The organism is Bacillus massilinigeriensis (genome assembly GCF_900117315.1).
GTDB lineage: Bacteria > Bacillota > Bacilli > Bacillales > Cytobacillaceae > Bacillus_BE > Bacillus_BE massilionigeriensis.
The window spans coordinates 564322-621992 of the sequence record NZ_LT630337.1 but is presented as its reverse complement, the minus strand read 5'-3'; the positions used below and the strand labels follow the sequence as shown (position 1 = coordinate 621992).

70 protein-coding genes, 1 rRNA gene and 2 other annotated features (1 of these 73 running past the window's edge) are annotated in these 57671 nt (G+C 38.2%); of the genes, 1 reads left to right on the top strand and 70 read right to left on the bottom strand.

The genetic code is table 11. The annotated features are described in order from the left end of the window. The 38 genes from BQ6100_RS21805 to rpsJ form a co-directional block, all read right to left on the bottom strand. On the bottom strand, positions 1-541 hold the 5' portion of the coding sequence (locus BQ6100_RS21805; protein ID WP_261798568.1) for an MFS transporter. 83 nt of this gene lie to the left of the window's left edge; the window shows 541 of its 624 coding nt (coding positions 1-541); it begins with the start codon at positions 539-541; its stop codon lies off the left edge, out of view. A 315-nt stretch (positions 542-856) separates the two neighbouring features. Continuing rightward, complete coding sequence (locus BQ6100_RS03175) at positions 857-1888, bottom strand: LacI family DNA-binding transcriptional regulator (protein WP_075980349.1); 1032 nt, start codon at positions 1886-1888, stop codon at positions 857-859. Positions 1889-2088: 200 nt separating this feature from the next. Continuing rightward, positions 2089-2481, bottom strand: coding sequence for a 30S ribosomal protein S9 (rpsI, locus tag BQ6100_RS03170; protein ID WP_075980348.1), 393 nt, complete (start codon positions 2479-2481; stop codon positions 2089-2091). Between the two features lie 19 nt (positions 2482-2500). Then, positions 2501-2938, bottom strand: coding sequence for a 50S ribosomal protein L13 (gene rplM / locus BQ6100_RS03165; RefSeq protein WP_075980347.1), 438 nt, complete (start codon positions 2936-2938; stop codon positions 2501-2503). A gap of 727 nt (positions 2939-3665) precedes the next feature. Further along, positions 3666-4403 (bottom strand): tRNA pseudouridine(38-40) synthase TruA, encoded by a 738-nt coding sequence (gene truA / locus BQ6100_RS03160; protein WP_075980346.1) that lies wholly within the window; start codon positions 4401-4403, stop codon positions 3666-3668. Positions 4404-4415: 12 nt separating this feature from the next. Continuing rightward, positions 4416-5213, bottom strand: coding sequence for an energy-coupling factor transporter transmembrane component T family protein (locus tag BQ6100_RS03155; RefSeq protein ID WP_075980345.1), 798 nt, complete (start codon positions 5211-5213; stop codon positions 4416-4418). Then, positions 5210-6079 (bottom strand): energy-coupling factor ABC transporter ATP-binding protein, encoded by an 870-nt coding sequence (locus BQ6100_RS03150; protein WP_075980344.1) that lies wholly within the window; start codon positions 6077-6079, stop codon positions 5210-5212. Before BQ6100_RS03150 ends, BQ6100_RS03155 begins: the two co-directional genes overlap by 4 nt. Next, entirely contained in the window at positions 6055-6894 is an 840-nt protein-coding gene (locus tag BQ6100_RS03145) for an energy-coupling factor ABC transporter ATP-binding protein (RefSeq protein ID WP_075980343.1), read from the bottom strand. Before BQ6100_RS03145 ends, BQ6100_RS03150 begins: the two co-directional genes overlap by 25 nt. A 558-nt stretch (positions 6895-7452) precedes the next feature. Continuing rightward, the gene (gene rplQ, locus BQ6100_RS03140; protein WP_075980342.1) at positions 7453-7815 is read right to left on the bottom strand and encodes a 50S ribosomal protein L17; all 363 of its coding nucleotides are present in this window, start codon (positions 7813-7815) and stop codon (positions 7453-7455) included. Between the two features lie 76 nt (positions 7816-7891). Then, entirely contained in the window at positions 7892-8836 is a 945-nt protein-coding gene (locus BQ6100_RS03135; RefSeq protein ID WP_075980341.1) for a DNA-directed RNA polymerase subunit alpha, read from the bottom strand. 171 nt (positions 8837-9007) lie between these two features. Continuing rightward, positions 9008-9397: a 30S ribosomal protein S11 gene (gene rpsK, locus BQ6100_RS03130; RefSeq protein ID WP_075980340.1), complete on the bottom strand. Its 390-nt coding sequence runs from the start codon at positions 9395-9397 to the stop codon at positions 9008-9010. A gap of 21 nt (positions 9398-9418) precedes the next feature. Then, entirely contained in the window at positions 9419-9784 is a 366-nt protein-coding gene (gene rpsM, locus BQ6100_RS03125) for a 30S ribosomal protein S13 (protein WP_075980339.1), read from the bottom strand. Between the two features lie 22 nt (positions 9785-9806). Then, positions 9807-9920 carry a 50S ribosomal protein L36 gene (gene rpmJ / locus BQ6100_RS03120; protein ID WP_000868344.1) on the bottom strand — a complete coding sequence of 38 codons (114 nt, stop codon included), beginning with the start codon at positions 9918-9920 and terminating at the stop codon, positions 9807-9809. A 38-nt stretch (positions 9921-9958) separates the two neighbouring features. Next, complete coding sequence (gene infA, locus BQ6100_RS03115) at positions 9959-10177, bottom strand: translation initiation factor IF-1 (protein ID WP_075980338.1); 219 nt, start codon at positions 10175-10177, stop codon at positions 9959-9961. 304 nt (positions 10178-10481) lie between these two features. Continuing rightward, positions 10482-11228 carry a type I methionyl aminopeptidase gene (map, locus tag BQ6100_RS03110; RefSeq protein WP_075980337.1) on the bottom strand — a complete coding sequence of 249 codons (747 nt, stop codon included), beginning with the start codon at positions 11226-11228 and terminating at the stop codon, positions 10482-10484. Next, positions 11228-11878 (bottom strand): adenylate kinase, encoded by a 651-nt coding sequence (locus BQ6100_RS03105; protein ID WP_075980336.1) that lies wholly within the window; start codon positions 11876-11878, stop codon positions 11228-11230. Before BQ6100_RS03105 ends, map begins: the two co-directional genes overlap by 1 nt. Before the next feature lie 56 nt (positions 11879-11934). After that, positions 11935-13227, bottom strand: coding sequence for a preprotein translocase subunit SecY (secY, locus tag BQ6100_RS03100; RefSeq protein WP_075980335.1), 1293 nt, complete (start codon positions 13225-13227; stop codon positions 11935-11937). Next, positions 13227-13667 carry a 50S ribosomal protein L15 gene (gene rplO, locus BQ6100_RS03095; protein WP_075980334.1) on the bottom strand — a complete coding sequence of 147 codons (441 nt, stop codon included), beginning with the start codon at positions 13665-13667 and terminating at the stop codon, positions 13227-13229. Before rplO ends, secY begins: the two co-directional genes overlap by 1 nt. A gap of 34 nt (positions 13668-13701) precedes the next feature. Continuing rightward, the gene (gene rpmD / locus BQ6100_RS03090) at positions 13702-13884 is read right to left on the bottom strand and encodes a 50S ribosomal protein L30 (RefSeq protein ID WP_075980333.1); all 183 of its coding nucleotides are present in this window, start codon (positions 13882-13884) and stop codon (positions 13702-13704) included. Positions 13885-13897: 13 nt separating this feature from the next. Next, the gene (gene rpsE, locus BQ6100_RS03085; protein WP_075980332.1) at positions 13898-14398 is read right to left on the bottom strand and encodes a 30S ribosomal protein S5; all 501 of its coding nucleotides are present in this window, start codon (positions 14396-14398) and stop codon (positions 13898-13900) included. Between the two features lie 24 nt (positions 14399-14422). Continuing rightward, a complete protein-coding gene (gene rplR / locus BQ6100_RS03080) occupies positions 14423-14785 on the bottom strand; it encodes a 50S ribosomal protein L18 (RefSeq protein ID WP_075980331.1) in 363 nt (120 codons plus the stop codon). A 33-nt stretch (positions 14786-14818) separates the two neighbouring features. Further along, positions 14819-15358, bottom strand: a complete 540-nt coding sequence (gene rplF, locus BQ6100_RS03075; RefSeq protein WP_075980330.1) for a 50S ribosomal protein L6 — start codon at positions 15356-15358, stop codon at positions 14819-14821. A gap of 31 nt (positions 15359-15389) precedes the next feature. Next, complete coding sequence (gene rpsH / locus BQ6100_RS03070) at positions 15390-15788, bottom strand: 30S ribosomal protein S8 (protein WP_075980329.1); 399 nt, start codon at positions 15786-15788, stop codon at positions 15390-15392. Positions 15789-15818: 30 nt separating this feature from the next. Beyond that, on the bottom strand, positions 15819-16004 hold the full coding sequence (locus tag BQ6100_RS03065) for a type Z 30S ribosomal protein S14 (protein WP_075980328.1): 186 nt from the start codon (positions 16002-16004) through the stop codon (positions 15819-15821). 24 nt (positions 16005-16028) lie between these two features. Further along, positions 16029-16568 carry a 50S ribosomal protein L5 gene (gene rplE / locus BQ6100_RS03060; protein WP_075980327.1) on the bottom strand — a complete coding sequence of 180 codons (540 nt, stop codon included), beginning with the start codon at positions 16566-16568 and terminating at the stop codon, positions 16029-16031. Between the two features lie 26 nt (positions 16569-16594). Next, a complete protein-coding gene (gene rplX, locus BQ6100_RS03055) occupies positions 16595-16906 on the bottom strand; it encodes a 50S ribosomal protein L24 (RefSeq protein ID WP_075980326.1) in 312 nt (103 codons plus the stop codon). Positions 16907-16942: 36 nt separating this feature from the next. Then, positions 16943-17311 carry a 50S ribosomal protein L14 gene (gene rplN / locus BQ6100_RS03050; protein ID WP_075980325.1) on the bottom strand — a complete coding sequence of 123 codons (369 nt, stop codon included), beginning with the start codon at positions 17309-17311 and terminating at the stop codon, positions 16943-16945. A 39-nt stretch (positions 17312-17350) separates the two neighbouring features. After that, on the bottom strand, positions 17351-17614 hold the full coding sequence (rpsQ, locus tag BQ6100_RS03045) for a 30S ribosomal protein S17 (protein ID WP_075980324.1): 264 nt from the start codon (positions 17612-17614) through the stop codon (positions 17351-17353). A gap of 20 nt (positions 17615-17634) precedes the next feature. After that, a complete protein-coding gene (rpmC, locus tag BQ6100_RS03040) occupies positions 17635-17838 on the bottom strand; it encodes a 50S ribosomal protein L29 (RefSeq protein WP_003351417.1) in 204 nt (67 codons plus the stop codon). After that, positions 17828-18262 (bottom strand): 50S ribosomal protein L16, encoded by a 435-nt coding sequence (gene rplP / locus BQ6100_RS03035; RefSeq protein WP_075980323.1) that lies wholly within the window; start codon positions 18260-18262, stop codon positions 17828-17830. Before rplP ends, rpmC begins: the two co-directional genes overlap by 11 nt. Before the next feature lies 1 nt (position 18263). Continuing rightward, a complete protein-coding gene (gene rpsC / locus BQ6100_RS03030) occupies positions 18264-18920 on the bottom strand; it encodes a 30S ribosomal protein S3 (RefSeq protein ID WP_075980322.1) in 657 nt (218 codons plus the stop codon). 3 nt (positions 18921-18923) lie between these two features. Then, the gene (rplV, locus tag BQ6100_RS03025; protein ID WP_075980321.1) at positions 18924-19265 is read right to left on the bottom strand and encodes a 50S ribosomal protein L22; all 342 of its coding nucleotides are present in this window, start codon (positions 19263-19265) and stop codon (positions 18924-18926) included. A 17-nt stretch (positions 19266-19282) separates the two neighbouring features. Further along, on the bottom strand, positions 19283-19561 hold the full coding sequence (rpsS, locus tag BQ6100_RS03020; RefSeq protein ID WP_075980320.1) for a 30S ribosomal protein S19: 279 nt from the start codon (positions 19559-19561) through the stop codon (positions 19283-19285). A 60-nt stretch (positions 19562-19621) separates the two neighbouring features. Next, entirely contained in the window at positions 19622-20452 is an 831-nt protein-coding gene (gene rplB, locus BQ6100_RS03015) for a 50S ribosomal protein L2 (RefSeq protein WP_075980319.1), read from the bottom strand. A gap of 24 nt (positions 20453-20476) precedes the next feature. Continuing rightward, entirely contained in the window at positions 20477-20764 is a 288-nt protein-coding gene (rplW, locus tag BQ6100_RS03010; RefSeq protein ID WP_173719887.1) for a 50S ribosomal protein L23, read from the bottom strand. Further along, positions 20761-21384 carry a 50S ribosomal protein L4 gene (gene rplD / locus BQ6100_RS03005; protein WP_075980317.1) on the bottom strand — a complete coding sequence of 208 codons (624 nt, stop codon included), beginning with the start codon at positions 21382-21384 and terminating at the stop codon, positions 20761-20763. The genes rplW and rplD overlap by 4 nt, the downstream gene beginning before the upstream one ends. Before the next feature lie 28 nt (positions 21385-21412). Next, positions 21413-22039 carry a 50S ribosomal protein L3 gene (gene rplC, locus BQ6100_RS03000; RefSeq protein WP_075980316.1) on the bottom strand — a complete coding sequence of 209 codons (627 nt, stop codon included), beginning with the start codon at positions 22037-22039 and terminating at the stop codon, positions 21413-21415. 37 nt (positions 22040-22076) lie between these two features. Then, entirely contained in the window at positions 22077-22385 is a 309-nt protein-coding gene (gene rpsJ / locus BQ6100_RS02995; RefSeq protein ID WP_003354783.1) for a 30S ribosomal protein S10, read from the bottom strand. 413 nt (positions 22386-22798) lie between these two features. Between rpsJ and BQ6100_RS02990 the strand changes: the two genes are divergently transcribed. Further along, on the top strand, positions 22799-23392 hold the full coding sequence (locus BQ6100_RS02990) for a nitrous oxide reductase accessory protein NosL (RefSeq protein ID WP_075980315.1): 594 nt from the start codon (positions 22799-22801) through the stop codon (positions 23390-23392). Positions 23393-23462: 70 nt separating this feature from the next. Here the strand turns inward: BQ6100_RS02990 and tuf are convergent, their stop codons facing one another. The 32 genes from tuf to rrf all read right to left on the bottom strand — a co-directional run bounded on the left by tuf (position 23463) and on the right by rrf (position 57430). Further along, complete coding sequence (gene tuf, locus BQ6100_RS02985; RefSeq protein ID WP_075980314.1) at positions 23463-24650, bottom strand: elongation factor Tu; 1188 nt, start codon at positions 24648-24650, stop codon at positions 23463-23465. Positions 24651-24778: 128 nt separating this feature from the next. Then, positions 24779-26857, bottom strand: coding sequence for an elongation factor G (gene fusA / locus BQ6100_RS02980; protein WP_075980313.1), 2079 nt, complete (start codon positions 26855-26857; stop codon positions 24779-24781). 51 nt (positions 26858-26908) lie between these two features. After that, entirely contained in the window at positions 26909-27379 is a 471-nt protein-coding gene (gene rpsG, locus BQ6100_RS02975) for a 30S ribosomal protein S7 (RefSeq protein ID WP_075980312.1), read from the bottom strand. 41 nt (positions 27380-27420) lie between these two features. Continuing rightward, positions 27421-27843 (bottom strand): 30S ribosomal protein S12, encoded by a 423-nt coding sequence (rpsL, locus tag BQ6100_RS02970; RefSeq protein ID WP_075980311.1) that lies wholly within the window; start codon positions 27841-27843, stop codon positions 27421-27423. Positions 27844-27945: 102 nt separating this feature from the next. Beyond that, positions 27946-28194 (bottom strand): 50S ribosomal protein L7ae-like protein, encoded by a 249-nt coding sequence (locus BQ6100_RS02965; protein WP_075980310.1) that lies wholly within the window; start codon positions 28192-28194, stop codon positions 27946-27948. A 179-nt stretch (positions 28195-28373) separates the two neighbouring features. Next, complete coding sequence (gene rpoC / locus BQ6100_RS02960) at positions 28374-31973, bottom strand: DNA-directed RNA polymerase subunit beta' (protein ID WP_075980309.1); 3600 nt, start codon at positions 31971-31973, stop codon at positions 28374-28376. Positions 31974-32110: 137 nt separating this feature from the next. Continuing rightward, complete coding sequence (gene rpoB, locus BQ6100_RS02955; protein ID WP_075980308.1) at positions 32111-35671, bottom strand: DNA-directed RNA polymerase subunit beta; 3561 nt, start codon at positions 35669-35671, stop codon at positions 32111-32113. Positions 35672-35926: 255 nt separating this feature from the next. Beyond that, entirely contained in the window at positions 35927-36526 is a 600-nt protein-coding gene (locus tag BQ6100_RS02950) for a class I SAM-dependent methyltransferase (protein ID WP_075980307.1), read from the bottom strand. Positions 36527-36678: 152 nt separating this feature from the next. Continuing rightward, positions 36679-37041 carry a 50S ribosomal protein L7/L12 gene (gene rplL, locus BQ6100_RS02945; protein ID WP_075980306.1) on the bottom strand — a complete coding sequence of 121 codons (363 nt, stop codon included), beginning with the start codon at positions 37039-37041 and terminating at the stop codon, positions 36679-36681. Between the two features lie 61 nt (positions 37042-37102). Continuing rightward, positions 37103-37603, bottom strand: a complete 501-nt coding sequence (rplJ, locus tag BQ6100_RS02940) for a 50S ribosomal protein L10 (protein WP_075980305.1) — start codon at positions 37601-37603, stop codon at positions 37103-37105. Positions 37604-37635: 32 nt separating this feature from the next. Further along, positions 37636-37778, bottom strand: a sequence feature (ribosomal protein L10 leader region). Positions 37779-37828: 50 nt separating this feature from the next. Next, complete coding sequence (gene rplA, locus BQ6100_RS02935) at positions 37829-38527, bottom strand: 50S ribosomal protein L1 (RefSeq protein ID WP_075980304.1); 699 nt, start codon at positions 38525-38527, stop codon at positions 37829-37831. Positions 38528-38664: 137 nt separating this feature from the next. Then, the gene (gene rplK, locus BQ6100_RS02930) at positions 38665-39090 is read right to left on the bottom strand and encodes a 50S ribosomal protein L11 (RefSeq protein ID WP_141770133.1); all 426 of its coding nucleotides are present in this window, start codon (positions 39088-39090) and stop codon (positions 38665-38667) included. A 168-nt stretch (positions 39091-39258) separates the two neighbouring features. Continuing rightward, positions 39259-39792, bottom strand: coding sequence for a transcription termination/antitermination protein NusG (gene nusG / locus BQ6100_RS02925; protein ID WP_075980303.1), 534 nt, complete (start codon positions 39790-39792; stop codon positions 39259-39261). A gap of 195 nt (positions 39793-39987) precedes the next feature. Continuing rightward, the gene (secE, locus tag BQ6100_RS02920; protein WP_075980302.1) at positions 39988-40170 is read right to left on the bottom strand and encodes a preprotein translocase subunit SecE; all 183 of its coding nucleotides are present in this window, start codon (positions 40168-40170) and stop codon (positions 39988-39990) included. Between the two features lie 55 nt (positions 40171-40225). Beyond that, the gene (rpmG, locus tag BQ6100_RS02915) at positions 40226-40369 is read right to left on the bottom strand and encodes a 50S ribosomal protein L33 (RefSeq protein WP_075980301.1); all 144 of its coding nucleotides are present in this window, start codon (positions 40367-40369) and stop codon (positions 40226-40228) included. 185 nt (positions 40370-40554) lie between these two features. Next, positions 40555-41190 carry an RNA polymerase sporulation sigma factor SigH gene (sigH, locus tag BQ6100_RS02910; RefSeq protein ID WP_173719883.1) on the bottom strand — a complete coding sequence of 212 codons (636 nt, stop codon included), beginning with the start codon at positions 41188-41190 and terminating at the stop codon, positions 40555-40557. 99 nt (positions 41191-41289) lie between these two features. Beyond that, a complete protein-coding gene (locus tag BQ6100_RS02905) occupies positions 41290-41796 on the bottom strand; it encodes an NYN domain-containing protein (RefSeq protein WP_075980299.1) in 507 nt (168 codons plus the stop codon). Positions 41797-41798: 2 nt separating this feature from the next. Further along, positions 41799-42542: a 23S rRNA (guanosine(2251)-2'-O)-methyltransferase RlmB gene (gene rlmB / locus BQ6100_RS02900; RefSeq protein WP_075980298.1), complete on the bottom strand. Its 744-nt coding sequence runs from the start codon at positions 42540-42542 to the stop codon at positions 41799-41801. Then, a complete protein-coding gene (locus BQ6100_RS02895) occupies positions 42539-42961 on the bottom strand; it encodes a Mini-ribonuclease 3 (RefSeq protein WP_075980297.1) in 423 nt (140 codons plus the stop codon). Before BQ6100_RS02895 ends, rlmB begins: the two co-directional genes overlap by 4 nt. Positions 42962-42967: 6 nt before the next feature. Then, complete coding sequence (cysS, locus tag BQ6100_RS02890) at positions 42968-44365, bottom strand: cysteine--tRNA ligase (RefSeq protein ID WP_075980296.1); 1398 nt, start codon at positions 44363-44365, stop codon at positions 42968-42970. Next, positions 44355-45017 (bottom strand): serine O-acetyltransferase, encoded by a 663-nt coding sequence (gene cysE / locus BQ6100_RS02885; RefSeq protein WP_173719882.1) that lies wholly within the window; start codon positions 45015-45017, stop codon positions 44355-44357. The genes cysS and cysE overlap by 11 nt, the downstream gene beginning before the upstream one ends. Positions 45018-45165: 148 nt before the next feature. Beyond that, positions 45166-45397 (bottom strand) — a binding site (T-box leader). Between the two features lie 46 nt (positions 45398-45443). Beyond that, entirely contained in the window at positions 45444-46907 is a 1464-nt protein-coding gene (gene gltX, locus BQ6100_RS02880; protein WP_075980294.1) for a glutamate--tRNA ligase, read from the bottom strand. Between the two features lie 84 nt (positions 46908-46991). Next, entirely contained in the window at positions 46992-47471 is a 480-nt protein-coding gene (gene ispF, locus BQ6100_RS02875) for a 2-C-methyl-D-erythritol 2,4-cyclodiphosphate synthase (protein WP_075980293.1), read from the bottom strand. A 17-nt stretch (positions 47472-47488) separates the two neighbouring features. After that, positions 47489-48178 (bottom strand): 2-C-methyl-D-erythritol 4-phosphate cytidylyltransferase, encoded by a 690-nt coding sequence (gene ispD / locus BQ6100_RS02870; protein WP_075980292.1) that lies wholly within the window; start codon positions 48176-48178, stop codon positions 47489-47491. Between the two features lie 20 nt (positions 48179-48198). Further along, entirely contained in the window at positions 48199-49281 is a 1083-nt protein-coding gene (locus BQ6100_RS02865; RefSeq protein ID WP_075980291.1) for a PIN/TRAM domain-containing protein, read from the bottom strand. Positions 49282-49530: 249 nt separating this feature from the next. Beyond that, a complete protein-coding gene (gene disA / locus BQ6100_RS02860; RefSeq protein ID WP_075980290.1) occupies positions 49531-50604 on the bottom strand; it encodes a DNA integrity scanning diadenylate cyclase DisA in 1074 nt (357 codons plus the stop codon). A 4-nt stretch (positions 50605-50608) separates the two neighbouring features. Then, positions 50609-51988: a DNA repair protein RadA gene (gene radA, locus BQ6100_RS02855; RefSeq protein ID WP_075980289.1), complete on the bottom strand. Its 1380-nt coding sequence runs from the start codon at positions 51986-51988 to the stop codon at positions 50609-50611. A 201-nt stretch (positions 51989-52189) separates the two neighbouring features. Beyond that, on the bottom strand, positions 52190-54625 hold the full coding sequence (clpC, locus tag BQ6100_RS02850) for an ATP-dependent protease ATP-binding subunit ClpC (protein WP_075980288.1): 2436 nt from the start codon (positions 54623-54625) through the stop codon (positions 52190-52192). Positions 54626-54643: 18 nt separating this feature from the next. After that, entirely contained in the window at positions 54644-55711 is a 1068-nt protein-coding gene (locus BQ6100_RS02845) for a protein arginine kinase (RefSeq protein WP_075980287.1), read from the bottom strand. Positions 55712-55713: 2 nt separating this feature from the next. After that, positions 55714-56262 (bottom strand): UvrB/UvrC motif-containing protein, encoded by a 549-nt coding sequence (locus BQ6100_RS02840; protein WP_075980286.1) that lies wholly within the window; start codon positions 56260-56262, stop codon positions 55714-55716. Between the two features lie 27 nt (positions 56263-56289). After that, positions 56290-56754: a CtsR family transcriptional regulator gene (locus tag BQ6100_RS02835; RefSeq protein WP_390622430.1), complete on the bottom strand. Its 465-nt coding sequence runs from the start codon at positions 56752-56754 to the stop codon at positions 56290-56292. A gap of 558 nt (positions 56755-57312) precedes the next feature. Continuing rightward, positions 57313-57430: ribosomal RNA gene (gene rrf, locus BQ6100_RS02830) — 5S ribosomal RNA — on the bottom strand. Positions 57431-57671: the final 241 nt, after the last annotated feature.

The following is a 57671-nucleotide window of genomic DNA, read 5'->3' as shown; positions in this document are numbered from 1 at the left end:
TGTGCTCAAGGCTGGCACCTTCCTTGAAGACTAGGTATTTACCAAGCAAAATTCCTGAAATAGAGCCAATTGGATAAAATGTTTGACTAATATTTAAGCGCAATGTCGAATATTTACGTGGACCAATCATAGAACTATATGTATTTGCCGATGTTTCAAGAAAACTCAATCCGATAGCAATTACAAAAAGAGCGAATAGAAACATTGTGTAGGTTGCCATATGGGAAGCTGGATAAAATAACGAACAGCCCACAATATAGAACAACAAACCAGCAATAATCCCCGTCTTATAATTTGTTTTTTTCATCAACATGGAAGCCGGGATTGCAATAAAAAAGTAACCGCCATAAAAAGCACTTTGGACAAAGGCACTCGCGAAATCACTTAGCTCAAATACGTGTTTGAACTGAGTAATCAGAATATCATTTAGGCTAGCTGCTACCGCCCATAATGGGAATACCAAGGATAATAGGATGTACTGAAAATAAGGAGTGCGGTTCAGATAACCATCTGGTAGCTGAATCAAATTTTTGTTAGACATTTTCAAGTCTCCTTTTAAATGAATTTTTTAGTTTCTCTCTAACTAGCTTTTAAAAATGTAAACGTTTAGATTTATTTTTAAAAAAATATTCTTTCTAACCTGTTAGAAAAGCATATGATTTTGATAAAATGTAAACGTTTAGATTTATTTATGAACTTAGAATATCACCTTTTATTTATTTTAGCAATAGATTTTTGAATGCGTTTACAATAAATTTTATTGTGACTTTGCCATTCAACCTTCAACGCATTCCACTTAGTAGAAAATCGACCTTGTGGGGAATAATAAAGTCATAAAATTAAAACAGAGCCAACGCTATAAGGCAGGGCTCTGTTTTTTCATTAGACGACAGGATTGTCTGATTATCAATTCCGGTGGTAGGGAGTATTGCCTTTTCGGGAGTCCTTCCTTATGATGTATCCGATCATGTAAAAATTGAAAGGCAATTTCACCAACCACACTCATCGGCCTAGTCACAACGGTCAACTTAGGGCGAAGGAATGTCGCGATGTCAACATCATCAAAACCAACGAATGATACCTCATAACCCAACTCCCATTCTAAGTCAGCCAAAGCCTTCATGCAGCCGATAGTCATTAAGTTATTCGATGAAAATATGGCTGTTGGTCTTTCTTCCAGTTCATAAAGCTGCTTTGTTGAAAGATAGCCGCTATGCTCCCCGAAATCTCCTTGAATAATATATCTATCATCGATTGGAATATTATAATCCTCCAATGCCTTTTTATAACCTTGAAATCGCTCCATCCCAGGGGTTGTATTTTGTGGCCCACAAATAATAGCAATCTTCTGGTGTCCCTGAAGAATTAAGTGTTGGACAGCCTGATACGCCCCCTTGACATTATCTACAAGAACCGTGTCAACCTCAAAACTTCTAATACTCCTATCTACAGCTACTACCGGAATATTTTGCTCTTGAAGAAGTCTTAAGTGGTCACCATCTTCATTAGCCGTTGTAATAATCACTCCGTCTACCCCGCGCTCGATAAAATTTTGCACAATTCTTTCTTCAATAATGGGGGATTCATTCGTACTACTCAGGATAGTAAAATAATCCTTTTCCCGGGCGTTCTGTTCAATTCCAGCCATTACCTGTGGAAAGAATGGATTCTTTATATCGGGTACGATCACACCAATTGTTTTGGTTTCTTTACGTTTCATTGTCCTTGCAGCTGCATTGCGAATATACCCCAGTTCTTTAATTGCCTTTAGAATCTTCTCTTCTGTCCCCCTCCTGACGCCCCCTTGATTATTGATTACCCTTGATACCGTTGCGATTGAAACATTAGCCAACCTTGCAACATCCTGAATATTAGGCTTAGATCCCATTTACAAAACTCCCATGCAGACTTTTTTAATTTTATAAAATAATTTTATCTTAAAATCAAGAAATGTAAACGTTTATATTATTGGGCGTATGAATTTACCCCCAACAAAATAAAAACATTTCTCTTTCAGACCAAACCAACCTCAATTAAACGAAAAAAAGACCCCCAACCAAATTGGTTGAGAGCCTTTGAACGCAATAATTAACGTTTTGAGAACTGAGGTGCACGACGCGCGCCTTTAAGACCGTATTTTTTACGTTCTTTCATACGTGGGTCACGAGTTAATAAACCAGCGCGTTTTAATGTTGGGCGATATTCTGGATCAACTTGTAGTAATGCACGAGCGATACCATGACGAATAGCTCCTGCTTGACCAGTATATCCTCCTCCCTTTACATTAACAAGCACGTCATAGCTACCTAGAGTTTCTGTAGCTACTAGTGGTTGATTAACAACCTCACGTAAAGCTGCAAATGGAATATAATCTGTCATTTCACGACCATTGATAATTACTTTTCCGTCGCCTGGAACTAAACGAACACGTGCAACGGAGCTTTTACGACGACCAGTACCAATATATTGAACCTGTGCCAAGTTAATAACCTCCCTTTAATTATCCACGAAGTTCGTAAACTTCAGGTTGTTGTGCTTGGTGTTTATGTTCTGCACCAGCATATACGTGTAATTTTTTGAACATTTGACGACCTAAAGAATTCTTAGGAAGCATGCCTTTGATAGCAAGCTCTAACATTCTTTCAGGGTAGTTTGTACGCATTTCAAGAGCAGTTCTTGTTTTTAAACCGCCTGGATGCATTGAGTGACGGTAATAAATTTTGTCAGTTAATTTTTTACCAGTTAATTCAATCTTAGAAGCATTTACAATAATTACATGATCACCAGTGTCAACATGTGGTGTGTAAGTTGGTTTATGTTTTCCACGTAGAATTGATGCAACTTCACTAGCAAGACGACCTAGAGTTTTGCCTTCTGCATCAATCACGTACCATTTACGCTCGATATTTTGTGCATTCGCCATAAACGTTGTACGCATGAGATTCCCTCCTAATCAATATCCATTTTCATAAATTTTTGAGTTCGTATATTTTGATCACAATAAGTTCCGGGGCTTATCGTGGGATTAAAATACATACCATATTATGATATATCAGTCTAGTCTACATGTCAAGAGAATGTTACGCCAGGATTAGTTGTCACGGATGAATTTTTTTGAAGTTGGAGTTATCGGCTTTGATTAGATCATTCAATTAAAAATACACCCAAAATAATATTTCTTTAAATGTAGGTCTTTTGCCGACTATCCGGATTGCAGGTAATTTTTCATCGAATAAGGCTTTTTAAACCAAATCTCGGATTATTTACCTTAAAAAATCAATATTCGATATAAAATTCCAACTGGAACAGCAAACTTTTTACCATTGAGGGATGTCTTATCATTTTTTTATCCAAAAAATTGTCCACTAAACCCCGTTTATTCGCGAAATTCTATGGTCTTTTCGCGAAAACTTAGATTTTATTCGCGAAAATTAAAGGTTTATTCGCGAAAAATGAGAATTTACTCGCGAATTTCAAAAAATATTCGCGAAAATCCCCAAATACTCGCGATTATCTTATTTTACTCGCGGAAAAATCAAAATACTCGCGAACATACAGGAAATACTCGCGATTCGATTCCCACTAACCTTGTATTCAATCCAAATTCAGAACTCATCCATCCTCTTTTCACACAATTAACTGCACCATTCCTCTGAGAGCAAAACTCAATAAAACACTTCCCACAAAAATAACCCTTGTGGCGGAGCAGTCCTTCCTGCCAGTTGCCGATCCCTTTTCTCCAAAATTTCAACCATTGAATTGGGATATAGACTTCCTGAGCCTACCTCCAGTAACGTCCCTACAAGAATTCTCACCATATTATAAAGAAATCCATTTCCAACAAAACGGAACATTAACAAATCCCCATCTTGGGTAATCTCAATCTCGTGAATGGTCCTAACCTTATCTTCTATCTCTGTTTTAGCAGAACAGAAGCTGGTAAAGTCATGGGTACCCATTAAGTACTCACTGGCCATTCTCATTTTCTCGAGATTCAGAGGATAGGGGAAGTGATAACTATAATTCCTTTTAAAAGGATCCCGCTTTGAAGAGGTATGAACAAAATAACGATATTCTTTTCCTTTTGTATTAAAACGTGCATGAAAATCAGGGGGAATCTCTTCAAAGTCATAAACAGAAATATCTTGTGGGAGCATCGTGTGAAGTGCAGTTTCCCATTTATCCAGTGGAATGGCTAAAGGTGTATCAAAATGGATCGTTTGCCCTTTCGAATGCACTCCTGCATCTGTTCTCCCGGAGGCATATACCTTTACCTTATTACCCTTGTGGATCCTTTGAAGAGCTGTCTCAAGCTCCCCTTGAACCGTGCGTTTATTTGGTTGGACCTGATAGCCCGAAAAGAGCGTACCATCATACTGTACCTTACATTTTAACCTTCGCATATCGCAGCATCCCTATGTTCTAAATATCGTTAAAATAGCAGTAAGAGCAACTAGTAAAAGTAGCATGATCGTGTCAATCGTACCCCACCGTAATACTCTGTATTTCGTTCTGCCCTCTCCACCACGATAACCTCTTGCCTCCATCGCCACTGCCAATTCTTCTGCCCTTTTAAAGGAACTCACAAATAAAGGAATAAGTAAAGGTACAATGGCTTTCACCCGTTCCTTCAATGGGCCGCTTGAAAACTCAGTTCCTCTTGCAATTTGTGCCTTCATAATTTTATCTGTTTCTTGCATTAAGGTTGGAATAAACCTTAGGGAAATGGACATCATTAAAGCAAGCTCATGAACAGGAAACTTAACTTTTTTTAATGGACCAAGTAAAGTTTCCAAAGCATCCGTAATTTCTATCGGTGTCGTTGTTAATGTCAATAGAGAAGTAATTAATATTAACAAAAAGAACCTTATGGAAATATAAATTCCTTGTCGGACCCCTTCTTCAAAAATTTTGAAAGATCCAATTTGGAAAAGAACATTTCCTTCTCTTGTAAAAAACAAATGTAGTACTAATGTAAAAAGCACAAGCCAAAGGATAGGCTTTAGCCCAGCAAGAATAAATCGTAAATTAATTTTTGAACAAGCAACCATCACGAATGTATAAAGAGTGATTAATCCATAGGTTAGAGTATTATTCGCGATAAAAACAATACAGACAAACATAAACACAAGTATTAGCTTTGAGCGTGGGTCCATCCGATGAATAATAGACTCTCCAGGTATATAACGGCCCAAAATCATATTATCCATCATATAGACTCACCTCTCTTTAAATAACTAACCATCTCTTCCGTTAAAACCTCCATAGTTAAACAGGTCTTTCCTAATTTAACATCAAAGGCCTTTTCAAACATATTTTGAAAGCGTACAACCTCAGGAACATCCAAGCCTAATTCTAATAGCCCTTCTGGAGAAGAAAAGATTTCTGCTGGGGTACCCTTTGTATATACCTTTCCTTTATGCATAATAACGATTTGATCAGCGTACATAGCGGCATCTTCCATACTATGTGTCACTAATACGGTTGATAGGTTTCTCTCCTTATGAAGCCTATAAAACATGTCCATAATCTCTTTACGACCTCTTGGATCAAGCCCTGCTGTAGGCTCATCTAAAACGATGACCTCTGGTTCCATCGCCAACACGCCAGCTATGGCCACACGCCTCATTTGCCCTCCTGATAAATCAAAGGGAGACTTGTCCAATATTTCCTCTGGAAGCCCAACTTGCTTAATAGCCTTTCTTGCTCGGATTTTGGATTCCTCCTCAGAAACACCAAAATTCATAGGTCCAAAGCAAATATCCTTTTCAACTGTTTCTTCAAATAACTGATGTTCAGGAAATTGAAATACAATTCCTACACGTTGTCTAATTCCTTTCAGGTCCTTCTGCTTTTTCCCTGAGTTAATTTCACGCTCACCAATCAATACCTTCCCTTTTGTAGGTTTTAACAGGGCATTTAAATGCTGTAACACCGTCGATTTCCCAGAACCTGTATGACCAATGATAGCTAAATACGTTCCACTGGGTATATCGATGGAGACATCTTGAATAGCCAATCGTTCAAATGGGGTATTTGCTTGATAGCGATAATCTATTTGTTGAAGTGAGATGTCCATAATTCTTTCACCAACTCTTCTTCTGATAAGAAATGCTTGTTAATGGGGAGCCCTTTTTGGTTTAACATTTTGCTCATTTTTATCGAAAAAGGGATATCTAACCCAAGCTTGATAAGTTCCTCATCTAATTCAAAAATTTCTGCTGGGGTACCTTCCTTATATAACTTGCCTTGATTCATTACTATCATTCTGTCCGCTCTAGCAGCCTCTTCTAAATCATGAGTAATAGAGATGACCGTCATCCTTTGTTCCTTTTTAAGCTCTCTTACGGTGTTTAAAACCTCTTCTCTCCCTCTCGGATCAAGCATGGAGGTTGCTTCGTCTAGAATAATAATATCGGGACGAAGTGCAAGAACACCAGCAATAGCTACCCTCTGTTTTTGTCCACCTGAGAGATGGTGTGGCTCTTGATTAAGAAATGAATCCATTTTGACACTTTCTAATGAACTTCTCACCCGTTCAACCATTATCTCTCTTTCAATACCGTTATTTTCTAAACCAAAAGCCACATCATCCTGAACGGTCGTTCCAACAAATTGGTTATCAGGATTTTGAAATACCATGCCAATTCTTTTACGAACATCCCATACTGTCTCTTCGGTTAAGTCCATGCCACAGACATTTAACGTTCCTTCCTGAGGAAATTGTAGACCGTTCATCAGTTTAGCTAATGTTGATTTACCAGATCCATTATGACCTACAATAGCCAGCCATTCATTTTCATAGATTTCAAAAGAGACTTGGTGTAATGCATAATGATCCTGTCCTTCGTACTTAAATGAGATATTATCTAAAGTAACAAGCGCCCTATCCACATTAATCCTCCTTCCTCAGCTCAAGCTAATTATCTAAATTTAATTTTTATACAACAATATTAATTATATAGCATACCACATATAAATATATAGATATAAAGAAAAACTCGCCTTTTGGCGAGCCTGATTAATTGAAGACATACTATTATTACATATAAATTAACAATAATTGCAAAAAAAAAATAATACGATCAGTCTTCAGAATCACCGGCCCAATTATTGTCATAAAGCCTGCACCTCCTTCACCAGCTGTGAAGTGTAGTTAAATGTGATGGAGGTGCGAGAGCTAGACGAGACATGTAAGTCATATAAAATGACTAACCTGATTACGAAGACAATGGAAATGTCAGCGCAAGTACCAGGTATTAATGATTCAATGATAATTAAGAGCATATGTTAATATACAATCTCTAATTTGAATATATAACATGCTCATCATAACGCTCTATATGGGCTTAATTATTAAATAGCTAAAAAGAATAATCCTCTACAGAAAAAAGGGCAAAGAACAAGTTTCCATTAAACTGTCCTGAGCCCTTGTTGTTTGTAAAAGATATATTAAACTAACTCGATGATTACCATAGGTGCGCCGTCACCACGACGAGGTCCTAGTTTCATAATACGAGTGTATCCACCTTGGCGTTCTTCATAACGAGGAGCAATATCAGTGAATAATTTTTGAACAGCATCTTGGTTCGTTTCAGCATTCGCTACTTCATGACGAATATATGCAGCAGCTTGACGACGTGCATGTAAATCTCCACGTTTGCCTAGTGTGATCATTTTTTCAACAACTGAACGAAGTTCTTTCGCGCGCGTTTCAGTTGTTTCAATACGCTCGTTGATGATTAAATCTGTAGCTAAGTCACGTAACATAGCTTTACGCTGAGCGCTAGTGCGTCCTAACTTTCTGTATCCCATTGAAAGTTTCCCTCCTTTGTTGAAGTTGTAATTTAGCATGCTTTAAGCTAAACATAAAAACAGCTAATTAAACGAATCAGTCATCTTTACGTAGGCCTAAACCTAGCTCTTCTAATTTATGTTTTACTTCTTCTAAAGACTTCCGACCTAAATTACGTACTTTCATCATATCTTCTTCAGTTTTGTTAGCTAACTCCTGAACAGTGTTTATTCCGGCACGTTTTAAGCAGTTATATGAACGAACTGATAAATCAAGTTCTTCAATCGTCATTTCTAGAACTTTTTCTTTTTGATCTTCCTCTTTTTCAACCATAATCTCAGCATTCTGAGCTTCGTCAGTTAACCCTACGAAAATATTCAAATGCTCAGTTAAGATTTTCGCTCCAAGTGCGATCGCATCTTGAGGACCAGTACTTCCGTCAGTCCAAACATCAAAAGTTAGTTTATCATAGTTGGTCATTTGACCGACACGCGTATTTTCAACTTGATAAGATACACGAGATACTGGAGTGTAGATGGAGTCGATAGGGATGACACCAATTGGTTGATCTTCTCTCTTATTTTGATCAGCTGGTGTATATCCACGTCCACGTCTTGCTGTTAAGCGCATACGTAGATTACCGTTTGATCCGAGAGTGGCGATGTAAAGATCCGGATTAAGAATTTCGACGTCACTGTCATGTGTAATGTCGGCACCAGTTACAACACCTTCACCTTGAACATCAATTTCAAGCGTCTTTTCTTCATCAGAATAGATCTTTAAAGCTAATTTCTTAATGTTTAAAATGATAGATGTTACATCTTCAACGACGCCTTTAATTGTTGAGAACTCATGGAGTACCCCTTCAATTTGAATCGCTGTGATAGCAGCACCTGGGAGTGAGGATAATAGGATACGACGTAAGGAGTTACCCAAAGTAGTACCATATCCACGCTCAAGTGGTTCTACGACGAACTTTCCGTATTTGGCATCATCGCTGATCTCAACCGTTTCAATTTTTGGTTTTTCTATTTCGATCATCAAATATACCCTCCTTCAAAACGTCGAAACCCCGGTTAAATAGTAACCGAAAGTCCCCCTGTATACATTCCCGATTGTGCACAACAACTGGATTAATCATTCTGATATATTTTATAAATTTTCTCATCATATCCCATTATAGACTCAGGATACAAAATCTATACAGAAAAATTAAACACGACGACGTTTTGGTGGGCGGCATCCATTATGTGGTACTGGAGTGACGTCTTTAATAGCAGTAACTTCTAGTCCAGCAGCTTGAAGAGCACGAATAGCAGCTTCACGGCCTGCACCAGGTCCTTTTACTGTTACTTCAAGAGTTTTCATACCATGTTCCATAGATGCTTTTGCAGCTGTTTCTGCTGCCATTTGTGCTGCGAAAGGAGTAGATTTACGAGAACCTTTAAATCCTAATGCACCAGCACTTGACCAAGAAAGAGCATTTCCATGAACGTCAGTGATCGTGACGATAGTATTATTAAATGTTGAACGAATATGGGCAATACCTGATTCTATATTCTTTTTAACACGACGTTTACGTGTATTAGTTTTACGAGCCATTTATAGTACCTCCTTTACCAATTATTTCTTCTTGTTAGCTACAGTTTTACGAGGACCTTTGCGAGTACGTGCATTGTTCTTCGTATTTTGTCCACGAACTGGTAAACCACGACGATGGCGAAGTCCACGGTAGCAACCAATTTCCATTAGACGTTTAATGTTAAGGGATACTTCACGACGAAGGTCACCTTCAACTTTTAACTTGTCAACGATATCACGGATTTTAGTTAATTCATCTTCCGTTAAGTCGCGAACGCGAGTGTCTTCAGAAACACCAGCTTCAGCTAAGATCTTTTGTGCAGTATTTTTACCAATACCATAGATGTAAGTTAATGAGATAACAACGCGCTTTTCGCGTGGAATATCTACACCTGCAATACGTGCCATTTAGATGCGCACCTCCTTGTTATTAACCTTGTTTTTGTTTGTGTTTAGGGTTTTCACAAATAACCATTACTTTACCACGTCTGCGGATAACTTTACATTTTTCGCAGATTGGTTTAACTGATGGTCTAACTTTCATTATCCTAACCTCCTTGATAGTACGGAGTGCATTCAAGATTATTTAAAGCGATAAGTAATTCTTCCGCGAGTTAAGTCATATGGAGAAAGCTCAACTGTTACTTTATCACCTGGCAAAATACGAATAAAATGCATACGGATCTTACCAGAAACGTGAGCCAAAACTGTATGACCATTTTCTAATTCAACTTTAAACATTGCATTCGGTAAAGTTTCCGTAACAGTACCTTCTATTTCAATAACATCATCTTTCGCCATCGAACTAATTCCCCCTTCTTTTCTTAGATACGTAACCTAATATACTTAAATATTGTATTAAGAGTCCCACTTTATATTGAATGGTTCATATACCGTCTTAATTCGGGTAACACAAAATGAATATGTTGTGGATTTGCATGACTTCTATAGACCTGAATAATACATTAATCATATAAACTCAAGAATATAAAAATCCTCAAATCAGCCAACCTTCTCATTATAGCACACCGAGGCAATATCGCATAATACTTTTACCGATACATTTTTGCAAATTAATAGATGAATGAACAAAAGAAAATTAATATTATACTTTTGTTAAAATATCATAGCCTGTTTCAGTGATCGCAATCGTATGTTCAAAATGAGCACACATTTTCCCATCAACAGTGACAACAGTCCAGTCATCGGCCAATGTTTTTACATAGCGACTACCTGCATTCACCATCGGTTCAATAGCTAACACCATTCCGGGTCTTAATCGCGGACCTTTATTTGGTGGACCATAATGAGGAACATCTGGATCCTCATGTAAGTCTTTCCCAATTCCATGTCCGACATACTCACGTACAATAGAAAAGCCATTGGATTCCGCATACTCTTGAATTGCATGGGAGATGTTCGATAGACGTACACCTGGCTTAGCTTCCATCAGTCCCTTGTATAAAGACGACTCCGTTACATCTAATAGACGCATTGTATCTTCATCAATTGTACCGACAGGATAAGTCCAAGCAGAATCCCCGTGGTAACCTTTATACTTAGCACCGATATCAATGCTAATTATGTCACCATTCTTCAATACACGATCACCAGGAATCCCATGAACGAGTTCTTCGTTCACAGAAGCACACACGCTACCGCGGAAACCATTATAACCTTTAAAAGAAGGAATTGCATCATGTTTACGAATAAAATTTTCAGCAATTATATCCAACTCTTTTGTCGTTATACCTGGAGCAATATGTTTCTTTAATTCTTGGTGAGTGAGTGCAACTATGCGACCGGCTTCTCGCATAATTTCAATTTCTCGTGGGGTTTTGCAAATAATCATTATTTCAAACTCCCGAGGAGACTGTTCACTTCTTCGAAAACAACACTAATATCTTGTTGACCATTAATGTTTCGTAGGTAGCCCTTCGTCTCATAAAAATCAAGTAATGGTTTCGATTGTTGAATATTAACTTCTAGGCGGTTTTTAACAGTGCTTTCATTATCATCAGCTCGTTGGTATAATTCTCCACCGCAGCGATCACATGTGTTTTCTTTTGCAGGAGGATTAAACACTAGATGATAAGTTGCTCCGCAATCCTTACAAATGCGTCGTCCTGTTAAACGCTCCATTAAAATATCTTGATTAACATCAATATTGATGACATAATCAATTTTTTTGCCTAAATCTTCAAGAATATTTTCAAGAGCTTCTGCCTGTGCAACTGTTCTTGGAAAACCATCTAGTAAAAAGCCTCTCTTACAATCCTCTTTACTCAATCGTTCTCTCACAATACCAATTGTCACTTCATCAGGTACTAGAGCGCCTTGATCCATATAAGATTTAGCTTTCAGCCCTAATTCCGTTCCTTCTTTCATAGCTGCTCGGAACATATCTCCTGTGGAAATATGAGGGATGCCGTAATTATCAACGATCTTCTCAGCTTGTGTTCCTTTACCAGCACCAGGGAGCCCCATTAATACTAAATTCACTTGAATTCCCCCTCAGTCTCTTTTACGGTTTAGGGAACGATTTGTCCCTAAACCGATTATTTAATAAATCCTTTATAGTGACGTTTAACAAGCTGTGCTTCTAATTGTTTCATTGTTTCAAGAGCAACACCAACAACAATCAGTAAGCTTGTTCCACCGATTTGAGCAGACTGTGGTAAATTCGCAAATTTAATAAAGAAAACCGGTAGTATGGCAATTGCAGCTAAGAAAAAAGCACCAACAATTGTTAAACGGTATAAGACACGAGTCAAATATTCCTGCGTATTTTTCCCAGGTCGAATACCAGGAATGTATCCGCCTTGTTTCTTTAAGTTATCCGCTAATTGTTCCGGATTCACTTGAATGAAGGCATAAAAATACGTAAATGCGACAATCAATGCACTATATATGACCATCCCAATAGGATGAGTATAATCAAATATTTTCTGAATCCATAAGGTTACATCGTTATTACCCCAAAATGAGGCAATTGTTCTTGGTGTAACAATAAAAGCAATGGCAAAGATTACAGGAATAACACCTGCAGCATTTACTTTCAATGGCAAATGAGTTGACTGGCCTACAGGAGTACGTCCAGCCACCATACGTTTTGCATATTGAATTGGGATTTTGCGTAGAGCTTGGTTAACAAAAATAACCCCAACAACAACAGCGATAATTGCAACAATAATTATTAATATGGTTACGATTCGAAGGAATAACTGATCTCCAACATTCTCAAACTGCTGAGCATATATTTGGTTAGCAACCGTTGGTATACCGGCTACGATACCAGCAAAGATAATGATTGAAATCCCATTTCCAACACCTTTTGACGTAATCAATTCACCTAACCACAATAAGAAAGCTGTACCAGCTGTTAATACTATAGCAATTAATAGGTAGGTAGATACTCCAGGATCTTTAATAAGAGCTCCACCAGCCATATTGTTAAATCCGTAAGACATACCAAAAGCTTGGATAAAACCAAGCACAATAGTAAAGTAGCGTGTAATCTGGGCTATTTTACGGCGTCCTACTTCTCCTTGCTTAGACCATTCGGTTAACTTTGGTACTACATCCATTTGTAGTAATTGAATGATAATTGATGCCGTAATGTAAGGCATAATCCCCATTGCAAAGATCGAGAAGTTTTTAAGGGCTCCCCCTCCAAATGTATTAAGAACTCCAAAGACATTTAATTCATCTTGTGCAGTTAAAAGGTCAGCATTCACATTCGGTACAGGGATAAATGTACCGATGCGAAATACGACTAACATGAGAAGGGTGAAAAATATTTTTCTCCTTATATCAGCAACACGCATAAAATTGGAGATCGTTTGAAACATTAGATCACCTCAGTTTGACCGCCGGCAGCTTCAATAGCTTCCTTTGCAGCAGATGAGAATTTATGAGCTTTAACAGTAAGCTTTTTCTCAACTTTGCCTTTTGCAAGAACTTTAATTCCTGCTTTTTCTTTGCTTACAAGACCAGTTTCGATTAGAAGTTCTGGTGTAACTTCTGTTCCGTCTTCAAAACGATTCAACGCGTCAAGGTTGATAATAGCAAACTCTTTGCGGTGAATGTTTGTAAAACCACGTTTTGGTAAGCGTCTGAATAAAGGAGTTTGACCACCTTCAAATCCAGGGCGTACCCCACCACCGGAACGTGCGTTTTGACCTTTATGACCTTTACCAGCAGTTTTACCATTTCCTGAACCAATACCGCGTCCTTTGCGTTTACGTTCATGACGAGAACCCTCTGCAGGCTGTAATTCATGAAGTTTCATGTTGGCACCTCCTTATTTAAAAACGAGAATCTAATTATTTTTCAGTTACAGTAACTAAGTGAGATACTTTGTTAATCATACCGCGAATTGCTGGGTTATCTTGTTGTTCAACAGTTTGATTTAACTTACGTAATCCTAGTGCCTTAACTGTTTCGCGTTGATCTTTTGGACGACCAATCACACTGCGAGTGAGGGTAATTTCTAGTGTTTTCGCCATTTGATTTCCCTCCTTATCCTAACAGTTCTTCTACTGATTTTCCGCGTAGCTTCGCTACTTCCTCAGCACGTTTCAATTGATTTAAACCGTCGATTGTAGCACGAACCATGTTAATTGGTGTGTTAGTACCTAATGATTTAGATAAGATATCGCCAACACCAGCTAGTTCAAGAACCGCACGAACCGGACCACCAGCGATAACTCCTGTACCTTCAGAAGCAGGTTTTAGAAGAATTTCACCAGCACCAAAATGTCCAATTACTTCGTGAGGAATTGTTGTACCAACCATTGGTACAGAAACTAAGTTCTTCTTAGCATCCTCAATCGCTTTACGGATTGCATCTGGTACCTCTTGAGCTTTACCAGTACCAAAACCTACATGGCCATTTTTATCTCCAACTACTACTAGAGCAGAGAAGCGAAAACGACGTCCACCTTTTACAACTTTCGCAACACGGTTAACCGTAACTACGCGTTCTTCAAGTTCAAGTTTGTTTGGATCAATACGACTCATCTTTTTGTGTCCCTCCTTTGTCTATTAAAATTCTAAGCCGTTTTCACGAGCAGCATCAGCTAAAGCTTTTACACGTCCATGGTATAAATATCCTCCACGGTCAAACACGACAGCCTTAACACCTTTTTCAGAAGCACGTTTTGCAACTAATTCTCCGACCTTAACTGCTGCATCAACGTTTGCTGTTGAATCTAGGCTAATTTCTTTATCTAATGTAGAAGCACTTGCGATAGTAACTCCGTTAACATCATCGATTATTTGCGCATAAATATGTTTGTTGGAACGAAACACATTTAAACGAGGACGAGCTGCAGTACCACTAAGCTTTGCACGTACACGAGCATGTCTTTTTTTACGTACTGCGTTTTTGTCAGCCTTCGTAATCATCTAGGGTCACTCCTTTCGTTTACCTATGCGGCATTACTTACCAGTTTTACCTTCTTTACGACGTACATATTCGCCTTCATAACGAATTCCTTTACCTTTGTAAGGCTCAGGAGGACGAACATCACGGATGTTGGCAGCTAAGGCACCTACGCGCTCTTTGCTAACACCTTTAACGATAACTTTTGTATTTGATGGAACTTCAATTTCAAGACCAGCTTCTGGCTCGATTTCTACTGGGTGCGAATATCCTACGTTCAATACAAGCTTTTTCCCTTGTTTTTGAGCACGATATCCTACCCCGATTAATTCAAGGCTTCTTTCAAATCCTTTAGAAACACCTTCAACCATGTTTGAAAGAAGTGCGCGTGTTGTTCCGTGCAATGCGCGGTGCTCTTTCACATCAGATGGGCGAGTAACGTTAATTACGTTTTCTTCTACTAGGATTTTGATATCCTGGTTAAATGAACGAATAAGTTCACCTTTAGGACCCTTTACTGTAACAGTGTTATTGTCACCAACAGTAACCGTAACACCAGTTGGAATTTCAATTGGTTTTTTACCTACGCGAGACATTTATTGCACCTCCATTCATTAAGAAACTCTATTACCAAACGTAAGCTAATACTTCTCCGCCAATTTGTTTTGCGCGAGCCTCTTTGTCTGTAAGAACGCCTTGAGAAGTAGATACTAATGCGATACCAAGTCCATTAAGCACACGAGGAACTTCGTTTGTTTTTGCATATACACGAAGACCAGGCTTGCTTATACGTTTAAGACCAGTGATAACACGCTCGTTGTTTGGACCATATTTAAGGAAAATACGAATAATTCCTTGTTTGTTATCCTCGATATATTCAACATCACGAACGAAACCTTCACGCTTTAAGATTTCTGCGATTTCTTTTTTAATATTAGAAGCAGGAACCTCTAATTTTTCGTGACGAACCATATTCGCATTACGGATGCGAGTTAGCAAATCTGCAATTGGATCTGTCATGACCATTTGTTTTTACCTCCTTCCCGAACTTTAGTTTTACCAGCTAGCTTTTTTCACACCAGGAATTTGTCCTTTGTATGCTAATTCACGGAAACAAATACGGCAAAGCTTAAATTTGCGGTATACAGAATGTGGACGACCACAACGTTCACAACGTGTGTATTCTTGTACTTTAAATTTTGGGCCACGTTTTTGTTTCACAATCATTGATTTTTTAGCCACGTTTTCGCCTCCCTTATATAGAGATTACTTTTGGAACGGCATTCCAAATTGAGTTAAAAGTTCACGTGCTTCTTCATCAGTATTTGCAGTTGTAACAATAACAATATCCATACCACGAACTTTGCTTACTTTATCGTAATCAATTTCAGGGAAGATTAACTGTTCTTTTACACCAAGTGTGTAGTTACCGCGACCATCAAAGGATTTCTTAGAGATTCCGCGGAAGTCACGTACACGTGGAAGAGAAACTGATACTAATTTATCAAAGAATTCATACATGCGTTCTCCACGTAGAGTAACTTTTGCACCGATTGGCATACCTTCACGAAGGCGGAATCCTGCAATTGATTTTTTCGCACGAGTAACAACTGGTTTTTGTCCAGTTATTAGTGATAATTCTTCAACCGCATTGTCAAGTGCTTTTGCGTTTTGAACTGCGTCACCTACACCCATGTTAACTACGATTTTTTCAAGCTTTGGTACTTGCATTACTGATTTATAATTAAACTTGCTCATAAGAGCTGGAGTAATTTCTTTATCGAACTTTTCTTTTAGGCGGTTCATCTATTGTACCTCCCTTCATTTATAGACTATTTATCAAGAACTTCACCGGATTTTTTTGCAACACGTACTTTTTTGCCATCAACCTCTTTATATCCAACACGAGTTGGTTGGCCTGATTTAGGATCAACTGGCATTACGTTTGATACATGAATAGGTGCCTCCTGGCTGATGATTCCACCTTGTGGATTCACTTGGGATGGCTTTGAGTGTTTTTTAACGATGTTAACACCTTCAACAATTACTTTGTCTTGTTTTGGATATGCCGCTAAAATGACACCAGTTTTGCCTTTATCCTTACCAGAGATGACCATAACTTTGTCACCTTTTTTTACATGCATCTGTTCGCACCTCCTTAAAGGCAATTTGTATTTAAATTATAGTACTTCTGGAGCTAATGATACGATCTTCATAAAGTTGTTGTCACGAAGTTCACGTGCAACAGGTCCGAAGATACGAGTTCCACGCGGGCTCTTATCATCACGGATAATTACACATGCGTTTTCATCAAAACGAATGTATGAACCGTCATTACGACGTACGCCGCGTTTTGTTCTTACAACTACCGCTTTAACAACGTCACCCTTTTTAACAACGCCACCTGGTGTTGCTTGTTTCACTGTACAAACGATAACATCACCAATATTAGCAGTTTTACGGCCGGAGCCTCCAAGGACTTTAATTGTAAGTACTTCACGAGCACCTGAGTTGTCAGCAACTTTTAAACGTGATTCTTGTTGAATCATGTGTGTAACCTCCCTTCGGGATGTAACTTAATCCGAACATTAAATAATTACAGCTTTTTCTACTACTTCTACAAGACGGAAGCGTTTAGTTGCAGAAAGCGGACGAGTTTCCATAATGCGGACGATATCGCCTACTTTTGCAGAGTTCTGCTCATCATGAGCTTTGAACTTTTTAGAGTACTTTACGCGTTTACCGTAAAGAGGATGCTTTTTGTATGTTTCGACAAGAACAGTGATTGTTTTATCCATCTTGTCAGATACAACGCGTCCAGTGTAAACTTTGCGTTGGTTGCGTTCACTCATCGTGCGAACCTCCTCTCTGGTTATCGATTGTTAACGCCGATCTCTCTCTCACGAATCACAGTCTTCATGCGAGCAATCGCTTTGCGGACTTCACGAATACGAGCTGTATTTTCAAGTTGTCCTGTCGCCAATTGAAAGCGTAGGTTGAAAAGCTCTTCTTTTAATGATTTCACTTTTTGTTCGATTTCAGCAGTGGTAAGGTCACGAATTTCATTAGCTTTCATTTGATTCACCACCAATTTCTTCACGTTTTACAAACTTACATTTTACAGGAAGTTTGTGTGATGCAAGACGAAGCGCTTCACGAGCAATCTCTTCAGATACACCAGCAATTTCGAACATAATTTTACCTGGTTTAACAACTGCTACCCATCCTTCAGGAGCACCTTTACCGGAACCCATGCGGACTTCAAGAGGCTTAGCTGTGTATGATTTATGAGGGAAAATTTTGATCCAAACTTTTCCTCCACGTTTCATATAACGAGTCATTGCAATACGAGCTGCTTCAATTTGACGGTTAGTGATCCAAGAAGCTTCAAGAGCTTGTAGACCATATTCACCGAAAGCTACTTCAGTACCGCCTTTTGCTTGGCCGCGCATTTTTCCACGGTGTACACGACGATACTTAACACGTTTTGGCATTAACATATTATTTGCCTCCTTCCTCAGTTTTCTTCTTAGTAGGAAGGACCTCTCCACGATAGATCCATACTTTTACGCCTAGTTTACCGTAAGTTGTATCTGCTTCAGCAGTAGCATAGTCGATATCTGCACGAAGTGTATGAAGTGGAACAGTTCCTTCACTGTATGATTCGGAACGAGCGATGTCCGCACCGCCTAAACGACCAGATACCATTGTTTTGATACCTTTTGCACCAGCGCGCATAGCACGTTGAATAGCTTGTTTTTGTGCACGACGGAAAGAAACACGGTTTTCTAATTGACGAGCAATATTTTCCGCAACTAATTTCGCATCGATATCTGCTTTTTTGATTTCAAGAATGTTGATATGAACACGTTTGCCAGTTAATGAGTTAAGTGCTTTACGAAGTGCTTCAACTTCAGTACCACCTTTACCGATAACCATACCTGGTTTCGCAGTGTGGATAGTGATGTTTAAACGGTTTGCAGCACGCTCAATTTCTACTTTAGAAACTGATGCATCGTTTAAGCGTTTCGTAATGTACTCACGAACCTTAAGGTCTTCGTGTAAAAGATCTGCATAGTCTTTGCCTGCGTACCATTTAGATTCCCAATCACGAATGATACCGACACGCAAACCGACTGGATTTACTTTTTGACCCACTGATTATCCCTCCTTCTTCTCTGATAAAACGATAGTAATATGACTAGTACGTTTATTAATTTGGCTTGCACGACCTTGTGCGCGAGGACGGAAACGTTTTAAGGTTGGTCCTTCGTCTACAAATGCCTGTTCAACAACTAGATTATTAACGTCCATTTCGTAGTTGTGTTCTGCGTTAGCCATTGCAGATTTTAAAACTTTTTCTACGATTGGAGAAGCAGCTTTTGGAGTGTGCATAAGAATAGCCACTGCTTCACCTACTTGCTTTCCTCGAATTAAATCAACCACTAAACGAGCTTTACGAGGAGCAATACGAACTGTTCTTGCGACAGCTTTAGCTTGCATTAGAATGCCTCCTCTCATTAACGTCTTGTTTTCTTATCATCATTAGCATGGCCTTTGTATGCACGAGTTGGAGCGAATTCTCCAAGTTTGTGACCTACCATGTCTTCTGTAACGTAAACTGGAACATGTTTACGACCATCATAAACCGCAATGGTATGACCGATGAATTGTGGGAAGATCGTAGAACGGCGTGACCAAGTTTTGATTACTTGCTTGCCTTCAGTTTCATTCAACTTTTCGATCTTTGTCATTAAATGCTCATCAACAAAAGGTCCTTTTTTTAAGCTGCGACCCATGATTGAACCTCCCTTCGCGATTGCCCTACGGCTCTATTTATGAACCGTAGCTCAATCCCGTTATTTTTTACGACGACGTACGATAAATTTATCTGATTTATTTTTCTTGCTACGAGTTTTGTATCCAAGAGTTGGTTTGCCCCATGGAGACATTGGTGATTTACGTCCGATAGGAGCACGACCTTCACCACCACCGTGTGGATGGTCATTAGGGTTCATTACAGATCCACGTACAGTTGGACGTTTGCCTAACCAACGAGAACGACCTGCTTTACCAATGTTAATAAGTTCATGTTGTTCATTACCAACTTGACCTACTGTTGCACGACAAGTTGCTAGAATCATTCTAACTTCACCAGAGTTTAAACGCACTAGTACGTATTTACCTTCTTTACCAAGAACTTGTGCAGAAGTACCAGCTGAACGTACTAATTGTCCACCTTTACCAGGTTTTAACTCAATATTATGAATAACTGTACCAACAGGAATGTTTACTAATGGTAGGGAGTTACCTACTTTGATATCTGCTTCTGGACCAGACATTACTTCCATTCCTACTACTAAGTTTTTAGGAGCAAGAATATAGCGTTTCTCTCCATCTGCATAATTAATTAATGCAATATTTGCTGAACGGTTTGGATCATACTCGATTGTAGCAACGCGGCCTGGAATGCCATCTTTGTTGCGTTTAAAATCGATAATGCGGTATTGGCGCTTATGACCGCCACCTTGATGACGAACTGTTAACTTACCTTGGTTATTACGACCGCCCTTGCTCTTTAAAGGAGCTAAAAGAGATTTTTCAGGAGTGCTAGTTGTGATTTCAGCGAAATCAGAAGTAGTCATTCCACGACGACCGTTAGAGGTAGGTTTGTATTTTTTAATCGCCATTAGATTTCCCTCCTCTTCTATTTATTAGATTTCAAAGAATTCAATTGCTTTGCTTTCTTCAGTAAGCTTTACGATCGCTTTACGGCGTTTGTTAGTGTAACCGCCAAAGCGTCCCATGCGCTTAAATTTACCTTTGTAGTTCATGATGTTTACTTTTTCAACATCTACTCCAAAGATTTCTTCAACAGCATCTTTAACTTGTGTTTTGTTTGCTCTAACATCAACTTCGAAAGTATATTTCTTTTCAGCCATTAAGTCAGAAGAACGTTCTGTGATAACGGGGCGCTTAATGATATCGCGTGCATCCATTATGCAAGCACCTCCTCTACTTTTTCAACCGCTGCTTTAGTCATGATTAATTTATCATGATTTAAAACATCCAATACATTGATTCCTTCAGCAGTTACAACTGTTACACCAGGGATGTTACGAGCTGATAATGCTACGTTTTCATCTAGGTCAGCAGTTACAATAAGTGCTTTAGAATCTACAGAAAGACCATTTAATACACCTTTAAAGTCTTTTGTTTTTGGAGTTTCAAAAGCTAGGCTTTCTAATACTAAAATATTTTCTTCTAATACTTTAGATGATAATGCAGATTTAATAGCTAAGCGGCGAACCTTTTTCGGTAATTTATAGCTATAGCTACGAGGTACAGGTCCGAATACAGTACCACCACCACGCCATTGTGGGGAACGGATAGATCCTTGACGTGCACGTCCTGTTCCTTTTTGGCGCCATGGTTTACGACCGCCACCAGAAATTTCAGAGCGAACTTTTGTTTTATGAGTTCCTTGACGTAAGGAAGCTCTTTGCATAATTACAGCTTCAAATAACACATGGTTATTTGGCTCAATACCAAATACTGAATCGTTCAGTTCGATTTCTCCAACTTGAGATCCACCTTGGTTAAATAATGCTACTTTAGGCATTCTCATTTCCTCCTTTCCGACTTACTTATTACGCTTTAACCGCACTTTTAATTTTTAATAATGCTTTTTTAGCACCAGGTACGTTACCTTTAATTAATAGTAGGTTACGCTCTACATCAACTTTTACAATTTCAAGATTTTGAACAGTGATTTGTTCTCCTCCCATACGTCCAGGTAATGCTTTACCTTTAAATACGCGGTTTGGAGCAACAGGTCCCATTGAACCAGGACGACGATGATAACGAGAACCGTGTGCCATTGGTCCACGAGATTGTCCGTGGCGTTTGATTGCACCTTGGAAACCTTTCCCTTTAGAAATTCCTGTTACATCAACAATATCGCCTTCAGCGAAAATTTCTACTTTGACTTCCTGACCAACCTCATACCCATCTAAGTTTAGTTCGCGGAACTCACGAACGAAGCGCTTAGGAGCAGTATTTGCTTTAGAAACATGTCCTTTTTCTGGTTTGTTAGAAAGCTTTTCGCGTTTATCTTCAAATCCAAGTTGAATAGCTTCGTAGCCATCAGTTTCTGCAGATTTCTTTTGAAGAACAACGTTTGGAGTAGCTTCAACAACAGTAACCGGGATAAGTTCACCATTTTCAGCAAATACTTGAGTCATACCGATTTTTCTACCTAAGATTCCTTTGGTCATTATAGTCACACCTCCTATGATTTTCGTTTTTTATTCATTAAAGTTTAATTTCGATATCAACACCAGATGGTAAGTCTAAACGCATTAATGAATCAACTGTTTGTGGAGTTGGGTTCACGATGTCGATTAAACGTTTGTGTGTACGCATCTCGAATTGTTCACGAGAATCTTTATACTTATGCACCGCACGAAGAATTGTGTAAACGGATTTCTCTGTTGGAAGAGGAATCGGACCAGATACAGCTGCACCAGAACGCTTAGCTGTTTCTACAATTTTCTCTGCAGATTGATCAAGGATTCTGTGATCATAAGCCTTTAAACGGATACGAATTTTTTGTTTTGCCATTATTTTCCCTCCTTTTCGCCTATTTTACTATAGACATTCTCCGTGAAAATTTCCCACACACTCGCCATGGCAAAGCGGCCGGGTGTGTCAGCAACCTTCCACATCATCGCAGTCAAAGACCAACATTGTCTATTATACTGAAACCATAAAGGAAAATCAACTATAATATTCATTTCTTTATGTTTCACACACTTTTATTATTATAATGGGTGCATTACACAAATTCAACCCGAGTACATAAAGTCAGAAAATTGACTTTTACATTTATAGATATTGTAGTTATGTATTTATTAATGTTTTTATTTACGTAACAAATATTCCTAAAATCTCATTATTATATCGCAAAAAATTCATATTTTTCTCACAGTTGATTGTTAGCATAAGATGAACAAAAAATATGGAGGGAAATTTATATGAAGAAAAAAATTCTATTCGTTTTATTCGGCCTGATTTCCGCTATCATTCTATCCGCTTGCGGCGCCGAAGAACAAAAAAATGAAGCCGTCAATAATGACAACAACACAGAAAGTACCTCAGCAACTTCTGAGAAAACTGGTGAAGAGGCTCTTGAACCTACAAAGGATGACATGTGTGCATTCTGTAATATGAAAATTTACACAAAAGATGAAGAAATGGGTGTATTTACAGCCCAAGCTATCGACAAAGATGGGCATAATATTTTCTTTGATGATTCCGGATGTATTTTGAATTATGAAAGAAAAACTGGTGAAACATTAGACAAACAATGGGTTAAGGATTACTTAACCTCTGAATGGATTGATGCAAAGTCCTCAATTCCAGTAAAAGCAGATATCCAGACACCAATGAAATACGGATATGCATTCTTTAAAGATGACACATCCGCTGAGAAATTTATTAATGATAATAAAAATCTAAATCCGACATCTGTGACTTGGGAGGATATTGACAAAGTAGCTAATGAAAGATATCAAATGAAAATGAAAAAGGGTATGGATAAAGACATGGAAATGAATATGGAAGATTAATAATAGAAGAAAAAGAAATTATATATACAAAAAACAGGTGGAATGATTCCACCTGTTTTATTATCATTAATTATTCAATGATTGAAGCAACTGATCCAGCGCCTACTGTACGTCCACCCTCACGAATAGAGAATTTAGTACCTTCTTCGATAGCGATTGGAGCGATTAGTTCAACAGTCATTTCGATGTTATCGCCAGGCATAACCATTTCTACGCCTTCTGGAAGATTGATGATTCCAGTTACGTCAGTTGTACGGAAGTAGAACTGAGGGCGGTAGTTAGCGAAGAATGGAGTATGACGTCCACCTTCTTCTTTTGATAAAACATAAACTTGTGCTGTAAATTTAGTGTGTGGAGTAATTGAACCTGGTTTTGCTAAAACTTGTCCACGTTGGATTTCTTCACGAGCAACCCCACGAAGAAGAGCTCCAATGTTATCTCCAGCTTCAGCATAATCAAGAAGCTTACGGAACATTTCAACACCAGTTACAGTAGTTGATTTTGGTTCTTCAGCTAAACCGATGATTTCAACAACGTCACCAACTTTAACTTGGCCACGTTCTACACGACCAGTTGCAACAGTTCCACGACCAGTGATTGAGAATACATCTTCAACTGGCATCATGAATGGTTTGTCAGTATCACGAGTTGGAGTTGGGATATATTCATCAACAGCAGCCATAAGTTCTAAGATTTTTTCTTCATATTCTGCATCGCCTTCTAATGCTTTTAATGCAGAACCTTTGATTACAGGAATATCATCACCAGGGAATTCATATTCAGAAAGAAGGTCACGAATTTCCATTTCAACTAATTCTAATAATTCTTCATCGTCTACCATATCACATTTGTTCATGAATACAACTAGGTAAGGAACACCTACTTGACGAGAAAGAAGAATGTGCTCACGAGTTTGTGGCATTGGACCATCAGCAGCAGATACTACTAAGATACCGCCGTCCATTTGTGCAGCACCAGTAATCATGTTTTTAACATAGTCAGCATGTCCTGGGCAGTCAACGTGTGCATAGTGACGGTTAGCAGTTTCATACTCAACGTGAGAAGTGTTGATAGTGATTCCACGCTCTTTTTCTTCAGGAGCGTTATCGATTTGGTCATATCCACGAGCTTCAGCTCCACCAGCTTTTGCAAGTACAGAAGTGATAGCAGCTGTTAAAGTAGTTTTACCATGGTCAACGTGTCCGATTGTACCAATATTAACGTGTGGTTTTGAACGGTCAAATTTAGCTTTTGCCATTAGGAAAAATCCTCCTTTGGTTTATAAAAATTATTAAGTATTTTAAGGGTTTTGGGAAGTGGAAATCCAATTCCCAAAACTATCATGCTTACATTAGTAGTTATACTTGATTAAAAGGTTAAAATCAATTATTCACCTTTATTTTTTTTGATGATTTCTTCAGAAATTGATTTTGGTACTTCTTCATAGTGATCGAAGTGCATGGAGAATACTCCACGACCTTGAGTGCTTGAACGAAGAGATGTAGCATATCCAAACATTTCTGAAAGTGGAACCATTGCGCGAACTACTTGAGCATTTCCGCGAGCTTCCATACCTTCAACACGTCCACGGCGAGAAGTGATACCACCCATAATATCTCCTAGATATTCTTCAGGCATTACAACTTCAACTCTCATGATTGGTTCAAGGATGACTGGGCTACACTTAGATGCAGCATTTTTCAACGCCATAGATGCAGCAATTTTAAACGCCATTTCAGAGGAGTCTACATCATGATATGATCCATCAAAAAGTCTTGCTTTAATATCAACCATTGGATATCCAGCAAGTACTCCTCTTTCAAGAGCATCTTCTAAACCTGCTTGAACAGCAGGAATGTATTCACGTGGTACAACCCCACCGACGATACCATTTTCGAATTCAAATCCTTTTCCTTCTTCATTTGGAGAGAATTCAATCCAAACATGTCCATATTGTCCGCGTCCACCAGATTGACGTGCGAATTTACCTTCCACTTGTGCAGATGCACGGAAAGTTTCGCGGTAAGCAACCTGAGGTGCACCAACGTTAGCTTCAACTTTAAATTCACGGCGCATACGATCAACGATGATATCTAAGTGAAGCTCACCCATACCAGCGATGATTGTTTGACCAGTCTCCTGATCAGTATGTGCACGGAAAGTTGGATCTTCTTCTTGAAGTTTTTGCAAAGCAGTAGACATTTTGTCTTGGTCTGCCTTAGATTTTGGTTCTACTGAAAGCTCAATAACTGGTTCAGGGAATTCCATTGACTCAAGGATAACAAGATTTTTGTCATCACATAGTGTGTCACCAGTTGTTGTATCTTTCAATCCAACAGCTGCAGCGATATCTCCGGCATAAACCTTCGAGATTTCTTGGCGGCTATTCGCATGCATTTGAAGGATACGTCCAATACGTTCACGTTTTCCTTTAGTAGAGTTTTGAACATATGATCCAGACTCTAAAGTACCTGAATATACGCGGAAGAAAGTTAATTTCCCAACAAATGGGTCTGTCATTACTTTAAATGCTAGAGCTGCGAATGGCTCTTCATCACTAGAATGACGTTCAACCACTTCATCGGTATCAGGTAGTGTACCCTTGATAGAAGGTACATCTAGAGGTGATGGTAGGTAATCAATTACTGCATCTAGCATTAATTGAACACCTTTGTTTTTGAATGCAGATCCACAGATAACTGGGTAGAATTCAACATTTACTGTACCTTTACGAATAGCTGCTTTTAGCTCTTCAACAGTGATTTCTTCACCACCAAGGTATTTCTCCATTAAATCCTCATCAAGTTCTGCTACTGCTTCTAATAATTTTTCACGGTATTCTTCGGCTTGTGCTTTGTACTCTTCTGGAATTTCACGTACTTCAATGTCAGTTCCAAGGTCATTACTATAGAAATGAGCTTTCATTTCTACTAAGTCAATGATAGCCTCGAATTGATCTTCCGCACCAATTGGTAATTGGATTGGATGAGCATTCGCTTGTAGACGGTCATGAATCGTTTTAACTGAATATAAGAAATCAGCACCGATTTTGTCCATTTTATTTACGAATACTACACGTGGAACTCCATAAGTAGTTGCCTGACGCCAAACCGTTTCTGTTTGAGGCTCAACACCAGATTGAGCATCAAGAACTGCAACTGCTCCGTCTAAAACACGCAATGAACGTTCAACTTCAACTGTGAAATCCACGTGTCCAGGAGTATCAATAATATTCACGCGGTGACCATGCCACTGAGCAGTTGTTGCTGCAGAGGTGATCGTAATTCCACGTTCTTGTTCTTGCTCCATCCAGTCCATTTGAGATGCACCTTCGTGAGTTTCACCAATCTTATGGATACGGCCTGTGTAATAAAGTACACGTTCAGTTGTTGTTGTTTTACCGGCATCGATATGTGCCATGATTCCGATATTGCGAGTATTTTCTAAGGAGAACTCTCTTGCCATTTGGTATTTCTCCTTCCTGCTTTGAGTGTAATTTTTATTTTGAAGGTTATCTTACCAACGGTAGTGAGCAAATGCTTTATTTGCTTCTGCCATTTTGTGTGTATCTTCACGTTTCTTAACTGATGCACCAGTATTGTTTGCTGCATCAAGAATTTCGTTAGCTAAACGCTCTTCCATCGTTTTTTCTCCACGAAGGCGTGAGTAGTTTACTAACCAACGAAGACCAAGAGTTGTACGACGATCAGGACGCACCTCTACTGGTACTTGATAGTTTGAACCCCCCACACGGCGAGCTTTAACTTCTAGTACTGGCATGATGTTTTTAAGAGCTTGATCAAAAACTTCCATTGGATCTTTACCAGAACGCTCACGGATAATATCGAACGCATTATAAAGAATAGCTTGTGATTTACCTCTTTTACCATCTATCATCATTTTATTAATAAGACGAGTGATTAACTTTGAGTTGTATAACGGATCTGGTAATACATCTCTTTTTGCTACAGGACCTTTACGAGGCATGTTTGTTCCTCCTTTCAAAGAAGTAATTTTTATTGTTTAGATTATTTTTTTGCAGCTTTTGGTTTCTTTGTTCCATATTTAGAACGACCTTGCATACGGTTGTTAACTCCAGCAGTATCAAGTGCACCACGAACGATATGGTAACGTACCCCTGGTAAGTCTTTTACACGTCCACCACGGATAAGTACAACACTGTGTTCTTGTAGGTTATGACCGATACCAGGAATATAAGCAGTAACCTCAATTCCATTTGTTAAACGAACACGCGCATATTTACGTAATGCTGAGTTCGGTTTTTTTGGAGTCATTGTACCAACACGAGTACATACACCGCGTTTTTGTGGTGAAGATACGTTTGTTTGTGATTTCTTGAAGCTGTTATAACCTTTGTTTAGTGCTGGTGATTTTGATTTTTCCTCTTTAGATGTACGAGGTTTACGCACTAATTGATTAATTGTAGGCATTAATTTGTCCTCCCTTCATCATTTCTATGTCCACACATCCAGGTGGTTCATTTTGATGCAAAAACAAAGCTTTTGTAGTGACTAATGCTACAAAAACAGTTTTTAATGTGTTATTGCAACAGCCGCAGTCTTCACATCGATGTTACATGCTTTACCAAGCCGTTTCATCGAGTCAACATAGGTAATTGGAACATTTTGTTCTTTAGCTATACTAATAACATTAGCAGTAACTCTCGGTTCTGCATCTGTCGCAATTAGTATTTCTTTTACAATCCCTTGTTTTAAGGCTTTCGCTGTTTGCTTTGTTCCTACTATAATTTTACGTGCCTGTGATACTTTTTCATAAGACATGTTCTATCCTCCAAAGTAACAGGATAATAGCAGCACCTTTGATATATTACCACTTTATAAATATGGTGTCAACATCGATTTATTTTTTTATTATTTTTGTTTCGAATTCCTATAGCTCTTTTATAAAAGAATAAATATGCGGTCAATCATATTAGATCGACCGCATTAATTGATTATGCTTAACCAATTGTAATTGTTTCTTCTGATTCTTCATCAACAATCACAGGGTCAGCTTTTCGATATCGTTGCATTCCCGTACCTGCTGGAACGAGCTTACCGATAATAACATTTTCTTTTAAGCCGAGGAGCTCATCTCGTTTTCCTTTTATCGCTGCATCTGTAAGTACTCTAGTTGTTTCTTGGAAAGAGGCAGCAGATAGGAAGGAATCTGTCTCAAGAGATGCCTTGGTAATACCAAGCAATACCGGACGTCCAGTGGCTGGTAATTTACCTTCAAGTAACGCTTGTTCATTCGCATCTGTAAATTGGTGAATATCCAGAAGCGTTCCTGGTAGAACCTCTGTATCACCAGCATCAATAACGCGAACCTTACGCAGCATTTGTCGTACCATTACCTCTACGTGTTTATCTCCAATTTCAACCCCTTGCATACGGTATACTTTTTGGACTTCTCGTAATAGGTACTCTTGAACTGCGGTAACATCTTTTACCTTAATTAATTCTTTCGGATCAATAGAACCTTCTGTTAGTTCTTGACCTCGTTCCACCTGATCATTTACTGCAACCTTAAGACGAGCAGTATATGGTGCATGGTAAGTTCGGGATTCCACTTCTCCTTGAACAACAATCTCATGTTGTCGATCCTTACCTTCGTTAATACCAACTACAACACCACTAATTTCAGTGATAACCGCTTGACCTTTAGGGTTACGCGCTTCGAAAATCTCCTGAATACGAGGTAAACCTTGAGTAATATCGTCTCCAGCAACCCCACCTGTGTGGAATGTACGCATTGTAAGCTGTGTTCCTGGTTCACCGATAGACTGTGCAGCGATAATACCAACTGCTTCGCCTACTTCTACTTCTTGGCCTGTAGCTAGGTTTCGACCATAGCATTTTTTACATACACCATGGCGAGTATTACAAGTAAAGGCTGAACGGATCCATACCTCTTCTATTCCTGCTTCGGCTACTTCTACTGCTAAATCTTCTGTAATTAGTCCGTTTTCAGGAACAATTACATTCTTTGTTTCTGGATGTTTAATAGCCTTTCTAGCATATCGGCCAATTAATCTTTCTTCTAATGATTCAATAATTTCAGTACCATCTTTTAAGGCAGCAATCAATAATCCGCGATCTGTACCACAATCATCTTCTCTGACGATAACATCCTGTGCAACGTCTACAAGACGACGAGTTAAATATCCTGAGTCAGCTGTCTTTAAGGCAGTATCTGCAAGACCTTTACGAGCCCCGTGTGTAGAGATGAAGTACTCTAATACTGTCAATCCTTCACGGAAACTTGATTTAATTGGTAACTCGATAATACGTCCAGCCGGGTTGGCCATCAGTCCACGCATACCAGCTAATTGTGTAAAGTTAGAGGCATTACCACGAGCTCCAGAATCACTCATCATAAAGATTGGGTTAGTTTTTTCCAAGGAATTCATCAGTTTCGCTTGGATTGTATCTTTTGCTTGGCTCCAGATGGAAATTACACGATCATAACGTTCATCTTCAGTAATCAAACCACGTCTGAATTGTTTCATAACGTTATCTACTTTGTTTTGAGCGTCATGGATTATTTGTTGTTTTTCCCCTAATACAACGATATCAGCTACACCAACTGTAATACCAGCTTTTGTTGAATATTTAAATCCAAGGTCCTTCATACGGTCTAGCATTTTTGATGTTTCAGTGATTTTGAAACGTTTGAATACTTCCGCAATGATATTTCCAAGTATTTTCTTCTTAAATGGATCAACTATTGGCATATCTTTAATAATAGCCTTAACGTCTGATCCCTTTTCAACAAAATATTTTTCAGGTGTCTTTTCTTCTAGGTTAAGCTTTGTTGGTTCGTTAATATATGGGAATGTTTTTGGTAGAATTTCGTTGAAAACTAATTTACCTACCGTTGTTATTAATAATTGATTATTTTGTTCCTCGGTGAAGGTTTGATTATTTAAAGAACGAGCTGTAACAGCAATACGAGTATGTAAATGTACATAACCATTTGCGTATGCGAGTAAGGCTTCGCTAATATCTTTAAAAATCATTCCTTCTCCAATTGCACCTTCACGTTCTAATGTTAAATAATAGTTACCTAACACCATATCCTGTGATGGTGTTACAACTGGTTTACCATCTTTCGGATTTAGAATGTTCTGAGCAGCAAGCATAAGAAGTCTTGCTTCTGCTTGTGCTTCAGATGAAAGTGGTACGTGAACAGCCATTTGGTCCCCGTCAAAGTCTGCGTTATAAGCCGTACATACTAACGGATGAAGACGAATCGCACGACCTTCAACTAGAGTTGGTTCAAAAGCTTGAATTCCAAGTCTGTGTAAAGTTGGGGCACGGTTTAATAATACTGGATGTTCCCTAATTACTTCTTCTAATACATCCCAAACTTCAGGTGATACACGTTCGATTTTGCGTTTAGCAGATTTTATATTATGCGCTAGTCCTTTTTCAACTAGTTCCTTCATGACAAATGGTTTGAAGAGCTCAAGCGCCATTTCCTTTGGAAGACCGCATTGGTACATTTTTAAATTCGGACCTACCACGATTACCGAACGTCCTGAATAATCAACACGTTTTCCAAGTAGGTTTTGACGGAAACGTCCTTGTTTTCCCTTTAGCATGTGTGAAAGAGATTTCAATGGACGATTACCAGGTCCAGTAACCGGACGACCACGACGACCGTTATCAATTAACGCATCTACTGCCTCTTGAAGCATACGTTTTTCATTTTGAACGATAATGCTTGGTGCGCCAAGGTCTAATAATCGTTTTAAACGATTGTTACGGTTAATAACTCGGCGGTATAAATCATTTAGGTCTGAAGTTGCAAAACGCCCACCATCAAGCTGTACCATTGGTCGTAGCTCTGGAGGGATAACTGGAAGTACATCTAGAATCATCCATGCTGGGTCGTTCCCAGAGTTACGGAAAGCTTCTAGTACTTCAAGACGTTTGATAGCCCTTGTACGACGTTGACCTTGTGCCGTTTTTAACTCTTCCTTCAACGTCTCAACATCTTTTTCTAGGTTAATATCTGTAAGTAGCTTTTTAATGGATTCAGCACCCATAGATGCCTGGAATTTATTACCGTACTTGTCCCGGTATGCTCTATATTCCTTTTCAGATAATAATTGCTTTTTCTCAAGCGAAGTATCACCTGGGTCTGTTACAACATAAGAAGCAAAGTATATTACTTCCTCAAGAGAGCGAGGAGACATATCTAATACAAGTCCCATACGGCTAGGAATACCTTTAAAATACCAGATATGAGATACAGGAGCTGCCAATTCAATGTGCCCCATACGTTCGCGGCGGACTTTTGCTCGTGTGACCTCTACACCACAACGGTCACAAACTACGCCTTTATAACGAACGCGCTTATATTTTCCACAGTGGCATTCCCAGTCCTTTGTAGGACCAAAAATCCTTTCGCAAAATAAACCGTCTTTTTCTGGTTTTAGAGTTCTATAGTTTATCGTTTCAGGTTTCTTAACTTCACCAAATGACCATGAACGGATTTTATCTGGTGATGCAAGACCAATCTTCATATACTCAAAATTATTGACATCCAGCAAGGGGCCTACCTCCCTTTTAATATACAGGTTTTACCCTAATTGACCTTATAACCGGTGGCCCGGCAGTAAAAACCTTTTCCACCTCCACAAAGCATGGAGATGGAGAAGGACTGGTATCTATTTAATTAAAAGGTTAACTACTCTTTTAATCCTACTTTTTCTGTTTCGACTTCTTCAGGCTCTGTAAGAATGCTTAAGGAATCTGCCTGTGGAAGCTCTTCTTCATCTTCTAAATCTCGCATTTCGATTTCTTCTTCATTACTAGATAGAATTTTAACATCCAATCCAAGACTTTGAAGCTCTTTAATTAATACCTTAAATGATTCAGGTACACCTGGCTCTGGTACGTTTTCCCCTTTAACAATTGCTTCATAAGTTTTAACACGTCCAACCACATCATCTGATTTTACAGTTAAAATTTCTTGCAATGTATAGGCAGCACCATATGCTTCAAGTGCCCAAACCTCCATCTCTCCAAAGCGCTGACCACCAAATTGAGCCTTACCACCCAATGGTTGTTGGGTTACTAATGAGTAAGGTCCAGTTGAACGAGCATGAAGTTTATCATCGACCATGTGAGCAAGCTTAATCATATACATGATTCCGACAGATACACGATTGTCGAATGGTTCACCTGTTCTTCCATCGTACAGGATGGTTTTGGCATCTCTCGCCATACCGGCTTCTTCAATTGTGCTCCAAACATCATCTTCAGTAGCACCATCAAATACCGGGGAGGCAACATGAATACCTAATGATCTTGCTGCCATTCCTAAATGAAGCTCAAGCACCTGACCGATGTTCATACGAGATGGAACTCCTAATGGATTTAACATGATATCAACCGGTGTACCATCTGGTAAGTATGGCATATCTTCTTCAGGTAATATACGAGAGATTACCCCTTTATTACCGTGACGACCAGCCATTTTGTCTCCTTCGTGTATTTTACGTTTTTGAACGATGTATACACGAACTAATTGATTTACGCCTGGAGGAAGTTCATCCCCATCTTCACGGTTAAACACACGAACATCATGAACAATTCCGCCGCCACCATGAGGAACTCTTAAAGATGTATCACGAACTTCACGTGCTTTTTCACCAAAGATAGCATGTAAAAGTCGTTCTTCTGCAGTTAATTCTGTCACCCCTTTAGGTGTAACCTTACCTACTAGAAGATCTCCATCCTTTACTTCTGCCCCAATGCGAATAATTCCACGTTCATCAAGATTTCTTAACGCATCTTCTCCGACATTCGGAATATCACGAGTAATTTCCTCAGGCCCAAGCTTTGTATCACGGGATTCTGATTCGTATTCCTCAATATGAATAGATGTATACACATCATCTTTTACAAGGCGTTCACTCATAATGATTGCATCTTCGTAGTTGTATCCATCCCATGTCATGAATGCTACAAGAACATTTCTTCCAAGGGCTAACTCACCCAATTCCATAGATGGGCCATCACCAAGAACTTCGCCTTTAACAACGCGGTTTCCAACAGCTACGATTGGTCGTTGGTTATAACACATTCCTTGATTGGATCGTGTAAATTTTGACAGACGGTATTTATCAAGATTTCCTTTTACCTCTTGACCATCTACTTCTTGTATACGACGAACCCAAATTTCTCTTGCCTCTACATGCTCAACAATTCCTTCATGCTTACAAATTACAGCTGCTCCAGAGTCTTTTGCTGATACATATTCCATACCTGTTCCAACTCTTGGTGCCTCAGGTTGAATCAGTGGAACCGCTTGACGTTGCATGTTCGCACCCATTAGCGCACGGTTAGAGTCATCATTTTCTAGGAATGGGATACATGCAGTCGCAGCAGAAACAACTTGTTTCGGCGATACATCCATATAATCAATACGCTCACGCTTGATAACTGTGTTTTCCCCACGGAAACGAGCAACTACTTCCTCGTCCAAGAATGAACCATCGTCACCTAAACGAACATTTGCTTGGGCAACAACATAGTTATCTTCTTCGTCAGCTGTTAAGTAATCAATCTTATTTGTTACCTTGCCAGTATCTGGGTCAACTCTACGATATGGAGTTTCAATAAATCCAAATCGATTTACCTTCGCAAAGGAAGATAACGAGTTAATCAATCCAATGTTAGGACCTTCAGGAGTTTCAATTGGGCACATGCGTCCGTAGTGAGAATAGTGAACATCACGCACTTCCATTCCAGCACGTTCACGAGTTAAACCACCAGGACCTAATGCAGATAAACGACGTTTATGTGTTAACTCAGCTAATGGATTCGTTTGATCCATGAATTGAGACAACTGTGAGCTTCCGAAAAATTCTTTAATTGAAGCTATTACAGGTCGAATATTTATCAATTGCTGAGGTGTAATCGTGTTCGTATCTTGGATTGACATTCTTTCTCTAACTACACGTTCCATTCTCGATAGACCGATACGGAATTGGTTTTGTAATAACTCACCAACAGAACGTAAGCGTCTATTTCCTAAATGGTCGATATCGTCAGTATCTCCAACAGAATATAACAAGTTGAAGAAATAGCTGATGGAAGAAATGATATCAGCTGGTGAAATGTTTTTAACAGCTTCTTCCACATACGCATTGCCGATAACATTTATTGTTTTATCCCCATCCTCATTAGGAGCGTAAATCTTTATAGATTGTAAAAGGATGTCTTCCTCAACAACTCCACCATAAGGATTGAAGGTTTTAAATCCAATATTTTTCTCTAAATTAGGAATAATCTTATCTAATGTACGTCGATCTAACGTAACACCTTTTTCTGCTTTGATTTCTCCTGTTTCAGGATCGACCAAAGTTTCTGCTAAACGTTGACCAAAAAGGCGATTTTTAATATGAAGCTTTTTGTTGATTTTGTAACGACCAACACTAGCTAAATCATATCTTTTTGGATCAAAAAATCTTGATACTAACAAACTTTTAGCATTTTCAACTGTAGGCGGTTCACCTGGACGAAGACGCTCATAGATTTCGAGTAATGCTTTTTCGGTACTTTCGGTATTATCCTTTTCAAGAGTATTACGGATATACTCATTATCTCCAATCAAATCAATGATTTCCTGATCGGAGCCGAAACCTAATGCACGCAAAAGAACCGTAACGGGCAACTTCCGAGTACGATCTATTCTCACGTATACGACATCTTTGGCATCTGTTTCATACTCTAGCCAAGCGCCGCGGTTCGGGATAACAGTTGCGGTAAATCCTCTTTTCCCATTCTTATCAACCTTCCCACTGTAGTACACACTCGGTGAGCGTACTAACTGAGAAACGATAACACGTTCTGCCCCGTTAATGACAAACGTTCCTGTTTCCGTCATAAGAGGGAAGTCTCCCATAAAGACATCTTGGTCTTTTACCTCGCCTGTTTCTTTGTTAACTAAGCGAACTTTCACACGTAATGGTGCTGAATATGTAACATCTCGTTGTTTTGATTCCTCAACGGAATATTTTGGATCACCAAGGCTATAATCGATGAACTCCAGCGACAAATTCCCAGTAAAGTCTTCAATTGGTGAAATATCGCGAAACATTTCACGCAAACCTTCATCAAGAAACCATTGATATGAAGAGGTTTGGATTTCAATTAAATTTGGTAATTCTAAAACTTCACTGATTCGCGCGTAACTTCTCCGCTTCCGGTGTCGTCCATACTGAACTAGTTGACCTGTCAACTGATTCACCCCTCAAATCAAGCGTTATAATATTGCATCTATTGCAGTCTTATAAGAAAGTATTTTATGCTTCCCATAAGACAAAAAGAAAAAGGGTTTTTTAACTCAAAAACCGCATTTTCACATTTCAACTATTATTTTGTTAGCATACCCGGTTAAAACCAAAATTATACAACTTTCGATGATTTTAGCAGTTAACCTGAAAATATTATGTTGGCATTTTACAATGCTACCATAGCTTTATTGCAAAGTCAATTATTTTTTTGCTTTAATAATAAAATATCCCTTTTTCTTTTCAACAGTCTCCACTTCAGAAAATATTTCTTCTAGTTTTTTAATAGCTGAAGGGGCACCTTGTTTCTTTTGAATTACCACCCACAGCTCTCCCCCAGGTAGAAGATGATCTATACTTTGTTCTAAAATATCATGAACTACTTGCTTACCAGCGCGGATTGGAGGATTTGTTAATATGGCAGAAAAGTCTTCTGCCTCTACATTTAAAAGACGATCACTCTCATATATTTGCACATTCGTGATATTGTTTATTCTTGCGTTTTCTTTTGCTAAGTTTAATGCCCTTTCATTCACATCTACCATATGTATGGTTCGATCTCCAAATGCCTTGGATAAAGATAGACCGATAGGGCCATAACCACAACCTACATCTAGAATTTTTCCCATTATATCAGGCATTTGAAAGGTTTCTATTAATAACCTCGATCCAAAATCTACCTCTTTTTTTGAAAACACACCATTATCTGTTTTAAAATGTAACTTTTGATCTCTTAGAGTGTAATCCCAATAAATAGGTTCACTCTCTACTTTTTGAACGCGGGAATAATAATGTTCTGACAAATAATCGCCTTCCTTCGAGGATTGAATTTATGAAGAATTCTTGAGGGCATCGCTCTTGTTGACCTTTCCATTACCAAAAATGAATATAGGTATTAATAGTTATTTTAAAACCAAAAAAGCTCGCTTATGCAGCGAGCTTTTTCATCGTATAATTACTTAACTTCAACGTTAGCTCCAACTTCTTCAAGTTTAGCTTTGATTTCTTCAGCTTCTTCTTTAGAAATGCCTTCTTTAAGAGCTTTTGGAGTGTTGTCAACAAGATCTTTTGCTTCTTTAAGTCCAAGACCAGTGATTTCACGAACAACTTTGATAACTTTGATTTTTTGGTCTCCAGCGCCAGCAAGAACCACATCAAATTCAGTTTTTTCTTCAGCAGCACCGCCAGCAGCGCCACCAACTACAGCTACAGGAGCAGCAGCAGTTACACCAAATTCTTCTTCAATAGCTTTTACTAGATCGTTTAATTCTAAAACAGTCATATTTTTAACTGCTTCAATGATTTGTTCTTTAGTCATGATTATTGTTCCTCCTTAAATTTTGGTTTTCTTTTATAAAAAATTCGTTAGTAAAATCAGCTTACGCGCCTTGTTCTTCTTTTTGATCTGCAACAGCTTTTGCAGCAAGAGCAAGATTGCGGATTGGTGCTTGAAGCACGCTGAGTAACATAGATAGTAAGCCTTCGCGAGATGGTAGTTCTGCAAGAGCTTTTACTTCTTCTACTGATGCAAGGTTACCTTCGATAACACCTGCTTTAATTTCAAGAGCTTCGTGTTTTTTAGCAAAATCATTAAGAATTTTAGCTGGTGCAACAACATCTTCAGTACTGAACGCGATTGCGTTAGGTCCTGTTAATGCTTCATTTAAACCAGCAAGTTCTAAAGATTCAGCTGCACGGCGAGTCATAGTATTTTTATATACTTTGAATTCAACACCAGCTTCACGAAGTTGTTTACGAAGTTCAGTTACCTCTGAAACATTAAGACCACGATAGTCAACTACGATAGTTGATTTACTTGATTTTAATTTATCAGCGATTTCGTCAACGATTAATTTCTTTTGTTCGATTGCGTTGCTCATTCTTACACCTCCTGTAGTTTTACTACATTTATACCGGCGAATAAAAACCTCCACATCAAACGAGACATGGAGGTTATATACAATAAGATCAATCCTAAAAATCTATCGTATTACCTCGGTAGGAAATTAAGTCTAATCTGACACCTACTGTCTACGGTACAAATGTTATTAAATTCACAACAAGATATATTTTATAAAAAATAATCTCGAATGTCAATGACTTTTTTATCTAACTGTAACGGATGAAGGATCTACTTTTACTCCAGGTCCCATAGTTGAAGTAACAGATACGTTCTTCATATAAGTACCTTTCGCAGCAGCAGGCTTCACTTTTACCATAGTATCAAAGATTGTTGTAAAGTTTTCAACAAGCTTTTCATTTTCAAATGAAACTTTACCGATTGGTACATGGATGTTACTTGCTTTATCAACACGGTATTCAACCTTACCAGCTTTGATTTCTTGAACTGCTTTTGTTACATCAAATGTAACAGTACCAGTTTTAGGGTTTGGCATTAAGCCTTTAGGTCCTAATACACGACCTAATTTACCAACTTCACCCATCATATCAGGTGTAGCAACGATTACATCAAAATCGAACCAACCTTGTTGGATTTTGTTGATGTATTCAGAATCGCCTACATAATCTGCACCAGCAGCTTCAGCTTCTTTTAACTTTTCACCTTTAGCAAATACTAACACGCGTTGAGTTTTACCAGTTCCGTTTGGAAGAACTACTGCTCCACGGATTTGTTGGTCAGCTTTCTTAGGGTCTACTCCTAAACGGAAAGCAACTTCAACGGATGCGTCGAATTTTGCAAAATTCGTTTTCTTTACTAATTCGATTGCTTCCTCAATTGGGTAAGCTTTCGTACGGTCAACAAGCTTTAAAGCTTCTTCATATTTCTTACCTTTTTTAGCCATTTTATTTTCCTCCTTGATTGTGGTTTTAACGAAATAATCTCCCACTTGAAAACACAAGCCAGACAGAGTAAAGGTTGCGAGTGAAACCAAATTCAACGTCGCAACCTTTTGTCAGTCATTAGCCATTCACACTAGCATTAGTCCTCGATAACGATACCCATGCTGCGTGCAGTACCTTCTACCATACGCATAGCTGCTTCTACGCTTGCTGCGTTTAGATCAGGCATCTTTTGTTCCGCAATCTCGCGTACTTTATCACGCTTAACTGTCGCTACTTTATTACGGTTAGGTTCACCAGATCCAGATTGGATTCCAGCTGCAACTTTTAATAGAACAGCAGCAGGCGGAGTTTTCGTAATAAATGTAAATGAACGGTCCTCAAATACCGTGATTTCAACAGGAATAATTAAGCCAGCTTGATCAGCCGTACGAGCATTAAACTCTTTACAGAATCCCATGATATTTACACCGGCTTGACCAAGTGCAGGACCAACTGGTGGTGCTGGATTTGCTTTACCTGCAGGGATTTGTAATTTTACAATCTTAATTACTTTTTTAGCCACGAGACACACCTCCTTAAAGTCCGTGATGTGGTAATAGGGATTCACCCTCCCACTCAACTTATAGTCTTTATATGTTAAATAAAGAACTTGACAAAGTCAGTCTCTAACAGAGACATACTGACCTATGAAATATTATCACTTTTTCATTTCAATTTCAAGTTTTTCAAGTTATAATTTTTCAACTTGGGTAAATTCCAATTCTACCGGAGTGTCCCGACCAAACATGTTGACGAGAACTTTTAATTTTGATTTATCCTTATCCATTTCTTCAATAGAGCCAGTGAAATTAGCAAACGGACCTTCTTTAACCTTGACCGTTTCTCCAATTTCGAAATCAATATCCACTCGTTTTTCATCGACACCCATACGTTTAAGAATGACTACTACTTCCTCAGGTAACAACGGAGTCGGTTTCGATCCAGAACCTGCTGATCCAACAAAACCCGTAACACCTGGCGTGTTTCTTACCACATACCAAGAATCATCCGTCATGACTAATTCAACTAGTACATATCCAGGAAATACCTTTCTTTTTACAACTTTCTTTTTGCCATTTTTAAAATCTGTTTCTTCTTCTTCAGGGACAATAACACGAAAAATCTTATCTTGCATTCCCATAGATTCAACGCGCTTTTCAAGATTTGCTTTTACTTTATTTTCGTAGCCCGAATATGTATGAACTACATACCAATTCTTTTCCATTTAGCAGGACAATAAGTCCTTCCCTCCCTATAATTTTTATCAGCTTATTCTTCATAAATGCCTAGAAGTCTTGTTTAGGTTATTTTGTCAAAATGCAGTATAAGCTATTTATTTTTACACAAATTAAAAAACCCGTTTCCGGGCTTTTGTTAAAATTTCCTTTGTTATCCCCATTATACCATGAGTGCTTAGGAGTTATTCAAGGATTAAACGAATCAATTTAGAAATACCTAAATCTATAACTGCAAAAAAGATAGAAAAGAAAACGACAGTTGTGATAACTGTAATCGTATAATTTGTTAGCTCTTTACGTTTCGGCCAACTTACTTTTCTCATTTCACGCCCAACATCACCAAAAAAACCAACTATGCGTTGCATTTACTTTAAACCTCCAAATCCCATACGAGATAGCCTTAATATCTATAAAAATAAATCATTTCGTCTCACGGTGAATCGTGTGGTTGTTACATGTACTACAAAATTTCTTCAATTCTAGACGTTCTGATTCTTTTTTGCTCATTGTTGAATAATTACGACTACCACAATCAACACAAGCAAGAACAATTTTTTTCCTCAATCTCTTCACCTTCAAAACTATCTATTACATCTATAAAAATGTAACATGGACAAGGATTAGTGTCAACCTAGAAAAGCGGATACGTCTTTTAGAGCCGTATGGACTGGACTGGTGCAACAAGCATAAGACAAGTACCCAAGTGAACTTTGCCTTTTTACCAGGTACTTGTCTTATTTCTTTCTTATTTACAACGTAAACTCTCTTACCTCAAGATATCGTTCAAGCTTTCTTTTCACTCTCTGTAAAGCATTGTCAATCGATTTAACGTGGCGATTTAATTCCTCTGAAATCTCTTGATAACTCTGACCATCCAAATAGAGAGAGAGAACTTTACGCTCTAAATCACTAAGGAGCTCAGACATTTTAATCTCTATTTGATCAAATTCTTCCTGATTAATGATAAGCTCTTCAGGATCCATTACTTTAGCACCGGAAATTACATCCATTAATGTACGATCTGATTCTTCATCATAAATAGGCTTGTCCAAGGAAACATACGAATTTAACGGGATATGCTTTTGCCTTGTAGCTGTTTTAATCGCTGTTATGATTTGTCTTGTGATGCAGAGCTCAGCAAAGGCTTTAAAGGAAGTAAGCTTGTCCTCTTTAAAATCGCGAATGGCCTTATAGAGCCCAATCATACCCTCTTGAATAATATCCTCTTTATCAGCACCAATTAAAAAGTATGTTCTTGCTTTAGCACGCACAAAATTACGATATTTGTGAATTAAGTAATCTAATGCGTCACTTTCACCTTTGTGCACTAAATCAACTAATTCTTCATCTTCATATTGGATATAGTTAATATATTTTTCGTTGATTTTTGTCTGGTAGTCCGCACTCACTAAAGGATCCCTCCGACCGCACAAGCATAGATAAAAATATTATACAGCAGTTATTTTGAAAGCGTCAACAATCGTTTACTGTCCTCTGCGCCATTTTTCAAAAATTTCTGCCACTTCATCACTAAGTGGGATTTTTGATGCTGGCTTTTTATCTTGTATTTTTTTTACCTTAGTTTCTATCTTTTTTTCAACGGACTCCATTTCATTAAGAAGTTCTCTTGCGGAGATACGCAAGGCCCCTTGTCCAAAAATGGCCCATTGCTCTGTAAAATCAGAAGTAGCTACATGTATTTGAGTTTTTCGGTTATTTAAGCTAATGGCAAGCTTTTCAATTCTTTCATCCGCAGTTTCATTAGTCTTTGTAAATATGACCTCCACCTTGCTATTTTTTATTTTCTTTGCTGTACCCTTAACAAACTGAGCATCAAATACAATAATCACACGGAAACCTGAGTATGCTTGATATTCTGCCATTTTTTCAATTAAGCGATCCCTTGCTGCCGCTAGATCCTTGTTTTTCAACATCTTTAATTCCGGCCAGTCCCCAATTATGTTATAACCATCTACCAAAAGGATGTCCATTATTATCCCTCAAGAGGATGACGTTTACGATATACCTCATACATCAACAACGCTGCCGCTACCGATGCATTTAAAGAAGTGACATGACCAGCCATTGGTAGTTGAATGAGAAAATCACATTTATCACGAATAAGACGTCCCATTCCTTTTCCTTCGCTTCCGATGACCAACCCTAAGGGAATGTTTCCATCAAATTGACGATAGTCTTCTTTTCCTTTAGCATCTGTTCCAGCAATCCAAATCCCACGTTCTTTTAACTCATCAATGGTTCTTGACATATTCGTCACTCGAACGACTGGAATATATTCAATTGCACCAGTAGAGGCCTTTGCAACAGTTGCTGTTAGCCCTACCGCTCTGCGCTTTGGAATAATAATCCCATGGGCGCCAACTGCATCAGCCGTTCTCATTATGGAGCCTAAATTATGAGGGTCTTCGATTTCATCCAATAAAATAAAGAAAGGAGTTTCATTCTTTTCTTCTGCAGTTCGAAATAAATCATCCAATTCTGCATATTGATAAGCGGCAACCTGAGCGATAACACCTTGGTGGTTTCCATCCACCAACTGATCAATTTTCTTTCTCGGTACGAATTGAACAAGAACATTTGATTCTTTTGCAAGACCGATTACTTGTTGCATCTGACCCTTCTGCGAGCCCTCAGCAATTAATATTTTATTTATATCTCGATTTGATTTTATGGCTTCTATTACAGGGTTTTTTCCAATAATATAATCCTGATTCATTTCTGTATTCCTCCCTTCTTTTCAACCTGGTGAAAGGCAATAGAAATTAATTGATCTAGTCTTTCTTCCTCACCCAACAAATATAAAGTACCAATGAGCGCCTCGAATGCCGTACTATACCTATATGTTTGCACATCCGTATTTTTGGGGACAGAACCTGATTTTGCATTTCTGCCTCTTTTCACAATTGCAATTTCTTCCTCGCTCAGCAATCCTTCTTCTAGAAGGTAATGGATTATGGCCGCTTGTGCCTTCGCTGAGACGTATTTAGTCGCCTCTTTATGGAGCTGATGAGGTCTTACCTGACCTAATTGCAATAAATGGTGCCTTACGTATATCTCAAAAACTGAATCACCCATATAGGCGAGGGCTAAGCTATTTAATTGTTTTGCATCTATTTTATGATCATATTCAAGCATCCCGGTTTATCCTCTTTTCCAACGTGTACCCTGAGGAGTGTCTTCTAAAATAATATTCATCTCTTTTAGCTGATCTCGTATTTGATCCGATAATTGAAAATCTCGGTCCCTTCTAGCCTGATTCCGCTTTTCAATAAGCACTTCAATTTCTTCGTCTAATAATTCCTCTTGTTCAAGTTCTAGGCCCAACACTTGGAAGAGATCCTCAAGTTCTTTCATCAAGGCTTCAATTACTTCAGTTGCAGTATTTTTCTCCATCAGATAATAATTGGCTAGTTTTGATAACTCGAATAGAACAGAAATACCATTAGCTGTATTAAAGTCATCATCCATTTCGCGAATAAACTGCTCATGTAATTCTGATATTTGGGTAAGCCACTCTTGGTTTGAATCTGTTAGATTCGTACTAAGATCCTTACGATGCTTTAAATTTTGATATGAAGTTTTAATTCTATCTAAAGCAGAAGCAGTATTCTCTAACAATTCCTCTGAATAGTTAATTGGGTTCCGATAATGTACCGATAACATGAAAAATCTTAATACTTGAGGATTATGCTTTTTAATAATATCGTGAACTAATATAAAGTTTCCTAAGGATTTGGACATTTTCTCATTATCAATATTAATGTAACCATTATGCATCCAGTACTTTGCAAATGTTTTACCAGTGTATGCTTCGGATTGGGCAATTTCATTTTCATGATGAGGGAAGGTGAGATCTTGTCCCCCAGCATGTATATCAATTGTATCACCTAGATATTTTTTCACCATGGCTGAGCATTCAATATGCCATCCCGGTCTGCCTTTACCCCAAGGGCTTTCCCAATGGATCTCACCTTCTTTAGCCGCCTTCCATAGAGCAAAATCTAATGCATCCTCTTTCTTCTCACCGACTGCAATTCTTGCACCAGAACGAAGATCATCTATAGATTGATGGGATAGCTTCCCATATTCATCAAATTTACGAGTATGGTAGTACACGTCCCCTTCTGATACATAAGCAAATCCTTTATCCACTAACGCCTGAATGAAATCAATAATAATATCCATGCTTTCTGTTACTCTAGGGTGAGCGTCTGCCTTTCTGCAGCCAAGTGCAGATACATCCTCAAAGTACGCTTTAATAAATCGGTCTGCTATCTTTGGTACGGTTTCCCCCAACTCGTTAGCAACTCGAATAAGTTTGTCGTCCACATCTGTAAAGTTGGAAATAAACTGAACATCATATCCTCTAAATTCAAAATACCTCCTAACAGTATCAAAAACAATGGCCGGTCTCGCATTCCCTATATGAATATAGTTATAAACAGTTGGTCCACAAACATACATCTTAACCTTTCCATCTTCTAGTGGGATAAAGTCCTCTTTTTTTCTCGATAATGTATTATAAATTTTAATGGCCACTTGATATACTCCTTTCTTGCTTGAGTTCTCCTAATTCCGCTTTTAAATTCCTAATTTCATTTTCAAGTTCTCTAAAACGGTCTGAAACAGGGTCTGGAAGATCACAATGATTCAAATCCTTTCCAATTCTAACCCCATCCTGAATGACTACTCGACCGGGAATTCCAACCACAGTTGAATTTCCTGGAACATCCTTTAATACGACAGAACCGGCACCAATTTTAGAATTCTCCCCAACTGTAATAGAGCCTAACACCTTTGCTCCTGTAGCAATTAAGCAGTTATCTTTAATCGTTGGATGCCTTTTTCCCTTTTCCTTACCTGTTCCTCCTAGAGTTACGCCCTGAAACACAGAAACATTATCACCAATTTCGCATGTTTCTCCAATGACTACTCCCATCCCGTGATCAATAAAGAAACGTCTCCCTATCGTTGCTCCTGGATGAATTTCAATTCCTGTAAAAAATCGGCTTGTTTGTGAAAGTACCCTTGCTAAGAAAAACCACTTTCTTTTATATAAAGCATGGGCAATACGATGAGCCCAGATAGCATGTAAGCCTGAATAGGTTAAAATAACCTCTAGATACGTTCTAGCAGCAGGGTCTTGCTCAAAGACAACCTCTACATCTTCCTTTAGCATTTTAAACATTATTGCTCCCCTCCAATCATATTTAAAATTATGTATTTCTGGTTGTATTCATAAGACCTCTATATTCTATGGAAAAACGAATCGTATTTTGTTTACCAATCAAGAAATGCATCCCTTTTGTTTTGATAAAAAAAGCGTCCCTGTCAATAATGACAGAGACGCTTTATTAGCGCGGTTCCACTCTGATTAGACTAACTAAAATTAGTCTCAACTCTTACCTTGTAACGGATGGGATCCGCCCATATCTACTGACCAGTTGACTGTTTTTCGAAATGGGACTCAGAGGGGCACTTCAAAAAGTGAGAGGCCTAAACCACTTGCAGCCGGTGATGGTTCTCTCTAATAAGCATCGCTTTTCTACTTTTCCTCATCATCATTTTTTTGTTAATGAAATTATTACTTTTACTATATTATATTTTTTCCAATATGTTAACCCAAAATGCTCTTAATACGGTTTTTAACTTTTTCTTTACCAAGTAAGGCTATTGATTTTGGAAGATCAGGGCCATGAGTTTGACCAGTGGTTGCTACCCGAATTGGCATAAATAAATTCTTCCCCTTTTGACCTGTTTCTTTTTGCACCGCTTTAATGGAAGCTTGAATAGCTGGGGCTTCGAAATCCTCAAGATTATCAATTTCATTTAAAAATGCTTCTAATACCACAGGAACCTGCTCCCCTGAAACAACTGCTTTTGCTTCTTCATCAAGCTCAAGTTCCTCTTTAAAGAATAATTGAGATAACGATACAATTTCGGCACCATAACTCATTTGATCATGATACAGATCTACCAATCCACGAACCCATTGTGATTCATCATTACTCATATGTTCACTTACGAGTCCCGCTTTGACTAAATGTGGAACAGCAAGCTCAACGACTGTGTCTAACTCTTGCTTTTTCATATATTGGTTATTCATCCATGTAAGCTTCTGCTTATCAAATAAAGCAGGAGATTTAGAAAGACGATTAGCATCAAATTTTTCTATAAACTCATCCCTAGTAAAGATTTCCTGTTCACCAGCTGGAGACCATCCAAGTAGGGTGATAAAATTAAACAATGCCTCTGGTAAATACCCTAATTCTTCGTATTGTTCAATAAACTGAATGATAGACTCATCCCTTTTACTAAGCTTCTTTCGATTTTCATTTACAATTAGCGTCATATGACCAAATATTGGTGGTTCCCAGCCAAGAGCCTCATAAATCATTAATTGCTTTGGTGTATTGGAAATATGATCATCGCCACGAAGGACATGGGAGATTTCCATTAGATGGTCATCTACAGCAACTGCAAAGTTATAAGTCGGCGTTCCATCTTGTTTGACAATAACAAAATCTCCACCCACTCCGTCAGACTCAAATGAAACATCGCCCTTTACCATATCTGAAAATGCATAAACCTTTCCCTCAGGAACACGGAATCTGATACTTGGACGTCTTCCTTCAGACTCAAGCTTTTCAATATCATCTGCTGTTAAGTGACGACATTTACCTGAATATCCGGCCATGTCATTGCCTTCAGCTGCTTGTGCCTCACGTTCAGCCTCTAATTCTTCTGCTGTACAGTAGCATTTGTAAGCAAGCCCTTTATCTAATAACTCTTCATAATATTTTTTGTAAATATCATTGCGTTCAGATTGACGATAAGGTCCGTATTTTCCCCCAACATCTACACCTTCATCCCAATCCATTCCAAGCCATTTCAAATATTTTAATTGGCTTTCTTCTCCACCCTCAATATTGCGTTTTTTATCGGTGTCTTCGATTCGAATAATAAATTTGCCCCCTTGATTTCGAGCAAATAAATAATTAAATAACGCAGTTCGGGCATTCCCTATATGTAAATGTCCTGTGGGACTCGGTGCATAGCGCACACGAATTTGATTTGACATTTTTCATTCCTCCATGCATATCACAATTAACACTAACTGATTTATTTTATCATTCGTAAATTCTTAAATAAAGGGAAATTTCCATCATTCAGCTTTTTTCAGCAATGCAACTGCTTGTGCTGCAATTCCTTCGCCTCTACCTGTAAATCCAAGCTTTTCAGTTGTTGTAGCTTTTACATTAATTTGATTAATATTCGTATCCAGGATTTCCGCTATTCTTTCTTTCATTTTCCCAATATAAGGTGCCATTTTTGGCTTTTGTGCAATAATTGTACAATCCATGTTTACTAGATCATAACCCTTATCTTTTACTATTCCCCATACATGTGCCAATAACTTGGCAGAATCCGCATCTTTAAAAGCCGGATCTGTATCAGGAAAATGCCTTCCAATATCCCCTTCCCCGATAGCACCTAAAACTGCATCCGCGATTGTATGTAAAAGAACATCAGCATCTGAATGGCCTAGTAACCCTCTTTCATAAGGGATTTGGATTCCACCAATTATTAACGGGCGGCCTTCTGTTAATTGATGTACATCAAAACCTTGTCCAATCCTAAACATGCTCAATCTCCTTTAAATTAAATATTCATTTGCCGCTTCCTTAGGATTGCTTCAGCAAAGTATAAATCCTCAGGTGTTGTTAACTTAATGTTATCATAATTTCCTTCCACAATCGCAATAGAATGAGGGATTTGCTCCACTAAGCTAGCATCATCTGTCCCAATAAACCCTTCCTCTTCAGCCTTTTTATGGGCTTGAAGAAGTAGTGACATACGAAAAGCTTGTGGGGTTTGAACCGCCCACAAGCTAGATCGTTCAATTGTCTCAACGACTTGATTATTAAACACCTTTTTAACGGTATCCTTCACAGGTACTGCAAGAATTGCTGCATCTTCCTTTTCAGCTGTATCAATAAGCTTGGAGATAAGAGGAAGATCAATAAACGGTCTTGCCGCATCATGCACAAGAACAATTCCTTCTTGCTTTATTTCCTTCAATGCTGCATAAACACTATGCTGTCTTTCCTTGCCACCAAGTACTAATCCTCGAACCTTTGTGATATGATACCTTTTTATTAAGGATTGAAATAGTGTTCGGTCGTCAGGGTGGATAGCTAAAAAGATTCCATCACACCGGTCATCCTTTTCAAAAATAGATAACGTAAGAATGAAAATAGGAGTATCATTAATTTCTAACAATAGCTTGTTCTTCCCTGCTCCCATTCTCTTTCCCTGCCCAGCTGCAGGAATAATGACTTGATAAGCCATGTTAAAAACTCCAATCTATTCTACAACGCTTTTTCTAGCAATTTGGGCTTGGCAAAAATCATTCGACCAGCAGATGTCTGTAACACACTCGTTACAAGAACATCGATATGCTTACCAATATAATCACGACCATCCTCAACAACAATCATCGTTCCATCATCTAAATAAGCAACGCCCTGGTTGTGTTCCTTCCCATCTTTTATTACTTGAACATGCATTTCTTCGCCCGGAAGAACAACTGGTTTAACGGCATTTGCTAAGTCATTAATATTTAATACCGAAACCTGCTGTAGTTCACAAACCTTATTTAAGTTAAAATCATTTGTTACAACGATTCCATTCGTAATCTTCGCCAATTTTACAAGCTTACTGTCTACCTCTTGAATATCTTCAAAGTCTCCTTCATAAATTTCCACTTTGATAGACAATTCCTTTTGTATACGGTTTAATATATCCAGGCCTCTTCGACCTCGGTTTCGTTTTAACACATCAGAAGAATCAGCAATATGTTGTAATTCCTCCAAGACAAATTGTGGAATCACAATGGTCCCCTCAAGAAATCCTGTTTGGCAAATATCAGCAATCCGACCATCAATAATGACACTGGTATCTAATAATTTCAGAGTATTACTGCCTTTTTTATCTGACTCTTCCTCTCCAGCCTTTTTCTTCTTACTCGAGAAAAGGGTCAATAATTCATCTCTTTTCTTAAAACCTACTTGAAATCCTAAATAACCAAAAAGGAGAGTTAACAGAATAGGAGCTACAGTATTTAAAATTGGTACCTCGATGGCATTTAATGCATAGCCTATTAAAAAGGCAATCACCAATCCAAATCCTAACCCAACACTTCCAAAAATCAGATCCGTAATAGGAGCTTTAACAAGAGACTCCTCTAACCATTTGACAAAGTCTATAATATAATCAACCGCCCAAAAAGTTATTAAATAAAAAATAATTGCACCAATAATGGCGGATACATAAGGATTATTAATTAGAGGAATGTCGATTAAATCCCAACGAGTGTACAAGTTAGGCATTAAAATAATTCCGAGCGTCCCCCCTGTTATGATAAAACAGGCTTGAACTATTCGTTTTAACATCCTTTCACCTCCTTTTATTCATTATAATCAAATTCATGAAAATGAAACCTAATGTAACATACATTTTTATCATTTGTTATTGTTTTGAAATATTATTTAGCTGTAACTAAGTATTATTTCCTAATAAGAACGATTCTAACAAATAGATTTAATCAGTGTCACACCATAAGGGTAGCATCGCAAAATAGCAGTGTCAAATAATTAAATTATTCATTTTATCATAATGATATTTTCAATTCAATCGTCTATTTATATTTGTCTGTCTGCAATATATTGCTCCATTAATAACTTCAATCCATCCTTAATTTTCCTAGCCCTTACCTCACCTATTCCTTCCACATCATCCAATTCCTCAACCGTTGAAGAGATAATCTTTGGCAATTCCTTAAAATGATCAATTAAATTCTCTATAATCACAGGTGGTAGTCTTGGAATTCTGTGGAGAACCCGATAACCTCTTGGACATTTAAACTCATCAATATGGATATAACCCTGATATCCCAATAGTTTTAGAATGGTTGAATCCTCTAAAGCACCTCCTGAAGAAAGCTCCTGTAGGCGTTTTAACACTTCATTCGGCTTAATCTCTTTCGAATGTGCATAGTCTTTAATAATGAGTCCCGCTTCATGCTCTAGATTTATCAGTATTTCATTCATCTGGAGACGAATGAGCCTTCCCTCGGTCCCTAATTCACTTAAGTATGTTAAAAGCTCATTCTTAATCCTAAAAACCATTTCAAAGCGGTGAAAGACCTGCAATACATCTCCATAGGTCCCTACTTCCTCAAACTCCAAAATGCTCAAACCAGTAATACTTTGCTCTAGAACTACTTTATATTTTTCTAATGTTTGAATTGCCTGATTTGCCTTTGTAAGAATAACTGCAATATCTCTTAATGCGTAACGAATATTACCTTGATATAATGTGATAACATTCCGACGTTGAGAGATTGCTAAAACGAGTGCCTTTGTTTGTTTGGCAACTCTTTCCGCCGTACGGTGCCTCATTCCCGTTTCAGATGATGGGATACTAGGGTCAGGCGCAAGCTGAGCATTTGCAATTAATATTTTATTCCCCTTTTCATTTAAAATAATTGCCCCATCCATTTTTGCCAATTCATATAAATAGCTTGGAGAAAAGGGACAGTCGATTTGAAATCCCCCATCAACAATCGACTTTACCTTATCGTTATAGCCTAATACAATGAGCCCACCTGTATTGGCTCTAAGCACATTATCAATCCCTTCACGAATAGGTGTACCAGGGGCAATAAATTGCAGGATTTCACTAATTGTTGATTCACTCAGCTTTTTATTCTCCACTATTTTATCCTCCTAATGTCGCTTGAAGAGCTTCATAAACAGAAGAAACACCTATGAGTTCAATTCCATTTGGAACATTCCATCCCCCAATATTATTGGCTGGTAAAATTACTCTTTCAAATCCCAATTTTGCCGCTTCTTGAACCCTTTGTTCAATTCTCGATACTCTACGTACTTCACCAGTCAATCCAACTTCACCAATGATGCAATCAGTAGTTCTTGTAGGTTTATCCCTAAAGCTTGAAGCAATACTAACAGCAATTGCTAAATCGATGGCAGGTTCGTCTATCTTCACACCACCAGCTACCTTTAAATAGGCATCCTGATTTTGTAAAAGCATTCCAACACGTTTATCTAATACGGCCATGAGTAGTGACACTCGATTATGGTCGATGCCTGTAGCCATTCTCCTCGGATTGCCAAAGCTCGTTGGGGAAATAAGAGCCTGTATTTCTACTAGTACTGGGCGAGTTCCCTCCATAGATGCAACAACTGTTGAACCCGACGCTCCTTCTGAACGTTCTTCTAGAAATATCTCAGAAGGATTTTCAACCTCTTCTAAACCAAATTCCTTCATTTCAAAAATTCCCATTTCATTTGTGGAACCGAAACGGTTTTTTACAGCGCGAAGAATTCGATAGGTATGATGGCGTTCCCCTTCAAAGTACAAAACGGTATCTACCATATGTTCTAATAATCTTGGTCCAGCGATGGAACCCTCTTTTGTAACATGCCCGACGATGAATATCGCAATTCCCTTTGTTTTTCCAATTCTCATTAATTCTGCCGTACACTCTCTTACCTGTGAGACACTTCCCGGAGCAGAAGTTATATCGGGGTGAAAAATGGTTTGGATAGAATCGATGATCACAAATGTAGGGTTTACCTCTTCAATCGTTCGATTAATGTCATCCAAGTTGGTCTCAGCATATACTAATAAATTGTCTGAAGATATACCTAATCTCTCTGCCCTAAGTTTCGTTTGTCTTAATGACTCCTCTCCTGAAATATAAAGTGTAGAGTAATTCTTATTAGCAAGCTGAGAGGATACTTGTAGAAGTAAGGTTGACTTTCCGATCCCTGGGTCTCCGCCAATTAGAACTAATGAACCCTTTACAATTCCACCACCTAAGACACGATTTAATTCTAATAAATCTGTATGTATACGCGGCTCACTTTCCGTTTCTATTGCTGTAATAGGCTTTGCCTTTGATACGATTTCAGACCCACTGGAGTGTGAAAAGGCTCCTCTTCTAGGGGAAGTAACCTTTTCCACCTCTTCGACCATTTTATTCCATTGTCCACAACCAGGGCATTTCCCCATCCATTTTGGGGATTCATAACCGCATTCCTGACACATAAATTTCGTCTTTCTCTTGGCCAAAATTTATTACCTCTTTTCCTTCAAAATAGACAGCCCCATATAATACTGAATCTTATATTCTTATATATGAATCCAATAAATATTTATTATTTTCATTTAAAGAATTCCTTAAAATGAGAAGGCACACGTATAATATTACGTGTACCTTCCTGAAGTAGTTTCATTCTTTGTAATTTTATTTTACAATCGTGTTTATCATTTTTACTTATTTACAGTTTCACTCGTCTTTACCACGAATTCACCATTTTCCACGTCAATAATGATATTTTGACCAGTTAATACGGTTCCTTTTAGAAGTTCTTCGGATAACCGATCCTCTATATGTTTTTGAATGGCTCTACGCAATGGGCGAGCTCCATATTCTGGATCGTATCCTTCATCAGCAATTTTTTCTTTTGCGGAATCGGTTAATTCAAGAGCGATATCTTGCTCTTGTAATCGTTTCGTTAACTGTTCTGACATTAATGTTACGATTTCTTTTAAATGCTTCTTCTCTAAAGCATGGAAAACAATGATTTCATCAATACGATTTAGGAATTCTGGACGGAAGGCCTTCTTCAACTCTTCCATAACCTTCCCTTTCATATCCTTATAATCTTGTTCCCCATCTTGGATGTTAAATCCAACATATTTATTTCTCTTTAATGCTTGTGCTCCAACATTTGAGGTCATAATTAATACCGTATTTCGAAAATCTACTGTTCTTCCTTTAGAATCAGTTAATCGTCCATCCTCTAATACCTGTAAAAGAATATTAAATACATCTGGATGAGCTTTTTCAATTTCATCTAGTAAGATTACAGAATAAGGTTTTCTACGTACCTTTTCCGTTAATTGTCCACCTTCCTCATATCCTACATATCCAGGAGGTGAACCAACAAGTCTGGAAGTTGAATGTTTTTCCATGTATTCAGACATATCAATCCGAATCATGGCATCCTCATCACCAAACATAGCCTCTGCCAATGCCCTAGCCAGCTCTGTTTTCCCTACACCAGTTGGACCTAAGAAGATGAATGAACCAATTGGACGTTTTGGATCCTTTAAACCTGCTCTAGCACGGCGAACTGCTTTAGAAATTGCAATTACTGCCTCTTCTTGGCCAATAACTCGATCGTGTAAAATTTCTTCAAGCTTTAAAAGTTTTTCCGTTTCTGTTTGGGCCAGTTTTGAGACTGGAATTCCAGTCCAACTTGAAACAACATTAGCGATATCCTCTACAGTTACCTCACAATTTTCTTGTCCTTGTTTTTCCTTCCAACCTTTTTTTGTTTCTTCTAGCTGTTCACGTAAACGTTGTTCGGAATCTCTTAAAGATGCTGCCTTTTCAAATTCCTGACTTTGAACAGCTGCATCCTTTTCCTTTCTAACAGCCTCAAGCTTTTGTTCAAGCTCTTTTAAGTTTGGAGGAGTTGTATATGAACGTAATCTAACCTTTGATCCAGCCTCATCAATTAAATCAATTGCTTTGTCAGGTAAGAAACGATCTGAGATGTATCGGTCCGATAGCTTGACAGCAGCATCAATCGCATCATCTGTAATCGATACTCTATGATGGGCCTCATAACGATCTCGTAAACCCTTTAATATTTGAATAGATTCTTCAGATGTTGGCTCATCTACCATAATAGGTTGGAAGCGACGCTCTAGGGCAGCATCCTTCTCAATATATTTTCGATATTCATCAAGGGTTGTCGCTCCGATACATTGAAGCTCTCCACGCGCTAGGGAGGGTTTCAAAATATTCGATGCATCAATGGCCCCCTCTGCTCCTCCTGCCCCAATTAATGTATGAAGCTCATCAATGAATAGAATAATATTTCCTGCTTGGCGGATTTCGTCCATGACCTTTTTCAATCGATCTTCAAATTCTCCACGATACTTTGTACCAGCTACAACTGTTCCCATATCAAGAGTCATAACGCGTTTGTCACGGAGGATTTCAGGAACTTCATTGTCGACAATTTGCTGTGCAAGCCCTTCAGCAATCGCTGTTTTCCCTACGCCAGGTTCCCCAATTAGTACCGGATTGTTTTTCGTCCTTCGGCTTAACACTTCAATGACCCGCTGAATTTCTTTGCTTCTACCAATCACTGGATCAAGGCTACCTTCTCTTGCAATGGCTGTTAAGTCTCTTGCTAAACTATCTAATGTTGGTGTATTAACATTTGATGGTGAACCACCTTGATGGTTACCAGATTCGTTGCTACCAAGGAGCTGAAGTACCTGCTGACGGGCCTTATTTAAGCTAACACCTAAGTTATTCAATACCCTTGCAGCTACCCCTTCACCTTCACGAATAAGTCCAAGGAGGATATGTTCTGTTCCAACATAGGAATGGCCCAATTTACGAGCCTCATCCATGGAAAGCTCAATTACCTTTTTTGCTCTTGGAGTATAATGAATACTTTGTGATACATCCTGGCCTCGACCAATTAAATTCTCAACTTCCTTTTGCACTTTATCTGAACCTAAACCAAGAGCATATAAAGCCTTTGCAGCAATCCCTTCACCTTCACGAACAAGTCCGAGTAAAATATGTTCCGTTCCAATATTATTATGCCCTAATCGAATTGCCTCTTCCTGAGCTAATGCAAGAACCTTCTGAGCTCTTTCTGTAAAACGTCCAAACATCATTTTCTCTTCCTCCTTTTCCTATTCGTTTTCCATATTTATTCTTTCTCTAATTAATGAAGCACGACGAAAATCACGCTCGTCAGGCCTTAAAGGACCACCTGCGTATTGCTGTAAAAATCCTGGTTGAGTTAAAATCATTAATTCATTTAATATATTTTTAGAAATATTCTTCAAATATCCCATATCAATCCCAAGCCGAACATCAGACAAGCATCTAGCAGCTTCTTTCGTTTCAATAATTCGGCAGTTGGAAAGTACCCCATATGAACGAAACACTCTGTCTTCTAATTGTATGTTTGAAGTTTTTACTAATGCTTCCCTAGCAGACCTTTCTTGAGAAATAAGCTGACCCACAACACTTTTCAAATCTTCTACAATATCCTCTTCTGATTTCCCTAAAGTAATTTGATTTGAAATTTGAAATATATTTCCAAGGGCCTCACTTCCTTCACCATATATCCCCCTAACAACTAGTCCAAGCTGGTTTATAGCTGGGATAATTTGATTCATTTGATGAGTTAATACAAGTGCGGGTAAATGCATCATAACGGAAGCTCTTAAACCTGTTCCAACATTTGTAGGACAACTTGTTAAGTAACCAATTTTTTCATCAAAGGCATAGTTTACATCTTCTTCAAGCCAATCATCAATTGTGTTAGCCATAATCAGAGCTTCTGATATTTGAAAGCCAGGGAAAATGCATTGAATACGAATATGATCCTCTTCATTGATCATTATACTAACCTCTTCATTTTCAGAAAGGAGGCATGCTCCATTACCTGAACCTTCAGCAAGTGTAGGACTGATTAAATGCTTTTCTACTAATACTCTTTTTTGGAGAGGCTGCAGCTCAACCATTTTCAATAGTTCAAATTGGCTTATGCCTTCAACATCCCAATTATTAGCTTTTTCTTCAATAATTCGAATAATATCATTGGCCTCTTCACTAGAAAATAATGTTGGAAATTTATATTCGCTTAGATTTCTAGCCAAACGAATTCGGGAGCTTAGAACAATGTCTGAATCCGGACCTTCTGCATTCATCCATGAACTAACAGCTTGATTAATAAATCGTTCTAAAGACAAACCTACTCCCCTCCTTCATTACTTTCATTAATCTTACCCTCTAAATAGCGGATTTGATCCCTAACTTTGGCAGCAGTTTCAAATTCCTCTCGAGTAATTAAGTCTTTTAAATTCTGTTTCAATTCTTCAAGTTCCTTACGGAGGTGAATATTACCACCAATTCTCTTTGGAATTTTTCCTGTATGAGTCCAATTTCCACTATGAAGTCTTCTAAGAATTGGTTTTAATTGTTCAGAAAATGCCTCATAACAGTGAGCACATCCAAAACGTCCAACCTGTATAAATTGCTGATAAGTCATTGAGCATTGATTACACTGCAAAACATTTTGCTGATAAAAAGGTGCTTGCTTTGTGGCATGGAAGGTGGGTTCGATATTTAATAATCCAGCTAATAAATTGTTAATGGAGAAACCTTTATTGCTCCCTAAAATAGCACTTTCACCCTTCTCCTGAGCGCACTTTTCACATAAATGAAATTCAGTTTTTTGACCATTATTTATTTTTGTAAAATGTAAAGTTGCTGGTCTTTCATTACATTCTTGACAAATCATTTCCTACACCTCACTTGCCGACTTCCATTACTTATACTTTATTGTGGTAAGCATGGCTTTTAACATTCTAGCCCGTAGTTCATCCCTATACGGGAGGTCTATATAAAGAACCGAACGATCAATAACACTTAACATAATCTTTGCTTCTCTTTTTGTTATTACCTCTTCATCCACTAATCGAAAAATTACATTTTCAGCACTATTTTGTGAAATCCTATCCTGTATTAGAGAGAGCAATTGATCAATTAAATGAGCATAATCATATGACTGTACTTTAATAATTCGAATGTAGCCGCCACCACCTCGCTTACTCTCAACAACATATCCCTTTTCGATAGTAAAACGAGTATTAATAACATAATTTATCTGAGATGGAACACATCGAAACTTATCTGCTATTTCGCTTCTTTTAATTTCAACGATATCCTCATCGCTCATTTCTAATACCTGTTTCAAATAGCTTTCGATTATATCCGAAATATTTCTCATCAGTCCTCCCCCCTCATTCTGACTTTGACTATATTTGACATTAATTATACATGATATTTATATGTATTTGCAATGATGAAGAACACTCTAATACCTTCTCCTTTTTATCAACTTCTCAAACCTGTTGTATATATTACATAAAAATTTTTGAATATTGGTGGGCTTAAGTTGATCAAGTACATTTCTGAATTAATGTGAAATGACGATGATTGCATACGACCGAAAAAATAAATGCTTAGTTTTTAAATCAACAAAGTAGAATGGTAGTAAAAGGAATAATAATGTAAAATAGAGAATTGACTAATATAGTCGGAAGACTTTATTGGGGGAGTTTATTGAAAGTATTCATCCTATATTGGAGGATATTCTTCATTAATTTATTAGTACTGATTTTCTTGACGAAAGTTATAAGTCTATTTACTTCTCTCTCAGTTCTGTCTGGAAAAAAATTCTTTTTTGGGATCCCTTGGCTATATGATAAGATCACTGAAAATTAACATATTTAAAAGAATATATAACCTAATTAAAAAAACAGTCTCAAAGGACTGTTTTTTAATTTTTGCCTGGCAACGTCCTACTCTCACAGGGGGAGAACCCCCAACTACCATCGGCGCTCTTGAAGCTTAACTTCCGTGTTCGGTATGGGAACGGGTGTGGCCTTCTCGCTATCGCCACCAGACTTTTATTCAATTAGAGAGTTTGTTCTCTCAAAACTAGATAATGTGGAAGAAGAAAGAATTACTTCGTAATCAGTTGTCTAGCTCCGGCTCCTAGCTTCTTGGCCGTTTCGATCCGTCCCTACAAATCCAAAAATCAGGATTTGCAGCGCCGGCTCTCCAACGTCTGTCGAAGCTGAACAGTCGCCTCTGCTTTTCTATTTGGTTAAGTCCTCGATCGATTAGTATTTGTCAGCTCCACGT

Excerpts from the sequence above, each read along its gene's own strand:
- rpsQ (WP_075980324.1), bottom strand. The coding sequence starts at position 17,614 with ATGAGTGAACGCAACCAACGCAAAGTTTACACTGGACGCGTTGTATCT.
- BQ6100_RS02865 (WP_075980291.1), bottom strand. The coding sequence starts at position 49,281 with ATGTTAAAACGAATAGTTCAAGCCTGTTTTATCATAACAGGGGGGACG.
- BQ6100_RS03135 (WP_075980341.1), bottom strand. The coding sequence starts at position 8,836 with ATGATCGAAATAGAAAAACCAAAAATTGAAACGGTTGAGATCAGCGAT.
- rplB (WP_075980319.1), bottom strand. The coding sequence starts at position 20,452 with ATGGCGATTAAAAAATACAAACCTACCTCTAACGGTCGTCGTGGAATG.
- fusA (WP_075980313.1), bottom strand. The coding sequence starts at position 26,857 with ATGGCAAGAGAGTTCTCCTTAGAAAATACTCGCAATATCGGAATCATG.
- rpmD (WP_075980333.1), bottom strand. The coding sequence starts at position 13,884 with ATGGCGAAAACACTAGAAATTACCCTCACTCGCAGTGTGATTGGTCGT.
- BQ6100_RS02840 (WP_075980286.1), bottom strand. The coding sequence starts at position 56,262 with ATGATTTGTCAAGAATGTAATGAAAGACCAGCAACTTTACATTTTACA.
- secY (WP_075980335.1), bottom strand. The coding sequence starts at position 13,227 with ATGTTTCAAACGATCTCCAATTTTATGCGTGTTGCTGATATAAGGAGA.
- rpsH (WP_075980329.1), bottom strand. The coding sequence starts at position 15,788 with ATGGTCATGACAGATCCAATTGCAGATTTGCTAACTCGCATCCGTAAT.
- clpC (WP_075980288.1), bottom strand. The coding sequence starts at position 54,625 with ATGATGTTTGGACGTTTTACAGAAAGAGCTCAGAAGGTTCTTGCATTA.
- rplO (WP_075980334.1), bottom strand. The coding sequence starts at position 13,667 with ATGAAACTTCATGAATTACAGCCTGCAGAGGGTTCTCGTCATGAACGT.
- ispF (WP_075980293.1), bottom strand. The coding sequence starts at position 47,471 with ATGTTTAGGATTGGACAAGGTTTTGATGTACATCAATTAACAGAAGGC.
- BQ6100_RS03150 (WP_075980344.1), bottom strand. The coding sequence starts at position 6,079 with ATGGACATCTCACTTCAACAAATAGATTATCGCTATCAAGCAAATACC.
- BQ6100_RS03175 (WP_075980349.1), bottom strand. The coding sequence starts at position 1,888 with ATGGGATCTAAGCCTAATATTCAGGATGTTGCAAGGTTGGCTAATGTT.
- map (WP_075980337.1), bottom strand. The coding sequence starts at position 11,228 with ATGATTATTTGCAAAACCCCACGAGAAATTGAAATTATGCGAGAAGCC.
- rplJ (WP_075980305.1), bottom strand. The coding sequence starts at position 37,603 with ATGAGCAACGCAATCGAACAAAAGAAATTAATCGTTGACGAAATCGCT.
- rplR (WP_075980331.1), bottom strand. The coding sequence starts at position 14,785 with ATGATTACGAAGGCTGACAAAAACGCAGTACGTAAAAAAAGACATGCT.
- rpmC (WP_003351417.1), bottom strand. The coding sequence starts at position 17,838 with ATGAAAGCTAATGAAATTCGTGACCTTACCACTGCTGAAATCGAACAA.
- rpsE (WP_075980332.1), bottom strand. The coding sequence starts at position 14,398 with ATGAGTCGTATTGATCCAAACAAACTTGAACTTGAAGAACGCGTAGTT.
- BQ6100_RS03155 (WP_075980345.1), bottom strand. The coding sequence starts at position 5,213 with ATGATGGATAATATGATTTTGGGCCGTTATATACCTGGAGAGTCTATT.
- rplM (WP_075980347.1), bottom strand. The coding sequence starts at position 2,938 with ATGCGTACAACGTTTATGGCGAATGCACAAAATATCGAGCGTAAATGG.
- rpmJ (WP_000868344.1), bottom strand. The coding sequence starts at position 9,920 with ATGAAAGTTAGACCATCAGTTAAACCAATCTGCGAAAAATGTAAAGTT.
- rplX (WP_075980326.1), bottom strand. The coding sequence starts at position 16,906 with ATGCATGTAAAAAAAGGTGACAAAGTTATGGTCATCTCTGGTAAGGAT.
- rplL (WP_075980306.1), bottom strand. The coding sequence starts at position 37,041 with ATGACTAAAGAACAAATCATTGAAGCAGTTAAAAATATGACTGTTTTA.
- rplN (WP_075980325.1), bottom strand. The coding sequence starts at position 17,311 with ATGATTCAACAAGAATCACGTTTAAAAGTTGCTGACAACTCAGGTGCT.
- BQ6100_RS02905 (WP_075980299.1), bottom strand. The coding sequence starts at position 41,796 with ATGGACATCCTTTTGGTAGATGGTTATAACATAATTGGGGACTGGCCG.
- gltX (WP_075980294.1), bottom strand. The coding sequence starts at position 46,907 with ATGTCAAATCAAATTCGTGTGCGCTATGCACCGAGTCCCACAGGACAT.
- rplD (WP_075980317.1), bottom strand. The coding sequence starts at position 21,384 with ATGCCTAAAGTAGCATTATTTAACCAAGGTGGATCTCAAGTTGGAGAA.
- rplF (WP_075980330.1), bottom strand. The coding sequence starts at position 15,358 with ATGTCTCGCGTAGGTAAAAAACCAATTGAAATTCCAACTGGTGTTACG.
- rplC (WP_075980316.1), bottom strand. The coding sequence starts at position 22,039 with ATGACCAAAGGAATCTTAGGTAGAAAAATCGGTATGACTCAAGTATTT.
- tuf (WP_075980314.1), bottom strand. The coding sequence starts at position 24,650 with ATGGCAAAAGCTAAATTTGACCGTTCAAAACCACACGTTAATATTGGT.
- secE (WP_075980302.1), bottom strand. The coding sequence starts at position 40,170 with ATGCAACGCATAGTTGGTTTTTTTGGTGATGTTGGGCGTGAAATGAGA.
- rplQ (WP_075980342.1), bottom strand. The coding sequence starts at position 7,815 with ATGGGATACAGAAAGTTAGGACGCACTAGCGCTCAGCGTAAAGCTATG.
- truA (WP_075980346.1), bottom strand. The coding sequence starts at position 4,403 with ATGCGAAGGTTAAAATGTAAGGTACAGTATGATGGTACGCTCTTTTCG.
- rpsM (WP_075980339.1), bottom strand. The coding sequence starts at position 9,784 with ATGGCACGTATTGCAGGTGTAGATATTCCACGCGAAAAGCGCGTTGTT.
- rpsK (WP_075980340.1), bottom strand. The coding sequence starts at position 9,397 with ATGGCTCGTAAAACTAATACACGTAAACGTCGTGTTAAAAAGAATATA.
- rpsJ (WP_003354783.1), bottom strand. The coding sequence starts at position 22,385 with ATGGCAAAACAAAAAATTCGTATCCGTTTAAAGGCTTATGATCACAGA.
- rplP (WP_075980323.1), bottom strand. The coding sequence starts at position 18,262 with ATGTTAATGCCAAAACGTGTTAAGTATCGTCGTGTACACCGTGGAAAA.
- rpsS (WP_075980320.1), bottom strand. The coding sequence starts at position 19,561 with ATGGGTCGCAGCTTAAAAAAAGGACCTTTTGTTGATGAGCATTTAATG.
- rplA (WP_075980304.1), bottom strand. The coding sequence starts at position 38,527 with ATGGCTAAAAAAGGTAAGAAATATGAAGAAGCTTTAAAGCTTGTTGAC.
- BQ6100_RS02895 (WP_075980297.1), bottom strand. The coding sequence starts at position 42,961 with ATGCTTGAATATGATCATAAAATAGATGCAAAACAATTAAATAGCTTA.
- ispD (WP_075980292.1), bottom strand. The coding sequence starts at position 48,178 with ATGGCTTATCAAGTCATTATTCCTGCAGCTGGGCAGGGAAAGAGAATG.
- rpsL (WP_075980311.1), bottom strand. The coding sequence starts at position 27,843 with ATGCCTACAATTAATCAATTAGTGCGTAAACCTCGTACATCTAAAGAG.
- BQ6100_RS02965 (WP_075980310.1), bottom strand. The coding sequence starts at position 28,194 with ATGTCTTATGAAAAAGTATCACAGGCACGTAAAATTATAGTAGGAACA.
- infA (WP_075980338.1), bottom strand. The coding sequence starts at position 10,177 with ATGGCGAAAGATGATGTTATTGAAATAGAAGGTACTGTTACGGAAACT.
- rpsG (WP_075980312.1), bottom strand. The coding sequence starts at position 27,379 with ATGCCTCGTAAAGGTCCTGTAGCAAAAAGAGATGTATTACCAGATCCG.
- nusG (WP_075980303.1), bottom strand. The coding sequence starts at position 39,792 with ATGGAAAAGAATTGGTATGTAGTTCATACATATTCGGGCTACGAAAAT.
- BQ6100_RS02990 (WP_075980315.1), top strand. The coding sequence starts at position 22,799 with ATGAAGAAAAAAATTCTATTCGTTTTATTCGGCCTGATTTCCGCTATC.
- rplE (WP_075980327.1), bottom strand. The coding sequence starts at position 16,568 with ATGAACCGCCTAAAAGAAAAGTTCGATAAAGAAATTACTCCAGCTCTT.
- rplV (WP_075980321.1), bottom strand. The coding sequence starts at position 19,265 with ATGCAAGCTAAAGCTGTCGCAAGAACAGTTCGTATTGCTCCTCGTAAA.
- rlmB (WP_075980298.1), bottom strand. The coding sequence starts at position 42,542 with ATGAATCAGGATTATATTATTGGAAAAAACCCTGTAATAGAAGCCATA.